A 57,143-nucleotide genomic window follows, 5' to 3' on the forward strand; every position below is an offset into this window, starting at 1 on the left:
GCTGGTGGTGCCGGGCCGCTGATCTCTATCCAAAGGGAGCGAGGCGCTTCAGTTCGCTTCTCGTTGGCGCCGCCCCTCATCTGGCTGCGCGCGCAGTTCTTCCCTTCTCCCCTTGTGGGAGAAGGTGTCGCCGAAGGCGACGAGGGGTGTTCCAGGGAATGCTAACGCCTCATTCCTTCCAACACCCCTCATCCGTCTCGGCGCTGCGCGCCGATCCACCTTCTCCCACGAGGGGAGAAGGGGAGCTCGCCTACAGCTTGCCGTTGCGCTGCTGCACCATCATGAAGGTGTCGTAGTTGTATTCGGCGACCTGGGCCCAGAGATAGTGCTCCTTGCGGAAGCCCTTGATCGATTCCCAGATCTTCTTGAACGGCGCGTTGTTGGCTTCCATTTCGGCATAGACTTCGTTGGCCTTTTCGAAGCAGGCCGCCATGATCTCCTGGCTGAAAGGCGCCAGCTTGGCGCCGCCGGCGACCAGCCGCTTCACCGCGGCCGGATTGAGATTGTCGTATTTCTGCAGCATGTTGGCGTCGGCGGCCTGCGCGGCCGTGTGCACCAGCGATTTGTAGGCCGGCGACAGTTCCTCGTATTTGGCCTTGTTGAACATCAGATGCACGGTCGGGCCGCCTTCCCACCAGCCGGGATAGTAGTAGTAGGGGGCGACCTTGTAGAAGCCGAGCTTCTCATCGTCATAGGGGCCGACCCATTCGGCGGCGTCGATGGTGCCTTTTTCCAGCGCCGGATAGATATCGCCGCCGGCGATCTGCTGCGGCACGACGCCGAGCTTCTGCACCACCTTGCCGGCGAAGCCGCCGATGCGCATCTTGAGGCCCGACAGGTCGGCGACCGTGTTGATCTGCTTGCGGAACCAGCCGCCCATCTGCACGCCGGTGTTGCCGCCCGGCAGGCCGAACAGCCCCTGCGTGGCCAGGAACTCGTTGAACAGGTCGATGCCGCCGCCGTGGTAGTGCCAGGCGTTCATGCCGCGCGCGTTGAGCGAGAAGGGCACCGCGGCGCCCAGCGCCCAGGTCGGGTCCTTGCCCCAGTAGTAGTATGCCACCGTGTGGCAGGCCTCGACGGTGCCGGCCGTGGTGGCGTCGGCGGCCTGAAGGCCGGGCACCAGCTCGCCCGAGGCGAAGACCTGGACCTGGAAATTGCCGTCGGTCGCTTCCGACAGCATCTTGGAGAAGACTTCGGCGCCGCCATAGATCGTGTCGAGCGATTTCGGGAAGGACGATGCCAGCCGCCATGTCACTTTCGGGTTGGACTGGGCGATCGCCGGCGTGGCGAGCGCTGCGGCCGCTGCCGCGGCGCCGACACCGGACGCACCGGCCTTGCGGATGAATGAACGACGATCCATGCAGTTTCCTCCCTTGTGGATCAACAGACCGACGTTCGGACCCTCGGTGTCCGGATCGGTTGGGAAGAAACATACACGGGCAAGATGTCGAGTCCAGTATCGCGCACAAGATGCAACTATAGTCTAACACGCATGGCGCTGGCCTATGCGAGGCGGCGAAACTTGCCATGGCAAAGTGCGTTCGGATCGCCTATTTTGTAGGCAGAATAATCCGTTAGCCAAGATAATCCGTAGCCTCTGGGAAACCGTGTCCAAAATGCAGCAGCCGCTCGTCGCCGTCTCGACCGATGTCCGCCAGTTCGACAACTACACCTGGCATGCCGCGCCGCAGCAATATCTGGAGGCGGCGGTCGCTGGCGCCGGCGTGTTCCCGGTGCTGGTGCCTTCCTTCGGCGACCGGCTCGATCTCGACGAGCTGCTGTCCTCCGTCGACGGCGTCATGGTCACGGGCTCGAAGTCCAACGTGCATCCCTCGCTCTATGGCGGCGATGCCAGCGAGGCCAACGGCCCCTACGATCCGGCACGCGACTCCACCACGCTGCCGCTGATCCGCAAGGCGATCGAGCGCGGCGTGCCGCTGCTCGCCATCTGCCGCGGCATCCAGGAGCTTAACGTTGCCCTGGGCGGCACGCTGGGCACCGAGATCCATGAGCGCGAGGGCTCGCTCGATCACCGCGCGCCGGTGAGCGACAATCAGGACGAGCGCTTCGGCATCCACCAGACGATTTCGATCAAGCCAGGAAGCTGCCTCGCCGGCGTGTTCGGCGCCGGCGAGATGAAGGTCAATTCACTGCACCGCCAGGCGATCGACCGGCTCGGCGCCAAGCTGCAGGTCGAGGCTTTGGCCACCGACGGGACGATCGAGGCGGTGTCGGTCAAGGATGCCCGCGCCTTCGCGGTCGGCGTGCAGTGGCACCCCGAATATTGGGTGAAGTCGGACAGCGCCTCGGCCAAGATTTTTCGCGCTTTCGGCGATGCCGTGCGGCTGCACGCGGCGGCGAAGGCCGGGGCGCGCGCCGCGGCGGAATAAGCCCGCCTCCGGAATCCTGCTCGTTATTTGTCGTTGTTCAGCGCCAGCAGCGGCATGGCCGGCGCGTAGGATTCGTAGCCGTCGCCATCGGCGACGCTGAACGTGACGACCGGATCGATGCCGTTCACGCTGAAGGCGACCGTGCCGTCGGCCAGCTCGCGCCAGAATTTTGCGTGCTCGATGCCAGGTAGCAGCCTCCGGCAATTCGGGGCGACGCTTAACAGCGACAGACCGTCCGACACTTCGGCGCCGCGCCGAACGGCACAGGACGCCTCGTCGCCATTGGCGGTCAATCGGTAGGTGCCTGACGCTGCGGGTTCGGTGGCCGCGCTCTGGTCATCGCCGTCATGCAGGAACTGAACGCTCCCATACAAAGCAACCGACGCAACCAACCCGGCCAACAGCTTCACTCTGTCTCTCCGCACTCAGCGCGCCGCGCAATTTCCTCTGGTCCATGCATGTCATCACTGCAAACTTTGGCCGATATGCATAACGATGTATGAACAATGATTCCAAAGGGTTAAGCAGGCGTTAACAAATATGGCAAGCGTTGCCTGTCAGGCGCGCGGCTTGACGCTGATCGTCTCCGGCACCGGCGTGAGCGGCCGGCGCTCACCGAACCAGGAGACCAGATTGTCGACGCAGAGATCGGCCATGGCGCGGCGGGTGTGGTCCGACGCCGAGCCGACATGCGGCAGAAGCGAGGTGTTGGGGGCCTCGAGCAGCGCCTTGGGCACGTTCGGTTCGTCGGCAAAGACATCGAGCCCGGCGGCGGCGATGGTGCCATTTTCGAGGGCGGCGGCGAGCGCCGCCTCATCCACCGTGCTGCCGCGGCCGATATTGACGAAGACGCCGTTCGCACCAAGCGCCGACAGTATCTCGGCATTGATGGCCTTTTCCGTCGCGGCGCCGCCCGGCGCCACGCAAATAAGGGTGTCGACCGCCTCGGCCAAGCCCTTCAGCGTCGTGTGGTATTCGTAGGAGAAGCCCTCGACCTTGCGGCGGTTGTGATAGGCAATCGGCAGGCCGAAAGCTTCCAGGCGATGGGCGACGGCGAGGCCGATGCGGCCCATGCCGAAGATGCCGACACGGCGGCCGCGCAAGGTGAGCCGGCTCAGGCGGTAATTGCCCTTCTTCACCCAGTCGCCGTCGCGCAGCCATTTCTCGGCGGCGTACATTTCGCGCACGGTGTTGATCAACAGGCCGATCGTGGTGTCGGCGACCTCCTCGGTCAGCACATCCGGAGTATTGGTGACCATCACGCCGCGCCTGGCAGCGTGATTGGCGTCGACCGAATCATAGCCGACGCCAAAATTGGCGATGATTTCGAGGTTGGGCAGCGCATCGATCATGGCCGCGTTGATGCCGCCGAAGGAGGCGACGCCGCGCACGGCCTCACGCATCTCGCCGGTGACGAGGGAGGGATCGGCGCGCTCGATCCGCACGCGCCGGAACGCCCTGTCGATGCGGCCTATCGCATGGTCGTTGAAATGGCCCGGCACCAGAATGGCGACCGGGAACTTCGCTTCCGCCTTTGTCATTGACGCTCCACCGGCTTGCCGGTGGACTGGCGCACGTGCAGCTCCGGCTTGATCAGTTCCTGCGACGGCCGAACTGCTTGCCCGTTCAGCTTGTCGAGCAGCGCGCTGGCAGCGCGGCGGCCGACTTCGCGCTGGCCATTCCAGACCGTTGTCAATGCCGGAGTTGCGATTGCGGCCTCCTCGAGATCGTCATAGCCGGTGACCGAGATGTCGACGCCCGGCACGAGCCCAGCCCGCGCGATACCGTTCATCAGTCCGATGGCGACCAGATCATTCCAGCAGCAGGCGGCGGTCGGCTTGTCTTTCAGCGCCAAAAACTGTCCTGCGGCCTCGAATCCGGCCTGCTTGGTGCGCGGCCCGGGAATGCGCCAGGACGGCTTCACCTCCAGCCCGGCCGCTTCCATCGCATTGAGATAGCCCTGGTAGCGGTCGCGGCCGGTCGAGGTCTGGTCGGTGCCGCCGATCATGGCGATGCGCTTGTGGCCGAGCGAGATCAGGTGGTTGGTGGCAAGCGCCGTGCCATAGGCATCGTCGCCGCGGAAGACCGGCACATCGGCGCCGGCGACGGTGCGCGCGATCAGCACCGCAGGCAGGCCGTTTTCCTCGGCCATGATGATGTCCTCGGCCGGCGTACCGATGGCCGGCGACATGATGACGCCGTCGGCGCCGAGCTGCAGCAGCGTGTCGATGAAGGTGCGCTGCTTTTCGAGCTGGTCGTAATGATTGGACAGGATGAAGGTCTGGCGGCTGCGGTCGAGCTCGCTTTCGATCGAGCGCAGGATCTCGGCGAAGAACGGGTTCATGATGTCGTGCACGACGACGCCGACAATGCCGGAGCGCGAGGTGCGCAGCGACGCGGCGCGGCGATTGTAGATATAGCCGATGGCGCGGGCATGCTCCTTGATGCGCTCGCGCGTGGAGCCTGCGACCAGCGGACTGTCGCGCAGCGCCAGCGATACCGTTGCCGTGGACACGCCAAGCGCATCCGCGATCGTCGAAAGCTTGATCTTCTGTGCCAGTGCCCTCGCTCCCCAGGGTCCTTGGATTCGGGTCTTTAAATTGTTTAAATTCGGCCTTATGCCATCGATCGGGAGCAATTCAAAGTTTTTTTGCCAGGGTCTCGGCTTCGGTGTCCAGCGAGGCGGAATTGCGCAGGCGAAGCCTGTGTTCGCGGTGGATGATATAAAGGCCAGACGCGACGATGATGGCCGCCCCCAGCAGCGTCCAGCGGTCGGGGAGCTGGTGGAAGATCAGCCAGCCGGAAATGATCATCCACACCATCTGCGAATAGGGATAGGGCGCGAGCGCCGTGGTCGTCGCCAGCCGATAGGCCTGGACCAGCAGCCAGTGGCCGCCGGCGCCGAACACGCCCAGCATCAACAGGATCGCCCAGTGCCAGCCGTCCTGCGGCAGGGACGGCGAGAAGGATAGCATGGGCAGGAGCAGCACCGCCGGCGCCAGCGCAGAGAACAGGATCAGGCTCTCGGATGTCTCCGTCGACGACATGCGCCGCGTCATGATGACGTAGAAACTATTCGACAGCATCGAGCCGAGCGCGAAGAGATGGCCGATGCCGAACACGCCGACACCGGGCCGGGTGATGATGAGAACGCCGACGAAGCCGGTGAGAATCGCCAGCCAGCGCCGCCAGCCCGCCCATTCGCCAAGCAGCGGGCCGGCAAGCGCGGTGATCACCATCGGGCCGAAGAAATAGATCGAGGTGGTTTCGGCGAGCTGCAGGGTCCTGAGCGCCATGATGTTGAACATGGTCGAGCCGAAAAGGAGGCATCCGCGCAGGATGTGCGCCGGCAGGTTGCTGGCGCGGAAGCGCAACGGCTCGCGCCAGCCGCGCAGGAAGACGCCGACGAGCAGGACATGGACGGTGAAGCGGGCCCAGGCGACGATCAGTGCCGAGACACCGGCAAGCACCAGATATTTGCTCGAGGTGTCGAGAAAGGTGAAGCAGACATAGACGCACAGCATCAACAGCATCGCCACAGGCGGCGTTGCGCTGTCGTCTTGGATTCGGGAAACAGACAAATTCAGGCCGGGAGGAAGCGAAGGCGGACACGCCACCTTTGCGGCAATCAAAGCTTGCCGGCAAGCCAAAAGCGACTGGCCCAATAAGCGCCTCGGACAGGCTTAGAGCGCATTGCCATGGCGATTGGCGCCTGAACGCTCCTCCCAGTCGTCATCCTGGGGCGAAGCAAGGAGCGAAGCGACGCGGCGCAGACCCCAGGATCCATGCCATGACTGCTAAGCTTCGCGGCGGTGCAGAATTCTGCTCGGCCGTATTCCTCGGCTAAGGTCACACAGGATCCTTGGGTCTTCGCTCCGCTTCGCGTCGCTACGCCCAAGGACGAAGCTTGGAGGCTGCAGCCAATCTCAAACGCTCGCGATGTCTCCTTCGGACAAACGGTCAATCCACCAGCAAGAGCACGGCAGAGAATCACGCATGCATGCGGGCGCCCTTGGTGATCTTGTCGACCAGCTTCTTCTCGGCGCGCAATGCGATGCCGACGGTCTTGGCGTCGTCCGGCGCGAATTCGGCGAAGACCGCCCGGTTGGCCACGTCATGGCCGGTCGCGAACATCTCCTCGACATAGGCGGATGTCGTCACGCCGCGCTCCAAAGCGCGGCGATGGATCGCGCTTAGTGTCGGCCCGTCCGCCGAAAGCACAATGACGGGCTGGATCGAAAGCGGATTGAAGAGATTGCCGGCGCGATCGCGATAGGGCTCGCCGATGATCTCGGGGAACTGCGCGACGATGCCGCTGGTCAGGAAAGCGGTGACGTTGAGCTTCTGCCAGACGGCGAGGTTTTCCCTCAGCACGATTGCAAATTTCGTGTCGAACACCAAAATTGTCTCTCCAAATGATCCAGGAAGGGCATGCGATGGCGCATGGTCTAGTCGGTGAGGCGCTGGAAGGTCTTGAACGTTCGTGCGCGAAGGACGACCGGATCGTTTCGGCGCCCGGCGCCACCGGCCTCGAGCGCATCGAGGCGCGCTTTCACGGCAACGCCTTCGACCTGCACCGCCACGATACCTACGCCATCGGCGTGACGCTCGACGGCGTGCAACGCTTCCACTATCGGGGCGCGATGCAGCACAGCCTCCCCGGCCAGGTGATCGTGCTGCATCCCGACGAATTGCATGACGGCGGCGCCGGCACGGAGGACGGCTTACGCTACAGGATCCTCTATCTGGAGCCTGCGCTGCTGCTCGACTGCCTGGGCGGCGCGCCGCTGCCTTTCGTGCGGGATGCCGTGGTGAGCGATCCTCAACTGCGCGGCACGCTGCTCTCAGCCTTGGCGCCGCTCACCGAGGAGCTGGACGACCTGTTCGTGGCGGACTTCATCGCGCAGCTGGCGCAGCAGTTGCAACATCATGCCGGACAGCCGGCAAAGCCGATGGGAAAAACGGCCTGGCGGGCCGCCGCGCTTGCCCGCGACTATCTGGAAGAAAATGCCGAGCGGGCGGTGCGCTCCGACGAGCTGGAGGCGATCACCGGTCTCGACCGCTACGCGCTGTCGCGGCATTTCCGAGCGACCTATTCGACCAGCCCGCATCGCTTCCTGTTGATGCGCCGGCTGCAGCGGGCACGGCGCATGATCGAAGCGGGAGAGCCGCTCGCCGAAACAGCAGTGGCAGCCGGCTTCAGCGACCAGAGCCACTTCAACCGGCATTTCAAGAAGGCGTTCGGGCTGACCCCCGGGCGCTGGGCGACGCTGGTGCGCGGAGCGGCGGCGGCGTAGGTTTCGGACGAAAGACGCTTGACGCCGATGCGTCGCGCTCGGGACGACGCTGCGCGTCGCGCTTTGGAGGAACCATGCCAACGCGTCGCTCGTTACGCGACGACGCAGCGCGTCGCGCGTTAATCCTCCAGCTCGGCGTCGTCGTCGATCAGGACCAGCTCTTCGTTCGACAGGTTGGCCTCGATGCGGACGAGCAGCTTGAACAGTGCCTTCTGGTCCTTCTTGTCGAGGCCTTTCAGCGCCTGTTTCTCGGTTTTCTTGACCGACTTCTCGATGGCGCGGATGGTTTCGCGGCCGGCATCGGTGAGGAAGATATGGGCCTGGCGGGCATCGGCGTTGGAGGCGCGCTTCTCGAGAAAACCCTGCGCCTGCAACCTGTTGATCGTCTTGGTGATCGTCGGCGGGCGCACACCCAGCTTGCCGGCGAGATTGCCCGGGGTCTGACCGTCCTCGCGGTCGAGCGCCAGCATGATCTGGTCCTGGCCGGCGTAGAAGCCGTGCGCCAGAAGCCGCGCCGCGAGCGCTGTTCGCGCCAGCCGCGCCGCCGAATGCAGCCGGCTCATTGTCGCTGTCTTGTCCGCCTTGGCCATGGTCATTCCCTCTTCGGCCGAACCGGCGCGGGCAGCATAGAGGCTGTCCGGCGGCTGGCAAATGACGATTTAAAGAGGCCGGCTTGCGGAACGCTTTGCCGGCAAGCATTGCGGTGCCCGCGCAGGTGATGCCAGATGTTTATTTCAGTTAGATGACAAACGACTTTTGACCCGGCGCGATTCACAGCGGAACGCCCGCAGGGGTGAGGTGATACCCGTGCGGCTGCCCCGTTTGGCCATCTCGATCGCCGCTATTCCTATCCACTGCGCCTGCTCCGGCCGGGGGCAGGCTGGCCCATCGGTTTGACGCGTGCAAAAGCGCGCCTCGCATCCTATATGAGGCCGACCAATCCTTTAGGGCACAGATTTTCGAGGCAACTCATGAGCGATGCACAGACGCAGATCCCCGTAACCGTTCTCACCGGCTATCTCGGCGCGGGCAAGACGACGCTGCTCAACCGCATCCTGTCGGAGAACCACGGCAGGCGTTACGCCGTCATCGTCAATGAGTTCGGCGAGATCGGCATCGACAACGACCTGATCGTCGAATCCGACGAGGAAATCTATGAGATGAACAATGGCTGCGTGTGCTGCACGGTGCGCGGCGACCTGATCCGCGTCGTCGAAGGCCTGATGCGGCGGCCCGGCCGCTTCGACGCCATCGTGGTCGAGACCACGGGCCTTGCCGATCCGGTGCCGGTGGCGCAGACCTTCTTCATGGACGACGACGTGCGCTCCAAGACCAAGCTCGACGCGGTGGTGGCGCTGGTCGACGCCAAGCACCTGCCGCTGCGGCTGAAGGATTCCAAGGAGGCCGAGGACCAGATCGCCTTTGCCGATGTCGTGGTGCTGAACAAGACCGACCTCGTGACACCGGAAGAACTGGAACGGGTCGAAGCGACGATCCGCGCCATCAACCCGGCGGCGAGGATCCATCGCACGGAGCGCGCCGGCGTGGCGCTCGGCGAAGTGCTCGACCGCGGCGCCTTCGATCTTTCGCGCGCGCTGGAGAACGATCCGCATTTCCTCGAGGCGCATGACCACGATCACGACCATGATCATGACCACCATGATCATGACCATGACGGGCACGAGCATCACCATCACGACCATGCTTCCGATATCCACGACGTGACGGTGAAGTCGGTATCGCTGCGCGGCGGCGAGATGGACCCGAGGAAGTTCTTCCCCTGGATCGAGAAGGTGACCCAGATGGAAGGACCGAACATCCTCAGGCTAAAAGGCATCATCGCCCTCAAGGGCGACGACGAGCGCTATGTCCTCCAGGGCGTGCACATGATCCTCGAGGGCGATCACCAGCGCGCCTGGAAGGACGGCGAGAAGCACGAGAGCCGGCTGGTCTTCATCGGCCGCGACCTCGACGCCGAGCGGCTCAGGAAGAGCTTCGAAGCCTGCCAGGCGGCTTGATTTCCGGACTTTCTTCCTTCTCCCCTTGTGGGAGAAGGTGGATCGGCGCGCAGCGCCGAGACGGTTGAGGGGTGCTGGACGGATCGCCGTCTTTACCAAGCTGGAACACCCCTCATCCGTCGCCTTCGGCGACACCTTCTCCCACAAGGGGAGAAGGGAGAGCCGCAAACGTTGGCGCCCTTCTCTTATAGCCATCCTGCATGGGTTGAGACCCGTAGCTCAACCCCTTATGGGGAAGAGCAGAAATCTCGAATGGACAATCCATATGCCCACAGTCGCCCCGCTTGATCTCGAAGGCCATTGCGTCGCCGCCGTCTTTCTCAACGATGTGCCGCATTTCGCGCTTGCCGACGGCGCGGTCCACCGGCTCGACAATGGGCACAAGACTGTGCAGGCCAATGACGGATTGCTCGCCGCGTTCCATGACGCGGCCAACGACCGGCTGATCACTGGGGGCGAGGACGGCAAGGTGTTTGCTGTCAAGGCCGGCGGCGAGGCGAGCGAACTGGCCAGCGCCGGCAAAAAGTGGATCACCAGCGTCGCTGCAGGGCCGCAGGGAGCAATCGCCTATGCTTCCGGCAAGACCGCCTTCGTGCGCTTTGCCGACGGCAAGACCAAGGAATTCACGCATCCGCGCTCGGTAGAGGGGCTTGCCTTCTCGCCCAAGGGCATGCGCTTCGGCGTCGCCCGTTACAATGGCGCGACGCTGCATTTCCCGGCTGCCGAGGGCAAGCCGGTGGAACTCGAATGGGCGGGCGCCCATACCGGCATCAGCTTTTCGCCGGACGGCGCCTTCGTCATCACCACCATGCAGGAAAACGCGCTGCATGGCTGGAAGCTGGCCGACGGCAAGCACATGCGCATGAGCGGCTATCCCGGCAAGGTGAAAAGCCTGTCCTGGAGCGTCAGGGGCAAATGGCTGGCGAGCTCGGGCGCGCCGGCAGCGATCGTGTGGCCCTTCGCCAGCAAGGACGGGCCGATGGGCAAAGCGCCGCTTGAGCTCGGCACGCGCGGCAACACCATGGTGACCTGCGTTGCCTGCCATCCCAGCCAGGACGTCACGGCCATCGGCTATGAGGACGGCATGGTGATCGCGGCGCGCTTCGCCGACGCTAAGGAGGTACTGCTGCGCCGTCCCGGCAAGGGCGCCATCACCTCGATGATGTGGGACAAGGAAGAGCGCCGCATCGTCTTCGGAAGTGCGGCCGGCGACTGCGGCGTGATCGACATCACGGCGTAGGGCAGTAGGGCAGTAGGGGAATAGGTAGGGAAGTGTATCCCTACTGCCCTACTGCCCTACTGCCCTACTGCCCTACTGCCCTACTGCCCTACTGCCCTACTGCCCTACTGCCCTACTGCCCTACTGCCTGAGCCAACGCCCGCCCCCAGCGCGGCCAATTGCGGTTTTGCCGACCGGTTGGCAAAGTGCCGCGCGAGAAAGAGGGGCCTTCATGCATTCAATCGACCGGACTTCCATCGGCGGCATCGCTGCCGCCCGCATCGCCGAATTGCGCGAGGTGGAGGCGGCGGCCTTCCGCAAGGCACGGCCGAGATCCGAGGCGAAGGTGGGCAACGGCATCGCCGGCTTTCTCGGCGGCGTGCCGATGCATTGGATGACCGACTGGCCGACGCCGTTTCCGATCCTGGTCGACGGCGCCAGGGGCGCCACGATCACCGATATCGACGGCAACAGGCTCGACGATTTCTGCCTCGGCGACACCGGCTCGATGCTCGGGCATTCGCCGCCGGCGGTTGCCCGCGCCATCCGCCGGCAGTCCGGGCGCGGCTTGACCTATATGCTGCCCAGCGAGGATGCGCTCGCCATTGGCCCGCTCTTACAGCAGCGCTTCGGCCTGCCCTACTGGCAGATCGCCACCACCGCCACCGACGCCAACCGTTTCGCGCTGCGCGTCGCCCGCGCGGTCACGGAGCGCGAGAAAATCCTGGTCTTCAACGGCTGTTATCACGGCTCGGTCGACGAGACGATGGTACGGCTGATCGACGGCAGGCCGGTGAACCGGCCGGGGCTGGCCGGCGAATTCCGTGACCTCACGCGGGCAACCAAGATCGTCGAGTTCAACGATGTCGCGGCATTGGAAGCCGCGCTCGCCGACCGCGATGTTGCCTGTGTCATCACCGAACCGGTGCTGACCAATTCCTGCATGGTGCTGCCGGAGCCGGGCTTCCACGACGCGCTGCGACGCCTCGCTCGCGCCGCCGGCACGCTGCTTTTGATTGACGAGACGCACACCATCTCCACCGGCCCCGGCGGCTATACGAAGAAGCACGGGCTGGAGCCGGACCTGTTCGTGCTCGGCAAGCCGGTGGCAGGCGGCGTGCCGGCGAGCATCTGGGGCATGAGCGAGGAGGTCGCCACCCGCTACGGCGCCTATAACCGGACCAAGGAGCCCGGCTATTCCGGCATGGGCACGACGCTGTCGGCCAATCCGCTGCAATTCGCGGCGATGCGCGCGACGCTCGAAGAGGTGATGACCGGGGCGGCCTATGCCCATATGGATCGGCTGGCGCGCCGCCTCGACGCCGGGCTCTCCGCCGTCATCGATCGGTACAAGCTGCCCTGGCATGTCGCACGCGTCGGCGCCCGCGTCGAGTTCATCTGTGCGCCCGGGCCGCTGAAGGATGGCGGCGAGGCCGAGAAGGCGCATGCGCCGGAGCTCGAAGCCACTATCCATGTCGCGCTGGTCAATCGCGGCGTGCTGATCGCGCCGTTCCACAATATGATGCTCATCTCGCCGGCAACGACGGCGGCGCAAGTGAGCCGGCTGATCGCCGCTTTCGCCGCGGTTGCGGCAAGACTTACGGCGTGAGACAAGCAGACATGGACAATCCGAACGCCGTCACGACATCGCCTTCGGGCTCGACGCCCGCCGAGGCGAAAGCCTTTCTCGAGGCCTATCCCGACATCGAGGCCTTCGACATCGTGCTCACCGACGCCAACGGCGTTGGCCGCGGCAAGATCGTGCGCCGGCACGAGCTGATGGGTATCTTCGAGAACGGACGTCATATGCCGATCTCGATCCTCGGCCTCGACATCACCGGCGAGGATGTCCACGAGACCGGGCTGATCTGGGATACCGGCGACGGCGATCTCCGGGCATGGCCGATCCCCGGCACGCTGGTGCCGCTCTACGGCACCAAGCCGCCGCGCGGCCAGGTGCTGATGTCGATGTACCACCTCGACGGCCAGCCGATGAGCTCCGACCCGCGGCTGGCGCTGGCACGGCAGGTGGAGTTACTGGCGGCACGCGGCCTGCATCCGGCCGGCGCCTTCGAACTGGAATTTTTTCTCCTTGCCAACGAGCGCGATGCCGACGGCAAAGTCCAGGCGGCAAGCGCCGTGCTCGACGGCCGCCGCTCGGGCAAGACGGAAGTCTATTCGGTCGACCATCTGCACGGCATGGAGCCGCTGTTTTCCGACATCTACGCCGCCGCCAAGGTGCAGGGCATTCCGGCCGAGACGATCATCTCCGAATATGCGCCCGGCCAGTACGAACTGACGCTCAACTACCGCAAGGATGTGATGCGGGCGGCCGACGACCTGGTCATGCTGAAGCGGCTGGTGAGGGCTCAGGCGCGCCGGCACGGCGTCACCGCCTGTTTCATGGCGAAGCCGATCGAAGCCTATGCCGGCTCAGGCATGCATTTCCACGTCTCGCTGCAGGACGATGCCGGCCGGAACGTCTTCACCGAAGCCGCGGGTGAAAAATGGTCACCAAGCCTGCAAAACGCGCTTGGCGGCCTGATCCACACGATGGCCGAATCGATGCTGGTGTTTGCGCCGCATGCCAATTCATGGCGGCGCTTCGTGTCGCAATCCTATGCGCCGGTGGCGCCGACCTGGGGCGTCAACAACCGGTCGGTGGCGCTGCGCGTGCCGGCGGGCGATGCCAAGAATCGCCGCATCGAGCACCGGCCGTCCGGCGTCGACGCCAACCCCTATCTGGTGGCGGCGACGGTGCTGGCCGGCATCGTCAAGGGCCTCGACGAAGGCCTGGATCCCGGTCCGGAAACGACCGGCAACGGTTACGAGCAGGCAACGGAAAAATCGGCCATGCCGGCCGACTGGCGCGCCGCGATCGAGGCGGCCAGGCACTCCGATTTCCTGAAATCCGCGCTCGGCCCCGACCTGCACCAGACCTTCGTGGCGATCAAGCAGGCGGAATATCTGCGCGTCGCCCGGACCGTAAGCGAGTTGGATTACCACCTCTATCTGCACGAGGTGTGAGTCGCCGGCAGGAACCATCGACAATCTCGCCCATTCAACATCGAAGCGGACGAGGATGGACGATGGCAGGCACGACCCCACGTGAAACGGCAATTTCCGGCAGGCGCGTTCGAGCGGCACGCGCCGAACCGCCGGACGGCACAGAGCCGATCGCGGGGTTGCGCGACGAGGCGAAGGGGTGCCGCCGCTGCCCGCTGTGGCGCAATGCGACGCAGACGGTTTTCGGCGAAGGGCCGGAAGACGCCGAGGTGATCTTCGTCGGCGAACAGCCCGGAGATCAGGAGGACCGGGCCGGCAAACCATTTGTCGGTCCGGCGGGCAGGATGCTCGACGCCACGCTGGAAGATGCCGACGTCGACCGCCAGAAGGTCTATGTCACAAACGCGGTGAAGCATTTCAAATTCGAGCCGCGCGGCAAGCGTCGCATCCACTCCAAGCCGAATGCCGGTGAGGTGCAGGCCTGCCGCTGGTGGCTGGACAAGGAGATCGGCCGGATCAAGCCGAACCTTGCGGTGGCGCTTGGCGCGACCGCGGCGCAGTCACTGCTCGGTAGGGCGGTGCCGGTGTTGAAGATGCGCGGCGAAGTGATCGAGCGCAACGACGGGCTGCGCGTGTTCATCACCATCCACCCCTCGCTTATCCTGCGCATGCGCGAACAGGAAGATAAGGAGGCCGAGCGCGAGCGGTTTCTTCAGGATATGCGGAAGGTGAAGCGGCTCATGGCTGCTTGACCGATCGCGCGACATTGGAGGTTAGCCGAAACGCTCATCGCTTCGTCATCCACGGGCGGAGCAAGGAGCGAAGCGACGCAGCGCAGACCTGAGGATCCTGCCATGACTTCGAAGTGCCGCAACGGTGCAGAATTCTGCTCCGCTGCACTCCACGGGTCAGGTCACGGAATGGATCCCAGGGTCTTCGCGACGGAGCTTCGCTCCTGCTTCGCCCTGGGATGACGACATTGGGGCTTCGACGCTACCGGATCAGGATCGCCCTCAGATCATTGACATTCGTCCCCGTCGGGCCGGGCACAAACAGATCATCCACCGCGTTGAACGCCGTCCAGGCATTGTTGCCGGCGAGCATTGCCTTGGCGTCGACACCTGCGGTGCGCATGCGGGACACCGTCGAGCCGTCGGCGAAGGCGCCGGCATTGTCCTCCGAGCCGTCGATGCCGTCGGTATCGGCGGCCAGAGCGTGGATGCCGTTCACGCCGTCAATGCCGATGGCGAAGGCGAGCAGGAATTCCGAGTTGCGACCGCCCTTTCCTTTAGCGCGCAAGGTCACGGTCGTCTCGCCGCCGGATAGGATCAGCACTGGCTTGGCGAAGGGCCGGTCGCGGGTTGCCACCTCGCGCGCGATCGCGGCATGGACGCCGCCGACCTCGCGCGCCTCGCCCTCGATCGAATCGGAGAGGATGATGGCCTCGATGCCTTGCCGCTTGGCTTCTGCAGCCGCGGCTTCGAGCGATACGCCGGCCGAGGCGACCAGATGCACCTCATTGCCGGCAAAGCGCGGATCGTCGGGACGCGACGCGTCAGCAGCGGAAGACTGGATGTGCGCCATCACCGAGGCCGGCAACTTCATCCCGTAGGCGGCGATCGCCGCCAACGCATCCGCGCGGCTGCCGCTGTCGGGAACGGTCGGCCCCGAGGCGACGAGCGCCGGATTGTCGCCGGGGATGTCAGAGACGACCAGCGAGACAACCCGGGCCGGATGAGCGGCGGCGGCAAGACGGCCGCCCTTTATGGTCGAGACACGCTTGCGGATGGTGTTCATCGCCGCGATCGGCGCGCCGGAGGCAAGCAGCGCCTCGTTGACGGCGATCTCGTCGGCTAAAGTCAGGCCGGGGGCGGGCGACGGCAGCAGCGCCGAGCCGCCGCCGGAAATCAGCGCCACCACCAGATCGTCGGGCGTGAGACCGCTCACCTTCTCCAGCAGCCGGCGCGAGGCCTCGAGGCCGGCGGCGTCCGGCACAGGGTGCGCCGCCTCGATGATCTCGATGCGCTCGCATCTGGCGCCGTAGCCGTAGCGGGTGACGACCAGCCCGTCGATCGGGCCGTCCCAGACCTTCTCGAAGGCCGCCGCCATCTGCGCCGAACCTTTTCCCGCGCCGACGACGATGGTGCGGCCCTTCGGCTTTGCTGGCAAATGGTTGCGGATCGTCTTTTCCGGATCGGCGGCGGCGACGGCGGCGTTGAATATCGCGGTGAGGAAGGTTTTTGGATCAGTCATTTCTCTTCCGGCGGCAACTTGAGCTTGCTCGCATCGACGCCCAGATGTTGGCACAGCGCAGCGACCACGACGCCGTGGTCCTCGCGCTCCGGCAGACCGGAGACGGCGATGACGCCGATCACGCCGGCACCCCTGACGGTGACGGGAAAGCCGCCGCCGGCCAGCACATAGTCGGCAATGTCGAGACCCTCGCCGACCTTGAAGGTGCGGTCGGGCCGCTGCTGCTCCAGCACCATGCGATAGGTGCTTCTGAGAAAACGCTTCACGACATTGATCTTGCGCCGCGCCCAATCGGGATTGGAGCCGTTGGAGCCCGGCATCGCAGCATAGAACAGCGGCCGGTCGAAGGTCCTGATGTCGACGATGATCGGCAGGTTTTCCTTGAGCGCCCTAGCCCGTATCGCCGAGCCGATCTCGAAGGCTGTGGCCTCGTCGAAGGCCGGGAAGACCAGCGTGGCTTCCTGTTTCTTGATCAGAGCGATGTCGTCGGCGGCAGCCATAGCGTTCCCCTGTCAATGTTCGACGCACGCTTTGGCCGATGGCTGACGCCGGGTCAAGCGCGGAGCGCATGGAATGGCGTTATGCCGCGATGGCGCTCTTTGCCGGCCGGCCCGCCACGTAGACCTCGCGCACGGCGCGATCGTCGCCCAGCGTCTGCAGCAGGAAAAGTTCCTCGGCCAGCGTCTCGACCGTCTCCATCCTCAGCCGCATCGCCGGCGTGGCATGGGCGTCGAGCACGACGATGTCGGCATCGGTGCCCTCGTCGAGCGTGCCGACCTTGTCGGCCACCGACAGCGCCTCGGCATTGCCGCGCGTCAACTGCCAGAAGGACTGGAACGGGTTGAGCTTCTCGCCGTTCAGCGCGATCACCTTGTAGCCCTCGTCCAGGGTGCGCAGCATCGAATAGTTGGTGCCGCCGCCGACGTCGGTGGCGGCGGCGATCCGGAGCGGCTTCTCGCGCCGGCGATAGCGCTGGTAGTCGAAGAGGCCGGAGCCGAGGAAGAGGTTGGAGGTCGGGCAGAAGACGGCCACTGAGCCCGACTGCGACAGCGCGTCGGCCTCGCGCTCCGACAGATGGATGCAGTGGCCGAACAGGCTCTTCCTGCCCAGCAGGCCGTAATGCTCATAAATATCGGTGTAGTCGCGCGACCAGGGATAGAGCTCCTGGGTGAAGACGATCTCGGCATGATTTTCCGACAGATGCGTCTGCATGTGGAGATCGGGATGCTCGCGGCAGAGCGCGCCGGCCATCTCCATCTGCTCGGGCGAGGAGGTGATGGCGAAGCGCGGCGTGATGGCATAGAGCTGGCGGCCCTTGCCGTGCCATTCGGCGATCAGCGCCTTGCTGTCGTCATAGCCGGTCTGCGGCGTGTCGAGCACGCCATCCGGTGCATTGCGGTCCATCATCACCTTGCCGGCGATGTTCAGCATATTGCGGTCATGCGATTCGGCGAAGAAGGCTTCGGCGGAAGATTTGTGCACAGAGCAATAGGCGGCGACCGTCGTCGTGCCGTGGCGCAGCATCTCGTCGAGGAACAGCCTGGCGATGCGACGACCGTGCTGCGCGTTCCGGAACTTCGTCTCTTCCGGGAAGGTGTATTTGTTCAGCCAGTCGAGCAGCTCGGCGCCGTAGGACGCGATGACCTGCATCTGCGGAAAATGCACATGGGCGTCGATGAAGCCCGGCAGGATGAGATGCGGACGATGATCGATCGTCTCGACGCCGGCGCCCGCACGCTTCGCGACCTCGGCATAGGGACCAACGGCAACGATCTTGCCGCCGTCGATCAGCAGCCCACCATCTTCCTCGCAGCGCCAGGCGGTATGGTCATCTATCGCTTCGGGCCAGCGCAGGAAGGAGAGCGTGCGGCCGCGCAGGAGTTTTGATGTCATGCTTACTTTCCGGCGCCTTCGAACCAGGCCACCAAAAGGGCGCGTTCCTGGTCGGTTATCTGGGTAACATTGGCGGGCGGCATGGCATGCGCCCGGCCGGCCTGCAGATAGATTTCGCTGGCATGCTCGGCGATACGCTCATCGGTGTCGAGCATCACGCCCTTGGGCGCATGGTAGATGCCTTCATAGACCGGCTCCTCCGCATGGCACATCGAGCAGCGGCCGAGCACGGTATCGCGCACGGCAGGAAAGTGGGCCGAGGCCATATAGACTTGGGCGGCAGCGGATGCGGCGGAAGTCTTCGGCTCGCCGGTCAGCACCTTCGGCACGGTCGACAGCCAGATGATGACGATGAAGAGGACGGCGGCGCCGAGCCAGGTCCAGGTCGGGTTGCCCTTCCGTGCATGGACGGTGTTGAAATAGTGCCTGATCAGCACGCCGATGATGAAGACCAGCGAGGCGATGACCCAGTTGAACTGCGTGCCGAAGGCCAGCGGATAGTGGTTCGACAGCATCAGGAACAGCACCGGCAAGGTCAGGTAGTTGTTGTGCAGCGAGCGCTGCTTCGCGATCTTGCCGTATTTCGGGTCCGGCTTGCGGCCGGCGATCAGGTCGGCGACGACGATCTTCTGGTTGGGGATGATGACCATGAAGACATTGGCCGACATGATCGTGGCGGTGATGGCGCCGAGATGTAGGAAGGCGGCGCGGCCGGTGAAGAGGTGCGTCAGCCCCCAGGCGATGAACACCAGCACGCAGTAGAGCACCAGCATCAGCCCGGTATCGCTTTTTCCCAGCGGCGAGCGGCACAATAGGTCGTAGACGATCCAGCCGACGCCGATGGTCGCCAGCGACAGCAGGATGCCGACCGGCACCGAGACGTTGAGCACGTTGGGGTCGATCAGGAACAGGTCAGCGCCGGCATAATAAACCACGCAGAGCATGGCAAAGCCCGACAGCCAAGTGGCGTAGGACTCCCACTTGAACCAGGTGAGGTGCTCCGGCATCTCTGCCGGCGCCACCAGATATTTCTGGATGTGGTAGAAGCCGCCGCCATGCACCTGCCATTCCTCGCCGAAGGCGCCGACAGGCAGGCCGGGACGCTGGCGCAGCCCGAGATCGAGGGCGACGAAATAGAAGGAAGAGCCGATCCAGGCGATGCCTGTGATGACATGCAGCCAGCGGACGGCAAAACTCAGCCAGTCCCAGAAAATCGCAAAATCCGTCATTGTGTCGCCCTTGGGGAACCTGTCCCTGCCGATTGCACGACTTTACGGGCTGGCGCCGAAACGAAAAGAGGCGAGGCGCGCGATGACTTTCAAAAAAAAATGGAAAATACTAGGTTCACTGCACGCAGCCGTTTGAGAGCCACGACAGCCGCATGGCCTATCTCGACAACATCGCCGTCTTCGTCCGCGTCGTCGAGCTCGGCAACCTGTCGGCAGCCGGCCGCGATATGCGCATCTCGCCGGCGGTGGCCTCAAACCGCATCAAGGAGCTGGAGAAGCATCTCGGTGTGCGGCTCTTCAACCGCACCACAAGGCAATTGATGCCGACCGAGCACGGCACGGTGTTCTATACCGGCGCCAAGCATGTGCTGGAGGCGATCACCGAAGCGGAGGCCGCTGTCGCCGCACTCTCCGGCCAGCCACGCGGCACGATCAAGGTGACGGCGCCGCTCGGGCTCGGCCGGCGGCTGATCGCCTCAGGCATTCCGGACTTCCACGACAAATACCCCGATATCGAGGTGCGGCTCAGGCTCTCCGACCACAATGTCGATATCATGAAGGAAGGCATCGACGTCGCCTTCCGCCTCGGCATCATCGAGGATTCGAGTCTGAGGATGCGCGGCATCATGGAATGCGAGCGCGTGCTGGTGGCGGCGCCGAAATATCTGGAAGCACGCGGCGAGCCGGCCGAGCCGCAGGAGTTGATCGGCAAGAGGCACGATTGCCTGATGCTCCGCTATGCCGGCACGCGCGAATATGTCTGGACGCTGCAGACGCCGAGCGGACCGCAGAAATTCGAGGTGCACGGGCCCTACGACACGGATGATGGCGACGTGCTGACCGGCTGGGCGCTATCGGGGCGCGGCATCATCAACAAGCCGCGCTTCGAGGTCGAGCCCTTCATCCGCGACCAGCGGCTGAAGGTGATCCTGGCCAAGACGCCGCCGACTCCGGTGCAGCTTGCCGCCGTCTATCCGCACAAGAAGCTGCAGGACCCGAAGGTGCGCCTGCTGCTCGACTTCATGGCCGATCGCTGCCAGCGGCTGATCAAGGACATTCTCGCCGGCAAGTAAGGGCTGGCCGGCAGGAGACGGCGTACTGGCCCAGCCGATCGGGTTGCCTTGCGCGAGGGGGAGCCTAGGTTGGTAGCGACGTCGCTGGCAGCGAATGGGCAGCACAATGCATCTCGCCGTTTCGCTCGACATTGCTTCCGCCCCCGGGCAGGCCGGCGTGACGTTTGCCGAGATCGCCAGCCTCGTGCAGAAGGCGGAGGCGGCCGGGATCGATATGGTCGTCGTCTCTGATGCAACGGAGGAGCGATCGAGCAGTCCCTTCGAGGCGACCACGCTTCTGGCGGCACTCGCTACCGTGACCGAAAGGATCGGGCTGGTCGCCAGTGCCTCGACGCTCGCGCACCAGCCTTACAATCTGGCGCGCCGTTTCGCCTCGCTCGACATCATCAGCCATGGCCGCATCGGCTGGAGCGCAACGCTGCGGCAGAACCCGCGCGAGGCGGCCAATTTCAGCCGGCCGGAAGGCATTGCCGACGAAGATTTCCATCGCCGCGCGGAAGAGTTCATCGGCATCGTGCAAGGTCTTTGGCGAGGCTGGGATGCGGACGCTTTGCTGTTCGACAAGGCCAGCGGCCGGTTCCACGATCCCGATAAGATGCATTTCCTGAACCACAAGGGCGAGTTCTTCTCCGTGCGGGGGCCGCTCAACGTCGCCCGCTCGCCGCAGGACACGCCGGTGCTGGTCATGTCGGGCCTGGGTGAGGCCGATCTCGATTTCGGCGCCAAAGTCGCCGACGTCGTGCTGATCGAGGCGGAGGGCGCCAAGACAGCCTATGATGATCTCAAGCGCTGCGCGGTTGCCGCCGGACGCAAGCCGGAAACCATGAAGGTGCTGGTGACGGTTAGCGTGAACGAGCTTGCGGCTGGCGAGCTTGAGGACTGGTTCGACACCAAAAGCTGCGATGGTTTCAATTTCGCTTTGCCGGCTGATCTTTCGGCGCTCGATGACTTCACCGACCGCATCCTGCCGGAGCTTCGCCGTCGCGGCCTGGGCCGCTCGGCTTATGCTAGGGCGACGCTGCGCAACCATCTCGGGCTTGGCACAGGAGGCGCAAAATGAGCGCCCGCCAGATGAAGCTCGGGCTGTTCCTGTGGGCGACCGGCCATCATATTGCCGGCTGGCGGCATCCGGACGCGCATGTGACGGCCGGCATCGACATCGACCATTACATCCATCTCGCCCGCACGGCGGAAGCGGCGAAGTTCGACATGGTCTTCTGCGAGGACGCCGCCGGCCTGCGCGAAGCCAATATCAACATCGCCAGCCAGACCTCGCGCTCGATCGGCTTCGAGCCGATCAGCCTGCTTTCAGCTCTTGCCGTGCAGACCGAGCGCATCGGCCTCGTGTCGACGGCCTCGACCAGCTACAACGAGCCTTACGGGCTGGCGAGGGCCTTCGCCTCGCTCGACAATTTGAGCGGCGGCCGCGCCGGGTGGAACCTGGTCACTTCGGCAAATCCTATCGAAGCCGCGAATTTCGGCGCGACAGGTCTCAGGCCGCATGCCGACCGCTACGAACGCGCCCGCGAATTCGCCACCGTCGTCACCGGCCTGTGGCACCGCAAGGCGGCCGGCCATGACGGCCAGAGCTTTTCGGCGCGCGACCCGCTCGACATACCGCCCTCGCCGCAAGGCGCGACGGTGATGGTGCAGGCCGGCGCTTCCGACGATGGCAAGGATCTTGCCGCGCGGACCGCCGATGTCGTGTTCTCCGCCGCGCAGACATTCGAGGAGGCGAAGACCTTCTATGACGATCTCAAGGGGCGGCTGGCCGCCTATGGCCGCCAGCCGGACGACGTGAAGATCATGCCCGGCGTGGCGCCGATCGTCGCGGCAACGAAAGCCGAGGCTCAGGCCAAATACGATGCGCTGCAGGAACTGATCCCCGACGATGTCGGCGTCGCGCTGCTTTCCAGCTATCTCAGCATCTCCGACCTCTGGCGCTATCCGATCGACGGGCCGTTGCCAGAACTGCCGGAGAGCCAAGGCATGAAAAGCCGGCAGGCGCTGGTCATCGAGCAGGCACGGCGCGACGGTCTGTCGATCCGTGAGCTCGCGCGCTATTTCGCTGGCGCGCGCGGCCACTGGCGCGTCGTCGGCACGGCGGCGCAGATCGCCGATGCGCTGCAGGAGCGATTCGAAGGCGGGACGGCCGACGGCTTCAACGTCATGCCGTCCTGGTTCCCGGGCGAATTGGACGCTTTCGCGACAATGGTCGTGCCGGAACTGCAGCGGCGTGGCCTGTTCCGCAAGGAGTATGATGGCCGCACGCTGCGTGAGCACCTTGGCCTCAAGCGACCGGTTTGAGCGCCTCAGCCTTCATCCATTAACCGGGCTGTTCCGGAAACCCTGATCGAGCTGCCGGGCGCCGGCGGAATGTCGGCATGGAGGCGCGAGCGCATGCCCATGTCCTCGCCCTGCAAGATGTCTATCGCGCCGCCATGCGGCCAGCCGAGGTCGCGCAGATAGCCGGCAAAGGCGGCGGTCGCAGCGCCCGTCGCCGGATCCTCATAGACGCCGCCCGAGGCGAAGGGATTGCGCGTGTGAGAGAGACGCGGCGTCTCGGCATAGGCGAGCAGGATCGTGACCAGCCCTTCGCGCCGCATGAAGGCCTGGCCCTGCTTCAGCTCATAGGCCATGGCGGCCAATGCCTCGCGTGATTTCAGCGCCAGCACCAAGTGGTCGGCGCCGCCATGGATGAGTGCCGGCGGAATGGCCGGGTCGAGATCGCCTGGCTGATAGCCGAACAAGGCTAACGCTTCGCCGGCCAGCTCCGATGAGGCGGGCCGGCTGCGCGTCGGCGGCGACTGCAAGGCGGCGGCAAAATTGGCACCGTCGCGAAAGCCTTCGACCGTTATGTTGGCCTGGTTGAGAGCCAGCTTGAAAACGCCGTCGCCGAACTTTCTGACGAGTGCCGCACCCAATGCAATCGTGGCGTGGCCGCAGAACGGCACTTCTGATTCAGGCGAAAAATAACGAACGCGCCAGCCATCGCCTTCAGGCGCGGCGAAGGCGGTTTCCGAAAAGCCGACTTCGGCAGCGACCCGCTGCATGTCGGCGGCATCGGGCAAAACGTCGCCAATCACGACGCCGGCCGGGTTGCCGCCGGAGTTGCCATCCGAAAATGCCGCTATGCGCAAAACGTCCATGTCGCTCGCCTCGTGTTCGTCAGGCGCGCAGAAAACACGTTCCGGACTGGTTTGGGAAACGACGAAAGCGACGAGCAGCTGTGAGCGGTGGTCATACCTTGGCGGATTTGCCGCTGGCATCCCAGGGAAATTGCGGTGGCTGGATCAGTCTGCCACAGCTTTCTCGGAGACATTCGAACCGGCCATCTTGGCGGCACGAGACACCAGCGCCGTCATGATCTCGGCGGCGGCGAGCGCGGCGATCACCGACGGGCGCTTGTCCTTCACCGCGTTGCCGCCGATCGGCGAGACGAGGCGGTTGAACTCCGCTTCGCTGCCCTCGGCGGACTTCAGGAACCAGTTCTTGAACGTCGCCTTCTTCGTCTTCGAGCCGATCATGCCGACATAGGCGGCGTCATCGCGCATCAACGCCTCGGCGACGATCAGGAAATCGAGCGCATGGTCATGGGTGAGGATGGCGAAGGCCGATCCAGCCGGCGCCTCGCGAACGGCGCTTTCGGGCATCGGCGTCAGCCGGGTCTCGACCGTTTCCGGCATACCTTCGAGCGCATCGGCGCGTGTCTCGACGACAACGACATGGAGGGGCAGAAGCGAAAGCGTCGCGGCTAAGGCCTGGCCGACATGGCCGCCGCCGAACACATAGACATGCGGCAGATGCGCTTCCTCGGCCTCGGCCTTGGCGACCAGTTCCTGTTTGAGCGCAGGGTCGACCAAGCGAATCAGCACCTCGACGCGCCCACCGCAGCACTGGCCGATCTCGGGCCCGAGCGGAACATCCAGGGTCGCGCAGACTTCGTCCACCTCGATGCGGGCTTCGCCGGCTTCGGATCGCGATGGCGCCCGCTTGCTCAGCATCTGCCGCGCCTTGTCGATCGCCATGAATTCGAGCTGGCCGCCGCCGATGGTGCCGAAAATCGCCGATGCCGAGACGAGCATGAAGGCGCCGGTCTCGCGCGGCGTCGAGCCTTTCGTGGCCGCAACCTCGACAAGCGCGACCCGGGCGGCCTGGCCGAGAAACGCCTTCAAGCTCTGCGCCTTCGAGTTCATCGTCTGCATTTCCACCCAGGAATATAGCGTTTTGCGCCCCGAATTGCACGTTTTGGCCGGATTCAGGCCTGTTTTGCGGCTTCCCGCTTCAGCCGCTCGATCGCCATCAGCACCCGTTCCGGCGTCGCCGGCGCGTCAAGGCGCGGACAGATCTTGTGGTCGGCGACGCTCGCCACCGCGTCGGACAACGCATGCAGCACAGACATGCCGTGCGGCAGCGGCGGCTCGCCAACTGCCTTGGAGCGGTGGATGGTCGGCTCGTAAGCCGACGACCAGTCAGTCAGCTTGACGTTGAAGATCTTCGGCCGGTCGGAAGCGAGCGGGATCTTGTAGGTCGATGGCGCATGCGTGCGCAGCCGCCCGCTATTGTCCCACCAGAGCTCCTCCGTCGTCAGCCAGCCCATGCCCTGGATGAAGCCGCCCTCGACCTGGCCGAGGTCGATCGCCCGGTTCAGCGAGCGGCCGGCATCGTGCAGGATGTCGGTGCGCTCGACGACATATTCGCCCGTCAGCGTGTCGACAGAGACTTCCGAGCAGGCCGCGCCATAGGCGTAATAGTAGAATGCGTGGCCGCGGCCCTTGCTGCGGTCCCAGTGGATCTTCGGCGTCTTGTAGAAGCCCGCCGCCGAGAGCTGGATACGGTTGATGTAGGCCTGCTTGACCAAGTCGTTGAACGCGACTTCCTGGTTGCCGACGCGCACCCGGTTGGGCAGGAACACGACCTGGTCGAGCGGCACCTGGTATTTTTCCGCCGCGAAATCGGTCAGCCGCTTGCGGATCTGGCGGGCGGCGTTTTGCGCCGCCATGCCGTTGAGGTCGGCGCCGGAGGAGGCGGCCGTCGGCGAGGTGTTCGGCACCTTGGCGGTGGTGGTGGCGGTGATCTTGACCCGGTCGAGGTCGATCTGGAATTCCTCGGCGACGACCTGCGCCACCTTGAGGTGCAGTCCCTGCCCCATCTCGGTGCCGCCATGGTTCATATGCACCGAGCCGTCGGCATAGACATGCACCAGCGCGCCGGCCTGGTTGGCTTCCGTCTTGGTGAAGGAGATGCCGAACTTGACCGGCGTCATCGCCAGCCCGCGCTTGATGAAGCGGCTGTTGTTGTTGAAGGCGCTGATCTCGCGCCGGCGCCGCGCATAATTCGCGCTCTCCTCCAGCTCCGCGACGATGCGGTGGATGATGTTATCCTCGACCCTCTGGTGGTAAGGCGTGAAGCATCGCTCGCCGATCGCATCCATCGGGTCGTAGAAATTCAGCTTGCGGATTTCCAGCGAATCCTTGCCGACCGCGAAGGCCACCTCGTCGATGACCCGCTCGGCACCGACCATGCCCTGCGGACCGCCGAAGCCGCGGAAGGCCGTGTTGGAGACGGTATTGGTGTAGAGCGGAACCGACTTCGCATGCACCGCCGGATAGAAATAGGCGTTGTCGCAGTGGAAGAGCGCTCGGTCTCCCACAGGACCCGAAAGGTCGGCGGAAAAGCCGCAGCGCAAAGCATAGGTGAAGTCGACGCCGAGGATGTTGCCCTCGTCGTCGAAGCCGACCTCGTAGTCGATGGCGAAATCGTGCCGCTTGCCGGTGGCGATCATGTCCTCGTCGCGGTCGAGCCTGATCTTTACCGCCCGATTGAGTTTCTTCGCCGCGATGGCGGCGATCGCCGCGCTCTGGTTTGCCTGCGTTTCCTTGCCGCCGAAGCCGCCGCCCATGCGGCGCACTTCTACCGTCACGGCATGGCTCGGCACGCCGAGCGCGTGGGCAACCAGGTGCTGCGTCTCGCTCGGGCCCTGCGTCGAGCAATAGACGATCACCTCGTCATCCTCGCCCGGTATGGCGAGCGAAACCTGGCCTTCGAGATAAAAATGGTCCTGGCCGCCGAGCCACATGCGGTTCTTGATGCGGCGGGGTGCTGCCGCAATCGCCGCAGCCGCATCACCGCGGTTCAGAACCAGCGGCGTGGTGACCTGCTTGTCCTTGACCGGGTCGAGGTCCCAGATGCCGATCACAGCCGGAAGCTCGTCATATTCGATCCTGGCGAGGCGCGCCGCGCGGCGCGCCTCCTCGCGGGTGTTGGCAACCACGGCGAAGATCGGCTGGCCGTAAAACTGAATCTTGCCTTCGGCGAGCACCGGATCGTCATGCATGTTGCTCGGCGAGACGTCGTTCTCGCCCGGCACATCGGCATAGGTCAGCACATCGACGACGCCGGGCGCCACGCGAACCGCCGACAGGTCGACGCTCTTCAAGGTGCCATGGGCAACCTTGGCGAGGCCGAGGCCGATATGCAGCGTGCCGGCGGGCTCCGGCATGTCGTCGATATAGACGGCGGTGCCGCTGACATGCTTGTGCGCGGAATCATGCCGCTGTTCGGTGGCGACGCCGCCGAGGATCTTCTCGGCCTTGAGGTTGGTGGTGGCGTGCTTGTTCATCAGGCCGCCTCGTTGCGTGACACCTGGAACGGCGCCCTGGTGCCGGTGGTTTCGACGTAGAAGCGCAGCAAAAGGTTCTTCGCTGCCAGCGCCCGATATTCGGCGGTTGCGCGCATGTCGGTGATCGGCGTGAAGTCGCTGGCGTATTCGGCCATCGCGGCCTCGACAGTCGCTTCGCTCCAGGGCTTGCCGATAAGCGCCCTTTCAACCGCAGCCGCACGCTTCGGTGTCGGCGCCATGCCGCCATAGGCGATGCGGATGTCGGCCACGGTGCCGTCCTTGGCCAAGGTCAGATAGAAGGCGCCGAGGGTAGCGGTGATGTCCTCGTCGCGGCGCTTGGTGACCTTGTAGACGGCAAAGTTCGTGTCCTTTGCCGGCACGGGCACATGCACCGCCTCGACGAATTCGCCGGGCTGGCGGTCCTGCTTGCCATAGGCGATGAAGAAGGTTTCGAGCGGGATGGTGCGGCGCGCATCACCCTTGCGGAGCGTCAGTTGAGCGCCGAGCGCGATCAGCGGCGGCGGCGTGTCGCCGATCGGCGAGCCGTTGGCGATATTACCGCCGATGGTGCCCATGTTGCGCACCTGCTCGCCGCCGATGCGATCGACCAGCGGCCCCAATGCCGGGATGCGCTTCGACAGCGTCTCGAAGGCTTCGGTGTAGGTCACGCCGGCGCCGATGGTGATGACCCCGTCGGCCTCCGAGATCGTGCGCAGGCCGTCGAGACCGCCGATGAAGATCGCCGGCGAGATATCGCGCATATGCTTGGTGACCCACAGGCCGACATCGGTCGAGCCGGCAACGATGGTTGCGCCCGGCTCCTTTTCGAGCACGGCGGCGAAATCGTCGACGTCAGCCGGCACGATCAGCCGCTGTTTGCCTGACCCGACCTCGACCCGGGCGCCGTCGCGCAGCGCTTCCAGGCGAGCGGTAATATCCTCGCGCTCCACCGCCAGCGGGTCCTTGGCCGCCCTGCCGTAGCTCGAAATGGCACGCGCGGCGCGCATGATCGCCTCATAACCGGTGCATCGGCAGAGATTGCCCTGCAGCGCCTTTTCGATCGCTGCATCCGAGGGGTTGGGCGTCCTCATCCAGAGCGCATAGAGTGACATGATGAAGCCCGGCGTGCAGAAGCCGCATTGCGAGCCGTGGAAATCGACCATCGCCTGCTGCACGGGGTGAAGCTGTTCGCCATTGCCGCGCAGGTGCTCGATGGTGACGACATGGGTGCCGTCGAGCGAGCCCATGAAGCGGATGCAGGCATTAACGCCTTCGTAGACCAGGCCTTCGGCGGCAAGCTTGCCGACCAGCACCGTGCAGGCGCCGCAATCGCCCTCGGCGCAGCCTTCCTTGGTGCCGCGCAGCGACCGGTTGAGCCGCAGCCAGTCGAGCAGCGTCGCGTCGGGCGCGAGGTCGGTGAGCGCGACGTCGGCACCGTTGAGGATGAAGCGTATTTCGTTGCGGGTTTTGATCTCTGCCATGACTCAACTCCCGCGATAGGTCGAGTAGCCGTAAGGCGAAATCAAGAGAGGGACATGATAATGCCGCTCCTCCGCCATGCCGAAGCGGATCGGCACGGTATCGAGGAAAGCGGGCTCTGGCAGGCTGATGCCTTGGCCGCGCAGATAGTCGCCGGCGGCGAAGACCAGCTCATATTCGCCGGTGCGGAAATCGGCCCCGGCAAGCAGCGGCGCATCGCAGCGGCCGTCATCATTGGTGGTGACGGTCTTGAGATGTGTGCGGGCCAGGCCCTCGATGCGGAATAGCTCGATCGAGAGGCTCTTTGCCGGCCTGCCGGTCGCGGTGTCGAGCACATGGGTCGTCAGACGCCCGCCATCGGCTTTCGACGTTTCTGCCACTGCCGCCTCCCATTTTCAGTCGACCGATTGGCCGGTAGTCGAACGTTTCCAAGTCAATTGTGCGCCAATTAAAGGCGATGCATAAGTCCCGGTCGAGCGGAGTGCGGCAAAAAGCACTTTCAAAAATTTTCGGGGGAATGCTGGAGCACTCCTTTCGATATCTTGATCGCAACAATCGGGCAGGAGCAACCCAATGCGTTACGAACGGGACATGCGCGGTTACGGGGCCAATCCGCCGGATCCGAAATGGCCCGGCGGCGCCTGTGTCGCCGTGCAGTTCGTCGTCAATTACGAAGAAGGCGGCGAGAACTGCGTGCTGCACGGCGACAAGGCCTCGGAAGCCTTCCTCTCGGAGATCGTCGGCGCCGCTCCCTGGGTCGGCCAGCGCCACTGGAACATGGAATCGATCTACGAGTATGGCGCCCGGGCCGGCTTCTGGCGGCTCTACCGGCTGTTCACCGAAGCCAAGGTGCCGGTGACCTGCTACGGCGTCGCCACCGCGCTTGCGCGCTCGCCCGATCAGGTCGTGGCCATGCAGGAGGCCGGCTGGGAGATCGCCTCGCACGGGCTGAAATGGATCGACTATCGCGACCACAGCGCGGAGGACGAGCGGCGCGATCTAGAAGAGACGATCCGGCTGCACTACGAAGTGACCGGCGCGCGCCCGACCGGCTGGTATACCGGCCGCACCTCGGTCAACACGGTGCGGCTCGTCGCCGAGGAAGGCGGCTTCGATTACGTTTCCGACACCTATGACGACGAACTGCCCTACTGGTTCGACCGCGACGGGTTGGAGAAGCCGCAGCTCATCATCCCTTACACGCTCGACGCCAACGACATGCGCTTCGCCACACCGCAGGGCTTCAACTCGGGCGACCAGTTCTTCGCCTATCTGAAGGACAGTTTCGACACGCTCTATGCCGAGGGCAAGGCAGGGCGGCCGCGCATGATGAATATCGGCCTGCACTGCCGTCTGGTCGGCCGTCCCGGCCGCGTCGCGGCGCTCAAGCGCTTCGTCGACTATGTGAAGTCGCATGACAAGGTGTGGCTGACCCGGCGCATCGACATAGCCAAACACTGGCGAGAGACGCATCCCTACCAGGCGCCAGCGTTGCGCCCATCGCGGATGGAGTTCGAGGAATTCGTGCATGCCTTCGGCGGCGTCTTTGAGCATTCGCCGTGGATCGCCGAGCGCGCCTACGAGCTGGAGCTTGGACCCGCGCATGACAGCTCCGGCGGCCTGCACAACGCGCTCTGCCGCGTCTTCCGCGCGGCGACGGAGGCCGAGCGACTTTCCGTGCTCAACGCCCATCCCGACCTTGCCGGCAAGCTGGCGGCGGCCAGGCGCCTGACGCCGGAATCGGCCAAGGAACAGGCCTCCGCCGGGCTCGACGCGCTCACCGACAAGGAGCGCGAGCTGTTCTCGAAACTCAACGCCGCCTACGTCACCACCTTTGGCTTCCCCTTCATCATCGCCGTCAAGGGCAAGACCAAGGATGAGATCCTGGCGGAGTTCGAGGCGCGCATCGGCAACAGCCGCAGCGTTGAGTTCGAGACCGCCTGCAGACAGGTCGAGCGCATCGCGCTGCTTCGGCTGAGAGACATGCTTCCACAATAGGCTTCAACACATGGATATGATGAAAATGGCCGAGCGAACCTACTATGCGCCGCATGGCGGCCATCCCGGCCAGACCGAGCTCCTGACCGGCCGCGCCGTCTTCACCGAGGCCTATGCCGTCATCCCCAAGGGCGTGATGCAGGACATCGTCACCAGCCCCCTGCCCTTCTGGGACGAGACCAGGGCCTGGATCATCGCAAGGCCGCTGTCGGGCTTCGCCGAGACGTTTTCGCAGTACATCGTCGAGGTCCTGCCCGGCGGCGGCAGCGACCGGCCGGAACTCGACGCCGAAGCCGAGGGCGTGCTGTTCGTGGTCGAGGGCGAGCTCACCGTCTCGCTCGACGGCAAGAAGCATGTGCTTGCCCCCGGCGGCTTCGCCTTCCTGCCGCCGGCAAGCGGCTGGACAGTGCGCAACGAGAGCGGCGACGCTGTGCGCTTCCATTGGATCCGCAAGGCCTATGAGGCCGTCGACGGCCTCGACATTCCGGAAGCCTTTTTCACCAACGAGCAGCAGATCGAGCCGAGCCCGATGCCCGGCACCGAGGGCCGCTGGGCGACGACGCGCTTCGTCGACCCGGCCGACCTGCGCCACGACATGCACGTCACCATCGTCACGCTCAAGCCCGGCGCGGTTATTCCCTTCGCCGAGACGCATGTCATGGAGCACGGGCTCTACGTGCTCGAAGGCAAGGCCGTCTACCGGCTCAACCAGGATTGGGTCGAGGTCGAGGCCGGCGACTTCATGTGGCTGCGCGCCTTCTGCCCGCAGGCCTGCTATGCCGGCGGTCCCGGAGACTTCCGCTACCTGCTCTACAAGGACGTCAACCGGCATGCCAAGCTCGGCGGCGCCGGTATCGCGGGTCGCGCGCGGTGATCCGCATCGTCGCCAAGCCGCTAACCCGCGAAAATTTCGCGCCGTTCGGCGACGTCATCGACATGGGCGGCGACAACCGCTACCCGATCAACGGCGGCAAGGCGATGCGCTATCACGACCTCGCCACGGCGGAAGCCGCAGGGCCGAATGCGCGTGTGTTGATCTCGATGGTGCGCGGGACGCCTTACGAGATGCCGCTTAAGCTCACCATGGTCGAGCGCCATCCGCTCGGCAGCCAGGCTTTCATTCCGCTGTCGCCGCGCCCGTTCCTGGTCGTCGTCTGCCATGACACCAATGACGGTCCGGGCGAGCCGCATGCCTTCATCACCGCGCCCGGGCAGGGCATCAACTACCGGCGCAACCTCTGGCACGGCGTGCTGACGCCGATCGGCGAGGAACAGGATTTCCTGATCGTCGACCGCGGCGGCGACGGCTCCAACCTCGAGGAGTGCTATTTCTCGCACCCTTACGAGATCCACCTTCCCTGAGCGCTTCCGATATGACCGACATTTCGCTGATCGACCGCCTGCTCGACGTGATCGAGCATGACATCGTGCCGAAGACCGCCGAGGGCGTTGCCCATGGCAACAAGCTCTTCGGCGCCGCGATCTTGCGGAAAGACGACCGCTCGCTGGTTCTCGCCGAGACCAACAACGAGATCGAGAATCCGCTCTGGCATGGCGAGGTGCACTGCCTGAAGCGCTTCTACGAGATGCCCAAGGCCGAGCGCGTCGACACCAAGGACGCGCTGTTCCTCGCCACACACGAGCCCTGCTCGCTCTGCCTGTCGGCGATCACCTGGACCGGCTTCGACAATTTCTACTACCTCTTCAGCCATGAGGATTCGCGCGACAGCTTCGCCATCCCGCATGACCTCAAGATCCTGAAGGAGGTCTTCACCCTCGACCCCGGCGGCTACAACGCCGAGAACGCTTACTGGAAGAGCTTTTCGATCCGCCGGCTGGTGCGCGCTTTGCCCGAGGCCGAGCGCAAGCGACTGGAGGCAAGAATCGGGAAAATCTCCGCGCGCTACGATGAGCTTTCGAACGCTTACCAGGCCAGCAAGGCTGAGAATGACATTCCGTTGAACTGACGCGGATTGACCAGCCGATTTCGCCGGTTGGCCCACGACGCATTGCACGCGACTCCATCATGTGGCGGCGGACACCGGAGCCCCGCATGAAAACCGTCACCGAATTTCCCCGTAAGGTCGTCGAATTTCCCGATATGGGCATCGTCATGCCGGATGGCTGCCGGCTGTCGGCGCGCATATGGATGCCTGAGGATGCCGCCGACAATCCGGTGCCGGCGATCCTCGAGCATCTGCCCTACCGCAAGCGCGACGGCACCATCTTCCGCGATCAACTCACGCATCCCTATTTCGCTGGGCACGGCTACGCGTCGATCCGCGTCGACATGCGCGGCAATGGCGATTCCGAAGGGCTGATGGACGACGAATATTCCGAGCAGGAATTGCAGGACGCCTGCTCCGTTATCGCCTGGGCAGCCGCGCAGCCCTGGTGCAACGGCAGTGTCGGCATGATGGGCATCTCCTGGGGCGGCTTCAACTGCCTGCAGGTCGCGGCCAAGCAGCCGCCGGCGCTGAAGGCGGTGATCAGCCTGTGCTCGACCGTCGACCGCTATGCCGACGACATCCACTACAAGGGCGGCTGCCTGCTGTTGGAGAATTTCGGCTGGGCCTCGACGATGCTTTCCTATTCGTCGCGGCCGCCGGATCCGGCGATTGCCGGCGGCAACCGCTGGCGCGACCTGTGGCTCAGCCGGCTGGAAAACCAGCCGTTCCTCGCGCCGCTGTGGCTCAGCCATCAGCATCGCGACGCCTACTGGAAGCGCGGCTCGATCTGCGAGGATTTTTCGGCTGTTCATGCGGCGGTGCTGTCGATCGGCGGCTGGCATGACGGCTACCGCAACACGATCTCCAACCTCGTCGCCAACATCCAGTCGCCGGTGAAGGGCATCGTTGGCCCCTGGATCCACAAATACCCGCATTACGCTGGCCCCAATCCGGCCATCGGCTTCCTGCAGGAGGCGCTGTGCTGGTGGGACCGCTGGCTGAAGGGCGCGGCGACCGGTGTCGAGACCGACCCGGACTACCGCGCCTATGTGATGGACAGTGTGCGGCCTGCACGCTGGCACCCGGAGCGGCCGGGCCGCTGGGTGGCGGAACCGGAATGGCCGTCCCCCAACATCAAGGTCGAGGCGATCGCACTCATTCCCGAAGGCGCCAAGCCGGCAATCGTCGCTACTCCGCAAAATTGCGGGCTGGCCGGCGGCGAATATTTTCCCTTCACCTTCGGGCCGGAACTGCCGGGCGACCAGCGCCCCGACGACGCGCTTTCGGTATGCTTCGACCAGGCCGAGCTCGACAAAGCGATCGACATTGTCGGCGCGCCGGAGTTGGAGGTTCGAGTGGCCTCGGACCGCCGCCAGGCCAACATCGCGGTGCGGCTCTGCGACGTGCATCCCGACGGCGCCTCGGAACTGATCTCCTATGGCGTGCTCAACCTCACCCACCGCAGCTCGCATGAATTCCCGGAAGCGCTGGTGCCAGGGGAGACGGTTTCGGCACGCGTCGTGCTCGACCAGTGCGCCTATCGGGTGCCGGCCGGTCACCGGCTGCGGATCGCCGTTTCCAATGCTTATTGGCCGATGATCTGGCCGTCGCCGGAGCCGGTCAGGCTCGACTTGTCGAAAGCGACATTGAAGCTGCCGCTGCGCCCGCTGGCGAAGGGCGACGAGGTTTCCTTCCCCGAACCGGAAGGCGCCACTCCTTGGGCGACCGAGACGCTCAGGCCGACCAACTCCGAACGGCATGTCGACCGCAACGAGAAGACCGGCGTCGTCACGCTCGCCATAAAGGATGATTTCGGCGAGGTGCGCGATTTGCAGCACGGGCTCGTCAACGGCAGCATCGTGCGCGAGACATGGACGATCCATCCCGATGATCCGAAATCGGCCACAGGCAGCACCCACTGGACGCAGACATTGTCGCGAAATGAATGGTCGGTGCGGACCGAGACCTTTGCCGATATGCGCTGCGACGCACAAAACTTCATCCTCAGCGCCAGAATCGAGGCCTATGAGGGCGATAGGCTGGTTTTCGAGCGCGACTTCGAACAGACGATTCCCCGCGCCCTCGTGTGAGGCGCTGGCAAGATTGGTCCAATTGCGACGCGCCATTTACGCCACGGCATGTCGCATTCGGTCTTGTTACAGCTTTCCGTTGCGGTCATTATCTCCTCCAATAAGCAGAAACGACCATAAGGTCGGACCATCAGAGTGAGGAACCCATAATGACAAACGAACTCGACTATCTCAGCCGTCGCGTCGCCGCCGGCAAGCTCAGCCGTCGCGACTTCCTTGGCCGCGCCGCCGCGCTCGGCGTCTCGGCCACCATGGCCAACTCGCTGCTTTCGAGCGCTGTCCGCGCCGCCGGCCCAGTCAAGGGCGGCACGCTCAAGGCAGGACTGCAGGGCGGTGAATCCACCAACAGTCTCGACCCGGCGACCTTCCTCAGCCAGGTGCCGTTTGCTTTCGGCAAATGCTGGGGCGAGACCTTGGTCGAGCTCGCGCCGGGCGGCGGCGTCGAATATCTGATCGCCGAGGAGATCGGCGCGTCGGACGATGCCAAGACCTGGACAATGAAGATCCGCAAGGGCGTCCAGTTCCACAACGGCAAGGAAGTGACGCCGGACGACGTGGTGGCGACGCTGAAGCGCCACAGCGACGAGAAGTCGAAGTCTGGCGCGCTCGGCGTGCTGAAGAGCATCGACACCATCAAGGCCGACGGCGGCAATGTCGTGGTCACGCTGAAGGACCCGAACGCCGACCTTCCCTACCTGATGGCGGACTATCACCTGATCATCCAGCCGAACGGCGGCGTGGACAAGCCCGACGCCGGCATCGGCACCGGGCCGTACAAGGTCACCGCCAACCAGCCGGGCGTGAAGCACGGCGGCGAGCGTTTCGCCAATTACTGGCAGCCCGACAAATACGGCCATGCCGACCAGGTCGAGATCGTCGTCGTCAACGACCCGACAGCCCGCATGGCGGCGCTCCAGGGCGGACAGGTCAACATGATCAACCGCGTCGAGCCAAAGATCGTCGACCTGGTCAAGCGTCTGCCCGGGGTCACCATCCGCGCCGCCTCGGGCCGCGGCTTCTACCCCTTCAACATGTTCTGCGACACCGCGCCCTTCGACAACAACGACCTCAGGATGGCGCTGAAGCTCGCCATGGACCGCGAGGAGATGCTGACCAAAATCCTGCGTGGCTACGGTTCGGTCGGCAACGACATGCCGGTCAACAAGGCCTATCCGCTGTTCTCGGACGATTTCGAGCAGCGCAAGTTCGATCCGGAAAAGGCGGCAGCGCTCTACAAGAAATCGGGCCACAGCGGCTCGATCCTGCTGCGCACCTCCGACGTCGCCTTCCCCGGCGCGGTGGACGCGGCCCAACTCTATCAGCAGAGCTGCGCCAAGGCCGGCATCAAGATCGAGATCAAGCGCGAGCCGGGCGACGGCTACTGGACCGAAGTCTGGAACAAGCAGCCCTTCTCGCTCTCCTACTGGGGCGGCCGGCCGACGCAGGACCAGATGTACTCGACGGCCTATCTCTCGACCGCCGACTGGAACGACACGCGCTTCAAGCGCCCGGATTTCGACAAGATGGTGCTTGCGGCGCGCGGCGAGCTCGACGAAGCCAAGCGCAAGAAGATCTACCGCGACATGGGCGAGATGATGCGCGACGAGGGCGGGCTGATCGTGCCGTTCTTCAACCAGTTCGTCGATGCGACCGGCAAGGGCGTCGAAGGCTGGGTCGACAACCCGGCGCAGGAACTCAGCAACGGCCACGCCCTGATCCAGTGCTGGCTGCAGGCGTGACGAAGGAAAACGAAGGGCCGGTCGAAACCGGCCCTTCCTTGCTTTCACAGCTTGCCCGAAAGGCAGGCGTCCCTTCCTCAACGTTGCGGGTTGCCGATGTCGTCTCCGATCCTGAGACTGGTCGCTCAGCGCATCTTGCTGGGCATAGTTCTTTTGCTGGCCGTTTCGGTCCTGATCTTCGCCGGCACCCAGATTCTGCCCGGTGACGTCGCCCAGGCGATCCTCGGCCAGGCCGCGACGCCCGAGGCCCTGGCCAACCTGCGCGAACAGCTCGGCCTGAATGATCCAGCATGGCTGCGCTACCTGCATTGGCTCGGCGGGATCCTGCACGGCGATTTCGGCACGGCCCAGTCGAGCGGGCTGGACATCGCAAGTTCGATCAGCACCCGGCTGAAGAACACGCTGTTTCTTGCCGCATGCGCGGCGATCGTCGCGGTGCCGCTTGCGGTCATTCTCGGACTGATCGCCGTGCGCTACCGCAACGGCTTCGTCGACAAACTGATCTCCGGCCTGGCGCTCGCCTCGACTTCATTCCCCGAATTCTTCATCGGCTATGTGCTGATCTTCGTTTTCGCTGTGCATTGGCAGATCTTCCCGAGCATCTCGACTGTGGATGAATCGACACCTTTCCTCGAGCGGCTGCAGGCCGTCGTTCTGCCGGCTACCGCGCTCACGCTTGTGGTGCTGGCGCACATGATGCGCATGACGCGCGCCGCGATCCTCAACGTCATGCAGTCGGCCTACATCGAGACCGCGGAGTTGAAGGGGCTGAAGCCCTTTGACATCATCCGCAAGCACGCCTTCCCCAACGCGATCGCGCCGGTCGTCAACGTCGTCATGCTCAACCTCGCCTATCTCATCGTCGGCGTGGTGGTGGTGGAGGTGATCTTCGTCTATCCCGGCATGGGGCAGTATCTCGTCGACCATGTCGCCAAGCGCGACGTGCCGGTGGTGCAGGCGGTCGGGCTGATCTTCGCCGCGGTCTACATCACGCTCAACATCGTGGCGGACATCGCCGCCATCGTGGCCAATCCGAGACTGAGGCATCCAAAGTGACTGGCCCGATACGGAACGATCAGAGGGAGAACTGAGGCGAATGGCGCTGAGACAAATCCCGTTCACCGCGTGGGTCGGGCTTATCCTGACGGCCGCCTTTGCGTTTTGCGCCATATTCGCGCCGTGGGTGGCGCCGCACGGCAATGGCGAGATCGTCGGCGATGTCTGGGAGCCGATGTCGGCGGCCCATTGGCTGGGCACCGATAATCTCGGCCGCGATCTCATCTCGCGCATGATCTACGGCGCGCGCATCACCATGGAGATCGCGGTGGCGGCGACGGCGCTCTCCTTCTCGCTCGGCTCGATCCTCGGCTTCTCGGCGGCAGTGTTCGGCGGCTGGTTCGACACGCTGATGTCGCGCTTCGTCGACCTTCTGATGTCGATCCCGACGCTGATCTTCGGCCTGGTCGTGCTCTCGGTGCTGCCGACAAACACGCTGACGCTGATCCTGGTCATGGGCATCCTCGACTCGACCCGCGTCTACCGCCTGTCCCGCGCGGTCGCCGTCGACATCAACGTCATGGACTATGTCGAGGCGGCGAAGCTGCGCGGCGAGGGCAGCGGCTGGATCATCTTCCGCGAGATCCTGCCCAACGCGCTCTCGCCGCTGGTCGCCGAACTCGGCGTGCGCTTCATCTTCGCGGTGCTTTTCCTGTCGGCGCTGTCCTTCCTCGGCCTCGGCGTGCAGCCGCCGGATTCCGACTGGGGCGGCATGGTCAAGGAAAACAAGGACGGCATCGTCTTCGGTATTCCGGCGGCGCTCATTCCGGCGGCCGCGATCGCGGTGCTGGCCATTTCGGTCAACCTCGTCGCCGACTGGGTGCTCAACCGCACGACAAGCCTGAAGGGAGGACGCGGCTGATGACCGACGGCAAGGCAAAGTCCACCCGGCTCCTCGACATCCGCAACCTGCGCATCGAGGCGACCGTCTATCCGCCCGGCGAGGCACCGAGGACCATTACCCTCGTCCACGATGTCTCGCTGACCCTGGAAAAGGGCAAGGTGCTCGGCCTGATCGGCGAATCCGGCGCCGGCAAGTCCACCATCGGCCTTTCCTCCATGGCCTACGGTCGCGGCGGCGTGCGCATCACCGGCGGCGAAGTGATCCTCAATGGCCGCGACATCCTGAAGGCCGGTGCCAATGGCGTGCGGGCACTGCGCGGGCGCGAGGTCTGCTACGTCGCGCAGTCGGCGGCGGCCGCCTTCAACCCGGCGCACAAGCTGATTGACCAAGTGGTCGAAGCAGCCCTTCTGCACGGCACCGCGACCCGGGCTGAGGCCGAGAAGCGCGCCGTGGCGCTGTTCAAGAAGCTTAGCCTGCCTAATCCGGAGACGATCGGCGAGCGCTACCCGCACCAGGTTTCCGGCGGCCAGCTTCAGCGCGTGATGACGGCGATGGCGCTGTGCTCGGAACCGGACCTGATCGTCTTCGACGAGCCGACCACGGCGCTCGACGTAACGACGCAGATCGACGTGCTGGCGGCGATCAAGGATGCCATCCGCGACACGCATGTGGCGGCTTTATACATAACCCACGACCTTGCCGTCGTCGCCCAGGTGTCGGACGAGATCATGGTGCTGCGTCACGGCCGGCTGGTCGAATGGGGCGGCACGCGCCAGATCATCAAGGAGCCGCGCCAGGAATATACGAATGCGCTAGTGTCGGTGCATGAGATTGAGCACCAGGAGCAGCAGCCAGGCACGACGCCGGTGCTGTCAGTGAAGAACGTGACGGCAGCCTATGGCGGCGGCCACGTCAAGGTGCTGAAGAACGTTTCGGTCGACATCTATCCGGGCCAGACGCTGGCGGTAGTCGGCGAGAGCGGTTCCGGCAAATCGACATTGGCGCGCGCCATCACCGGCCTCTTGCCGCCCGAGCAGGGCAGCATCGTCTTCGACGGCCGCACGCTTGCCAGCAGGCTGGCCGACCGGCCGAAGGAGGACCTGCGCCAGCTGCAGATGATCTACCAGATGGCGGACGTTGCGATGAACCCGCGCCAGACGGTGGGCACCATCATCGGCAGGCCGCTGGAATTCTATTTCGGCATGAAGGGCCGCGAGCGCGACAAGCGCGTTGCCGAGCTGCTCGATGAGATCGAGATGGGCAAGGGCTTCATCGACCGCTATCCGGCCGAGCTTTCGGGCGGCCAGAAACAGCGCGTCTGCATCGCCCGTTCGCTCGCCGCCAAGCCGAAGCTGATCATCTGCGACGAGGTGACGTCGGCGCTTGATCCGTTGGTCGCGCACGGCATCCTCAAGCTTCTGCTCAACCTGCAGCAGGTCGAGAAGGTGGCCTATCTTTTCATCACCCACGACCTCGCGACCGTAAAGTCGATCGCCGATTCGATCGCGGTCATGTATCGTGGCGAGGTGGTCCGCTACGGCTCCAAGAGCAAGGTGCTGACGCCGCCCTTCGATGCCTATACCGACCTTCTGTTGTCCTCGGTTCCCGAAATGGAGATCGGATGGCTGGAGAAGGCCATCGCCGGCCGCCGCATGGAAAGCGCCGGCAACTAGGAGCGCCTGTTTTAGTCTCTCCGTGCGTTTGGGCCTAATTTTCGGCCCAGACGCGCCCCCCGGCAAGACAGCATGGAGCCCGCCGTGGCGCTCACATCCAAACTGCTGCTCATCGTCCTCGACGGCGTGCCCTACCGGAACTGGCGCCGGCTGATGGGCAATCTCGAGGGCTGGGCGCAATCGGGCGAGGCGCAAGTGTGGAAGATGCGCTCGGTGCTGCCGTCGACCTCAGCCTGCTGCTACGCCTCGATCCATACCGGTGTTTCGCCGCAGGTGCACTGCATCCTGTCGAACGAGAACCGGTTCCGGGTCAGACAGCCGGACATCTTCTCCGAGGTCAGCAAGGCCGGGGGTAAGACCGGCGCGGTCACCCATTCCTACTGGTCGGAATTCTTCCGCTCCCATCCGTTCGACCTGGTCGAGGACATGGAGTTCGACGAGCCCGGCGGCCCGATCACGCATGGCCGATTCCACACCATGACCGGCTACAACGCCAGGAACCAGATGACGCCGAGCGACGTCGACCTGTTCGCGACGCTGACGATGCTCACCAGGCGTCACGGCATTGATTACGGCATCCTGCATACCTGCACGCTGGACTCGATGGGCCATCGCTTCGGCCATGACTGCCACGAGATGGATCATGCCTGTTACGCGATGGATGGGATGCTGGCTGCCTTCCTGCCCGGCTGGCGCCAGGCCGGCTATGAGGTGATCGTGACCGCCGATCACGGCCAGACCGACCGCGGCCACCACGGCGGTCACGACGAGGATATGCAGGATTTCGCGCTCTATTATTTCGGCCCGGCAAGAGGTCCCGAGCCCGACACGCTGCTCGACCAGCTGCAGCTCGCGCCGACGGTGCTGAGCCGCCTCGGCGTGGCAATCCCGGCGACGATGAAGGCGAAGGTGTTTTTGGAGTGAGCGCCGTCCTCCTCTTCTCCCCTTGTGGGAGAAGGTGGATCGGCGCGCTAGCGCCGAGACGGATGAGGGGTGCTGGAAGGAACTCGACGCGAAAAATCAAGCGATTGCAGGCGCTTACATTCCAGGCGCCTCACTCCGTCCAGCACCCCTCATCCGACCGAGCTTCGCTCGGCCACCTTCTCCCACAAGGGGAGAAGGGGAAGACCCTGCCTCTGGCAACAACCCCTTTCTTCGGTTAGCCTCCAACAATCCTTGGCGGAGGGTGAACCTTTTTGGACCGTTCAGCGACAGAGCCACGAGGAGCCAGGCGGCTCGACCGGCCATGAACGCGGCGACGGAAACCGATCGTGCGCTTGTCGACCGGGTCGCGAAGGGCGACCGGGCTGCCGTGCGGCTCCTGTTCATGCGTCACCACGCGCGGATCTACCGCTTCGTGGCGCGCCAGACGGGATCGGAAATGATGGCCGACGATATCACCAACGAGGTCTTTCTCGAATTATGGCGCCAGGCGCCAGGTTTCGAAGGCCGCTCCGAAGTCTCGACCTGGCTGCTCGGCATCGCCCGCTTCAAGGCGCTGTCCTTGCTGCGCAAGAAGAAGGAAGACTGGATCGACGACGACGACGCGGCGCAGCTTCCCGACAGCGCCGACACGCCGGAAGTCGTCACCATGAAGGAGGACAAGGCCGCCGCCTTGCGCCGCTTCGTCGATGCCTTGCCGGAAGAACACCGCACGGTGATAGACCTTGCCTATTATCACGGACAGTCGGTGACCGAGATCGGCGAGGTGCTCAACATCCCGGTCGCGACCGTGAAAACCAGGATGTTCTACGCCCGCAAGAAACTCGGCGAAGCCCTCAAGGCCGCCGGCTACGACAGGGGGTGGCCATGAGCGCCGCTGAAAAGATGTCGCGCCGCGACGAGATGGAGACGCTGCTGCCGTTCTACCTGAACGGCTCGCTGGAAGGCGCCGAGCTCGAAGCCGTCGAGGAATGGCTGGCCTCCGATCCGGCGGCGCTTGCAGCCCTTGGCGAGGCGGAGGCCGAATTCTCGGGCACCGCCGCCGCCAACGAGGCGATCCGGCCGCCCGCCGACGCGCTCAGCCGCTTTGCCAGGGCGCTGGACGCCGAGGCCGGCCCCGTGCGCGCGCCCGCCCGCCGGTCATGGCTGGCGCGGACGTTCGGCCGGGTTACGGCGATGCCGGCGGGCGTCGCCTGGGCGGCAGCCGCGGCGCTGCTTGCGCTCGTCGTGGTGCAATCTTTCGAGCAGCCGGGCGGCAAGGGCAATGATTTCGAGGTGGCCGGTGCCCAGGACGACCTGGCGAAACTGCCCTTCGCCCTGGTAAGATTCAAGCCGGACGCCAGGATGTCGGACATCGCCGCCTTCCTCGGCCAGAACGGGCTGAAGATCGCGGGCGGACCGACCGCCGACGGGGTCTTCCACGTGACCATCCCAGCCAACACGACGGCCGACTACGACAAGCTCGTCGGCCTTATTGCCGCCCAGCCTTTCGCGGAAGCTGTGATACAGGGAAGGAAACCGGTCGATGGCGGCTAAGGCGGTCGTTCTTCATGCGGCACTCCTTGCAGCGGCGGCGTTTGTCGCGGCGCCTGCCTTTGCGCAGACCAACGACCCGGCCCTTTCGCAGAAGCAGATCGATTGCCTCAACCGCACGACGGCGGCAGGCGCCGACTGCGGCAAGAATGGTGGCGACAAGAATGGTGGTGACAAGAATACTGGCGGCAAGCCCGGCACGGGCAGCACAGCCGGCGGCGCCGTGTTCCTGCCGGCGCTGATCGTCGACCTGTTCCCGAACCCGCCGGCAAGCGCTGCGCCGCCGAACCCGCCGAACGCGGCGCAGCCAAGCGGCCCGACGAACACGCCGCCACCTGCTCCGCCGCCGAGCGGGCCTGTCACGCCGCCCACCGGGCTCAATCTGGCCGAGCCGCCGCGCGCTGTCAGCGGCGAGTTCGTGCCCGACGAAGTGCTGGTGACAGTCGCCGGCGATGCCGGTGCTGTGCAACAGATCGCCACATCCTTCGGCCTGCAGGTGCGCTCGCAGCGCCAGTCGCTGCTGCTTGGCAGCACGCTGGTGCGCTACGGCATTCCCGACGGGCGCCCGGTCGGCGTCGTGCTGGCGCAGCTTGCCGCCGACGGCCGCACGCAGCGGCGCGAGCCCAACCATATCTATTCGCTGCAGCAGGCGGCAGGCATCGTGAACTATGCCTTCGAGCGCATCGCGCTCGATGCCAAGAATGCGAGCGGCGAGAATGTGCGCGTCGCCGTCATCGACACCGGCATCGACGACACCAATCCGGCGCTCGCCGGGGTCATTGCCCAACAGTTCGACGCCATGCCGAACGTGCCGATCGAGAAGCGCGACCACGGCACCTCGGTCGACGGGCTGATCGCCGGCGTCGGCGCGCTGGAAGGCATGGCGCCGGGCGCCAGGATCTACCACGCGCGCGCCTTCGAAGGCGGCAAGTCGACCATGGACGTTATCCTGTCGGCGCTCGACTGGGCGGCCAGCCAGGATGTGCGCATCATCAATATGAGCTTCGTCGGCCCGAAGAACGACCTGCTCGGCACCGCCTGCCGCAATGCGCGCGCGCTCGGCATGGTGCTGGTCGCCGCGGCCGGCAACAACGGGCCGAAGGCGCCCTATGGCTATCCGGCCGCCTTCGACGGCGTGATTGCGGTGACGGCCACCGACGCCAAGGACGGGCTGATGCCGCAGGCCAATCGCGGCGCCTATGTCTTCATCTCGGCGCCGGGCGTTGAAATGGTCGCGCCGAGCGGCGCCGGCTCCGACGTGGTGACCGGCACTTCTTTCGCCGCCGCGATCGTGTCCGGCGCCATCGCCAATCTGATCCATGCCGCGCCCGATCGCACGGCCGACGACATCGAGAAGGCACTGGCTGCAACGGCGAAAGATCTCGGCCCGAAGGGGCGGGACAATGATTTCGGCTATGGATTGCTAGATATCAAAGCTGCCGGGGTGGCGAAGGAGTAACCCGCTCATATCTGTTGCGCTGGCGGGACAGCACCCCCCTCTGGCCTGCCGGCCATCTCCCCCCCGCAAGGGGAGATCAGCAGTTTCAGCGCCGGCCCCACTCTTCGAAGTCGATGATTGGCGAATGCGGCGGTGACGTCCAATCTCCCCCCTTGCGGGGAGATGTCCGGCAGGACAGAGGGGGTGTGAAGGAACTCAACGCGTCTCGTCTGTCGGAACACCATCCCTACCCCGGCGCCCCGGCGACCGATCCCCTCACCACCAAATCCACCGGCCAAACCTCGCCGCGAGCCCCTTGCTCCAGCCCCGATATCCGCGCGGCCAGCCGTTCGGCGACGCGGGCGCCGGCGAGCCGGATCGAGGAACGCGTCGTCGACAGCGGCACCGGGAAATTCTCCGGCCGCAGCCAAGGGAAGACGTCGTCATGGGCGACCAGCGACAGGTCGCCCGGGATGGTCAGGCCGAGGTCGCGCACGGCGCGCACGACGCCGAGCGCCATGATAAGGCTCGAGCAGACGATTGCGGTAGGCGCCTCGCTTTGCTCGAGCAGGCGACGGGCGGCACGGTAGCCGTTTTCCTCGGTCATGGTCACGGAACAGATGTGACGCTCGCCGAGCGCCAGGCCGCTGGCTGCAAGCGCCCGGCGCACGCCACGCTCGCGGTGGATGGCGAAGGTCTCGCGGTCGTCACCGTTGATCAGCGCCAGCCGCTTGTGGCCGAGCTGGACGAGCAGTCTTGCCGCCTCGTGGAAGGCGCCCTCATTGTCGATGTCGAGATAGGGATAGTCGAAATCGAAACCCTCGCTGCGGCCATGGACGATGAAAGGAATGCCAAGCGTGTTGACCAGCGCCAGCCGCCGGTCGGTCGGGCGCGGCGAGGAAATGTAGACGGCATCGACCTGCCGGTTGGCGACGATGCGGCGGTAGGTGGTTTCCTGATCGTCGGCATCGGCCGGCGAGAGCACAAGGTCGAGCTCGTGCGAGCGGGCATAGTCGCCGAGACCCGAAAGGAACTCGACGAAATGCGGATCGATATCGACGGCATTGCCGGTTGGCAGCACATAGCCGATCATTCCCGACTTGCCGGTCGCCAACCGCCGCGCGCTGGGGTTCGGCCGATAGCCATGGCGCTTGGCGGCGTCGATCACGCGGCGCCGCGTCTCCTCGCTGACCTCCGGGTAGCCGTTCAGCGCCCGGCTTACCGTGGTCTGCGAAAGCGACAGCATATGCGAGAGTTGCTTGAGGTTCACCGAGGCCTCCAGCCTCAAAGCGCTTTAAATGTGAATCGATCCGATAACGGCTGACGATTTCGCCAGACCGGACGAGATTAGTGACGGCTTAAGGCAGTTTGAAGCAAAAATTGCTGCTGCAATGCCAAAAAAGCATGCTGCAGCGCACTTTACTACCGCGCAGTAGCGATTTTAAATCGATTAATATCGCAACCCTCTTGACTTCCGGCCAATTCAATGGCGAGATCGCAAAAGCCAAAGCGCTTTGGAAGACTCTTCGAAAGGTTGCGGTTGCCTTCTCGCTGAGTCACAGTTTCCGCGGGCGTCGGCGGATGGGATGGAGGTCTCGTCCGGGCTGTTTTGACCACTGGGAGGAATTGCGATGAAGAAAATGCTTCTCTTGGGCGCCGCTTTCGCCGCGCTCGCCTTTAGCCTGCCGGCGCAAGCCGAACTGAAGTTCAAGCCGGGCGAGGACCCGCGCTTCCACTGGGCGAATTACGACGAGCTCAAGAAGGTCGACCTCAAGGGCGAGACGCTGACCATCTTCGGGCCGTGGCGCGGCGAAGACGAGGGTCTGGTGCGCACCGTCCTCGAATACTTCCAGGAAGCCACCGGCGCCGAGATCAAATATTCCTCGTCCGAAAACTACGAACAGCAGATCGTCATCGACACCCAGGCCGGCAGCCCGCCCAACATCGCCGTGCTGCCGCAGCCCGGCCTCATCCAGGATCTCGCTTCCAAGGGCCTACTCACCCCGCTCGGCGACGACACCGCCAAATGGGTGAAGGACAATTACGGCGCCGGCCAGTCCTGGGTCGACCTCGGCACCTTCAAGGACAAGGACGGCAAGCCCGGCTTCTTCGCCTTCCCCTACAAGGCCGACGTGAAGTCGCTGGTCTGGTACTCGCCGGACAATTTCCAGGAAGCCGGCTACAAGGTACCGAAGACGCAGGAAGAGCTCGCCGACCTCGAGAAGAAGATCGTCGCCGACGGCGGCAAGCCCTGGTGCATCGGACTCGGCTCCGGCGGCGCCACCGGCTGGCCGGCGACCGACTGGGTCGAGGATATCATGCTGCGCACGCAGACGCCCGACGTCTACGACAAGTGGGTGAAGAACGAGATTCCGTTCAACGACCCGGCCGTGGTCAACGCCCTCGACATTTTCGGCAAGATCGCAACCGACGACAAGATGGTCGACGGCGGCGCCAAGGCGGTTGCGGCGACCGACTTCCGCGACAGCCCGAAGGGTCTCTTCTCGGTGCCGCCAAAGTGCTACATGCACAAGCAGGCTTCCTTCATCCCGACCTTCTTCCCGCAGGGCACCAAACTCGGCCAGGACGCCGACTTCTTCTACTTCCCGCCCTATGCCTCCAAGCCCGACCTCGGCACGCCCGTTCTCGGCGCCGGCACGCTGGTCATGATCACCAAGGATTCCAAGGCCGCGCGCGCCTTCGTCGAATTCCTGAAGATGCCGCTGGCGCATGAGATCTGGATGGCCCAGGGCGGCTTCGTGACGCCGTTCAAGTCGGTGAACAAGGAAGCCTATGCCAGCGACGCGCTGAAGAAGCAGGGCGAGATCCTGGCCAACGCCTCGACCTTCCGCTTCGACGGCTCGGATCTGATGCCCGGCAAGATCGGCGCGGGCTCGTTCTGGACCGGCATGATCGATCTGGTCGGCGGCAAGTCCGCCCAGGACGTCGCCACCGACATCCAGAAGAGCTGGGATGCCATCAAGTAAGCTGCAGGTCGCGGCTCAAGTCGGACTTTCCTGATCCTCCTACTGGATCCGGGCCACGGCCCGGATCCGCCCGGCGGTGCACGCCGGAAGCCTTCGCGTTCGATTGTTCCGAACAACGAAAACGGTGCATCCAATCGCCAGGCCCGCCTGGCCGGTCATGCGCAGGGAGAGGGACCCATGGCGGCTCAGATTTTCTCGGCCATATTCGTCATCATCATCGGCGTCGGCGGCTGTGTCGCCTATTTCTGGGGCGCCAACAAACTGCTCGACGCCGTCTTCCCCTCGCGCGGGGTCTCCGGCACGACCGCCGTCGACAATCTGCGCCGGCAGGGGCTGGTCAGGCCCTGGCTGTTCGTCGGCCCGGCAATGATCATCCTTACCGTCTACCTGATCTATCCGGTCATCGAGACGCTGCGGCTCTCCTTCCTCGACCGCGGCGGCGCGAATTTCGTCGGCCTTGCCAATTACGAGTGGGCCTTTGGCGATCACGATTTCCGCAACTCGATCCTGAACAATGTGCTGTGGCTGGCGGTGGTGCCGGCGGCCTGCACCTTCCTCGGGCTGATCATCGCCGTGCTCACCGACAAGATCTGGTGGGGCACGATCGCCAAGAGCCTGATCTTCCTGCCGCTGGCGATCTCCTTCGTCGGCGCCAGCGTGATCTGGAAATTCATCTACGAATATCGCGGCGAAGGCCAGGTGCAGATCGGCCTGCTCAACGCCATCATCCAGTATTTCGGCGGCCAGCCGCAGGTGTGGATATCGCTGCCCCTCTGGAACAACTTCTTCCTGATGGTGATCCTGATCTGGATCCAGACCGGCTTTGCCATGGTGATCCTGTCGTCTGCGCTGCGCGGCATTCCGGAAGAGACGCTGGAAGCGGCCGTCATCGACGGCGCCAACCCGTTCCAGATCTTCTGGAAGATCATGGTGCCGCAGATCTGGGGCACCATCGCCGTGGTATGGACCACCATCACCATCCTGGTGCTGAAGGTGTTCGACATCGTGCTGACGATGACCAACGGCCAATGGAACAGCCAGGTGCTCGCCAATTTGATGTTCGACTGGATGTTCCGCGGCGGCGGCGATTTCGGCCGCGGCGCGACCATCGCCATCATCATCATGATCGCCGTCATTCCGATCATGGTCTGGAATATCCGCCAGGCCAACAAAGAGACGGGAGGGCACTGAGATGACCACCAAGACCGGAAAGTCCTTTGCCGGCCGCTTCGGCGTTCACATCGCGGTGCTCGTCTTCGTGGCGATCTGGACCATCCCCACGCTCGGCATCCTTGTCTCGTCGCTTCGCGACAAGGACCAGATCATCGCCTCGGGCTGGTGGAATTCCTTCGCCACCTCCAGCCAGACCGAGGCCGGACGGCTGCCGGCCGCCTCGGCGCAGGCGCAAAAGGACGGCAAATACGTCATCGAGGGCAACATCTTCGGCGACGGCGCCAAGCGCGAGATCAGCGCCTTCGGCGTCAAGTCGTCGGCGCCGACGCAATTTCCCGCCGGCTCTGCAGCCGACCTCGGCGACGGCGTCACCCTGCAGGTGAATGCCGACGGCAGCTTTGCCTTGTCCTCGCCCAAGGCCTTCGAAGGCGAGCGCGGCCAGCGCGTCTATTTCGCCTCGTCGGCGCCGCCGAAATTCACCACCGAGAACTACAAAACCGTGCTGTTCTCGGAAGGCATCGGCCGCTCCTTCATGAACTCGCTGACGGTGACCATTCCATCGACCGTCATCCCGATCCTGATCGCGGCTTTCGCGGCCTATGCGCTGGCGTGGATGCGCTTTCCCGGCCGGGCGCTGCTGATCGCCGTCATCATCGGCCTGCTGGTCGTGCCGCTCCAGATGTCGCTCATTCCGCTGCTCAAGCTCTATAACGGCGTCGGCTCGTTCTTCGGCGTGCCGTCCAAGACCTATCTCGGCATCTGGCTGGCGCATACCGGCTTCGGCCTGCCCTTCGCCATCTATCTGCTCAGGAGCTACATTGCCGGCCTGCCGCGCGAGATCATGGAATCGGCGCGCATCGACGGGGCCAGCGACTTCGAGATCTTCGTAAAGATCGTGCTGCCGCTGTCCTTTCCGGTGCTTGCCTCCTTCGCCATCTTCCAATTCCTGTGGGTATGGAACGATCTGCTGGTGGCGATGGTTTTCCTCGGCACCGAGGCCGATCAGATCGTGCTGACGGCCAAGCTCAATGCGCTGCTCGGCTCGCGCGGCGGCGACTGGGAGATCCTGACGACATCGGCCTTCGTGACCATCATCGTGCCGCTGATCGTCTTCTTCTCGCTGCAGCGCTATTTCGTCCGCGGGCTGCTTGCCGGCTCGGTGAAAGGAGGTTGATAAAATGCGATCGGCTTTGAAGACGAGTTCGAGACCAGACCCTGCCCTTGACCGCGACTGGTGGCGGGGCGCCGTGATCTACCAGATCTATCCGCGTTCCTATCAGGATTCGAACGGCGACGGCATCGGTGACCTGAAAGGCATTGTGCGGCGTCTGCCCTATATTGCCTCGCTGGGCGTCGATGCGATCTGGATCTCGCCCTTCTTCAAATCGCCGATGAAGGATTTCGGCTACGACGTGTCGGATTACTGCGATGTCGATCCGATGTTCGGCACGCTCGCCGATTTCGACGCATTGGTGGCGGAAGCGCACCGGCTGGGCCTCAAAGTGATGATCGACGAGGTGCTGTCGCACACCGCCGACATCCACCCCTGGTTCAAGGAAAGCCGCTCCAGCCGGACCAACCCTAAGGCCGACTGGTACGTGTGGGCGGACGCTAAGCCTGACGGCACCCCGCCCAACAACTGGCTGTCGATCTTCGGCGGCTCGGCCTGGCAGTGGGACACGAGCCGCCAGCAATATTACATGCACAATTTCCTGGCCGAGCAGCCGGACCTCAACTTCCACAACGCTGAAGTCCAAGACGCGCTGCTCGACGTCACCCGCTTCTGGCTGGAGCGCGGCGTCGACGGTTTTCGGCTCGACACCATCAACTTCTACTTCCACAGCCAGGGACTGGAGGACAATCCGCCGCTGCCGCCGGAAGAGCGCAACGACCAGACGGCGCCGGCGGTCAACCCCTACAACTACCAGGACCATATCTATGACAAGAGCCGGCCGGAGAATCTCGGCTTCCTTGAGCGTTTCCGTGCGCTGCTCGACGAATATCCGGCGCAGGCCGCCGTCGGCGAGGTCGGCGATTCGCAGCGCGGGCTGGAAGTGGTGGCGGCCTACACCGCCGGCACAAAACGCGTGCACATGTGCTATTCCTTCGATTTCCTGGCGCCGGAAAAGATCAGCGCCGCCAAGGTGCGCGCGGTGCTGGAGGCCTTCGGCCGGGTCGCCAGCGACGGCTGGTCCTGCTGGGCCTTCTCCAACCACGACGTGATGCGACCTGCCTCGCGCTGGGCCGCCGACGAGGCCGACCCGACCGCCTATCTCAAGGTGATCTCGGCGCTCTTGATGTCGCTGCGCGGCTCGGTCTGCATCTATCAGGGCGAGGAGCTCGGTCTCGCCGAGGCTGAACTCGGGTTCGAGGACCTGCAGGATCCCTACGGCATCCGTTTCTGGCCGGAATTCAAGGGCCGCGACGGCTGCCGCACGCCGATGGTGTGGGAAGCGTCGGCCGAAAATGGCGGCTTCTCCACCGCCAAGCCCTGGCTGCCGGTGCCGGGCAAGCATCTGTCGCACGCGGTGAACGTGCAGCAGGGCGATGCGGGCTCGCTGCTCGAGCACTACCGGCGCTTCCTCGCCTTTCGGCGTAAGCATCCGGCGCTGGCCAAAGGCGATATCGACTTCATCGAAAGCGCCGGCGACACCGTCGCCTTCACGCGGCGCGAGGGCAATGAGCGCATCGCCTGCGTCTTCAACCTCGGCAGCAAGCCTGCCGAGGTGGATCTCGGAAAGGGCTCGCTGCAGCCCTTGCCGGGACACGGCTTTTCGGGACAAGCTGGCACCGGGCCCATCCGCCTCGGCGGCTATGGCGCCTGGTTCGGGCGGATCGACTGAGCTTGCGACAGACAATCACTGGGAGGAAGAAAACATGGCCGATGTCACGCTGGACCAGGTGAAGAAATCATACGGCAACCTCAACATTCTCCACGGCATCGACCTCGACATCAAATCGGGCGAGTTCATCGTCTTTGTCGGGCCGTCGGGTTGCGGCAAGTCGACCTTGCTGCGGTCGATCGCCGGCCTTGAGGAGATTACGTCCGGCGTGCTCAAGATCGATGGCGAGGTGGTGAACGACGTGCCGCCGTCGAAGCGCGGCATCGCCATGGTGTTCCAGTCCTATGCGCTCTATCCGCATATGACGGTCTACGACAACATGGCCTTCTCGATGAAGATCGGCAAGGAAAGCAAGGCCGAGATCGACAAGCGCGTGCGCCAGGCGGCCGAAATTCTGCAGCTCACCAAATATCTCGACCGCCTGCCCAAGGCGATGTCGGGCGGCCAACGCCAGCGCGTCGCCATCGGCCGCGCCATCGTGCGCAATCCGAAGGTGTTCCTGTTCGACGAGCCGCTGTCTAATCTCGACGCGGCACTGCGCGTCGCCACCCGCATCGAGATCGCCAAGCTGAAGGAGCAGATGCCGAACACGACGATGATCTACGTCACCCACGACCAGGTCGAGGCGATGACGCTGGCGGACCGCATCGTGGTGCTGAAGGAGGGCGTTGTCGAGCAAGTCGGCACGCCGATGGAGCTCTACAAGCGGCCGGGCAACCTGTTCGTCGCCCAGTTCATCGGCTCGCCCGCCATGAACATATTGCCGGCGAAGATCGAAAAGGCCGGCAATCCGACCGTGGTCAGCCATGTCGGCGGCCGCAAGGCGACGGTGCCGATCGCAACGCCGGCCTCGGCGAACGGGACCGCAGTGAGCTTCGGCGTGCGGCCGGAGGATCTCGCGATCGCCACGGGTGCGGATTATCTGTTCGAAGGCAAGGTGGATTATATCGAGCAACTCGGCGAGGTTCAGCTCGTCTATGTCGATATCGGCCGCGCCGACCTGCCGCTGGTGGCCAAGCTGCCGGGCAATGTCGAGGTCAAGCGCGGCGAGACATTGCGGCTGAATGCCAGCGCCGGCGACCTGCACATCTTCGACGCCGACGGCCACTCCTTCACGCTGCATCGCGAAGAGGCAAAGGCGGCCTGAGGCCGGCTAAAGGCAGTAGTCGTACCGGCTAAAAGAAAGAGCGGCGGGCTTGGCCCGCCGCTCTTTCTTCAACTGCCTGCGGCTGTTAGCGGCCGAACCGGTTACGGTCGCTGCCCTGCGGGGCCGACTTCTGTGCGTCATGCGACGAGTTCAGCAGCTTGTAAACCGGCGAGTCGGCGCCGATCGACGACGTGCGCGAGGTATCGACAGCAGCCGCCGGAGCGGCAGCCGGCTGATTGGCGCCATTGGAGCCGTAGTTGTCGCTGGCTGCGAACGCAGCACTCGAGAGGGCCAGAACGGCCGCGGTGGCGAGAAGAATCTTCTTCATTTTCAATACTCCTGAATTCTTGATCTGATGCATGTCGTTTCCCAAAACCGCTGCACACTTTTGGGCGACATGCATCGAGAGGCGGCGGGCGGACCCGCCGTCCATCGCCGTTCGACCATGCCCCTCATAACGAGATCATGGTCGCAATCGGCTGTTAGTTGTTGCCGAAGAGGTTGCGATCAGCGCCCTGTGTGACGGGCTTCTGATCGGCCGGCTGCGACTTATGGACCGAGGCCGTGTAAGAAGTGTCGACCGCGGCGGCCGGCTGATTGGCGCCGTTGGAACCATAGTTGTCGCTCGCGGCGAAGGCGCTGCCGGAAACAGCCAGAAGGGCGGCGGCAGTGAGAACAATCTTTTTCATTTTTGGTACTCCAGTATCTCTTTTCCGTCCGTCTAGCGGCGTGTCTTGGGAATGAAATCGCGTCGTTCGGACAGCCCCGATGTGGGTGAGCCGGCTGCCGGATTCCAATCACGAAGTTGTTCCGGCTGGCCTATGAATCCACACCTTGAAATTGCAGAAATCGTTCCTACACCGCGATTTTTCGTAAGTAGAATCATATGCTTATGCCATCTTGCCGTTCGGCTCACCAACTGTATCCGACGGCCAATGTTCACCCCATCCTGCACGCACCGTCAACAGAAACGAACCGTTCGGTTCGATTTTAGAATCTCCTAATAGTCACTTTTCGATACCTTTAACCATTTCGATGCTGATCCGGAGCCGATTCGGAAGCGTCGCTGGCATCGGCAAGGAGAGAGAAATCGGGGCTCCCAGATGGCCGGGCTGAATCAGGCAGAGCCTGATGCAATCTGGCGCTGGCAAACCCCGCCGGTCAGCTGAGATGGCGAGCGTTCACACCCCGTAGCGCTCGGTGCGGATGATGCCCGCCGGAACGCCGGCATCGATCAGCGCCTGGGCGGCCGCGGACACGAACGCATTCGAGCCGCAGACGAAGGCAAGCGTGGGCGGCTTGGGCAGCCGTCCGATGGCCTGCATGACCATGGCGGCATCGATGCGGCGCGAATGGTCCGCCGGCCGTCGCGCCGGTTCGCGTGTCAGCGTCAGTACCAGATCGAAGCCGTCGCGGCGGTCGTCGAGGCTAATCAACTCGTTGCGGAAGATCACCTCGTCCCAGATCCGCGCCGAGAACATCAGCGCGACCGGCACTGCCGATTTTCGCAGCGTCCGGTGGCGCACCATGGCCATCAGCGGCACCACGCCGGAGCCGCCGCCGACCAGCAGGAGCGGCCCGCCGTCGCTCGCCTCCCAGATGAAGTGGCCGCCGAGCGGACCGCGCAATTCGATCTCGTCGCCGACCTCCGCCACATCGTGGAAGAAAGGCGAAACCTCGCCATCGTCGAGCCGCTCGATCGCCAGCTCGATGCCGGCGCCTGCCTCCGGCGCCGAGGCAATGGAATAGGAACGGCGCGCCTGATAGCCGTCCGGCGCCGTCAGCCTGATGTCGACATGCTGCCCCGCCAGATGGGTAAACGGTCGCGACGGCTGGAACCAGAAGCTGGTGACGCGCGGCGTGCGCTTTTCAATGCGGGTGATCGAGGCCGTTTGCCATGGCGACTTCGGCTGCGGATCCGCGCTCATGGATCGCCCGAATAGCGCTGCTCACGCCAGGGGTCGCCATAGATGTGGTAACCGCGCAGCTCCCAAAAACCCGGCTCGTCGCGCTCGGTGAATTGCAGCCCATGTACCCATTTGGCCGACTTCCAGAAATAGAGATGCGGCACCAAAAGCCGCGCCGGTCCGCCATGGTCGGGAGCGATCGGCTTGCCCTCGTAAAGCAACGCCACCATCGCCTTGCCAGTGGCAAGGTCCTTGGTCGGCACGTTGGTGGAATAGCCGTCGAAGGAATGCGCCAACGTGAAGGCGGTCGGCGGCTCGATGCCGGCATCGGCGAGGACGTCGTCGATCATCACGCCTTGCCAGGCCGTGTTGAACTTGGTCCAGGCCGTCACGCAATGGATGTCTCGGGTCATCTTGCTTTGCGGCAGGGCGTTGAATTCCGCCCAGTTCCAGCTCTTGATCGGCCGCGGTCCGTGCTTGAGCGTGAAGGACCAGTCCTCCGTGCGCACGCGCGGCGTCGGTCCTGCAGAGAGAACCGGAAAGCCCTGCTCCAGATATTGTCCCGGCGGGATGCGCTGACCCGTGTCCGAGGGAGGACGCCTTCCGGAAAAGAAGCCGCGTGTGACCATCGAGACGCCTCCTTGCACGGTCGAGCAGTGTTCTCGAAGACATCCCGACGGGCAACAGGAATCTTGCGGGCAGTTCGGAAGCATTCGTGCGGCACATACCCCCTTACCCGTCCCCACAGGGAACGGGACGATGAGGGACGGCCAAGCTCCTCAGCTATTGCTGCTGGCTGGCACGTACACGGGATTCCCCTCCCCTTGCGGGGAGGGGTTAGGGATGAGAGTACTTGCGTATGCGCTCGCCCGCCAGCAACACGCCTCAGCCAGCGGCGAAGGGTACGGCGACGAAGATCTGCTGGTCGCCGCGATCGACCAGAAGCAGCACCGACTTCTTGCCGGACTTGCTGGCCTCGGCGATCACCTGGTTTGCCTGCCTGGCGCTCTTCACCGGCGTTTGGTCGACGGCGACGATGACGTCGCCCGGCTGGAGGCCGGCGGCCGAGGCTGCCTTGTCCGGGCTGACGCGCTCGACCACGGCGCCGCGCTGGTTGTCGGCAAGGTTGAGCTCCTGGCGGATGTCAGGGGTGATGTCCGTCAGGCCAAGGCCGAGCGACGGCACGCCCAGGCCCTGTCCGGCGGACGGCTTGCCCTGTTCGCCGGTGGAAGCGGTCTGCGTATCCTCGCTGTTGCGGCCGACATCGGCCGAGATCTGGATCGCCTTGCCCTTGCGCCAGATATTGACCGTCTCCTTGGCGCCAGGCGCGACATCGGCGACGGCGCGCGACAGATCCTTCGGGTCCTTGATCTCCTGGCCGCCGAAGCCGGTGATGACGTCGCCGATCTCGATGCCGGCCTTGGCCGCCGGCGACCCTTGCGTGACCGCCGCGACCAGCGCGCCGCCCGGATGATCGAGGCCCATGGCGCTGGCGACATCCTGCGTGACCGGTTGGATCTGCACGCCGAGATAGCCGTATTCGATATTGCCGCCCTTCATCAGCTTGGCGACGACCTTCTGAGCCTGGTTCGACGGGATGGCGAAACCGACGCCGACGCTACCGCCATTGGGCGAAAAGATGGCGGTATCGATGCCGACGACATTGCCGTCGACGTCGACCAGCGGACCACCGGAGTTGCCGCGGTTGATCGGCGCATCTATCTGGATGAAATCGTCGAATGGCCCGCTATGCAGGTCGCGCCCGCGCGCCGAGACGATGCCGGCCGTGACGGTGGTACCGATGCCGAACGGATTGCCGATCGCCAGCACCTGGTCGCCGGTCATCAGCTTGTTGGAATCGCCCCATTTGATGGTCGGCAGCGGCTTGCTCGCCTTGATCTTGAGCACCGCAAGATCGTTCTTGGTATCGTGGCCGACAAGCTTGGCGGGCAGTTCGGTGCCGTCGTCGAGAGTCACCTTGATCGATGTCGCGCCGTCGACGACGTGGTTGTTGGTGACGATGGTGCCATCCGAGCCGACAATGAAGCCGGAGCCCAGGGCCTCGGCGTGCTGCGACTGCTGTGGCGGCGCCTTGGGCACAGGGATCCCCTGATCGCCGAAGAACTGGCGGAAATAATCGTCGAAGGGCGAATTGCCGTTACTGCCATCAGGGGGCGAGGCCTCTCCCATGGCATTGGGCTGTGCATTCATGACTGTCGTGACCGTCACGACAGCCGGCTTGGTGGTGGCGACAATCGGCGCGAACGAGCCGTTGGGCGCCTTTATGCCGGCGACCGGGGTCTGGGTTGTCGCGGCCACGGTGCTCAAGCCTGCGTTGCCCCCATTTTGCGCAAAGGAGACGACGACGGGGGTGATGATCAGCGCAGCGCCCAGCAGGGCCGCGACGCGATGTCTGCGAAGTATGCTTGATGGTGACATGGTCGTTTCTGTCCGGGCGAGAGTTGATCCGGCGCCGCGGGCACTATCGAGGGAAGCGCCCGTCGACGTGTCGGCGACCGGGACTGCCTGCCTCGCCATGCATGGCAGCCGGCCGGATCGACAATCGGGATTTAGGGCGCGGAATGGCCTGAATCAGGGCCTTTGGGTAACCTTACGAAGATTTAATTCAGAGAGCGCTCACGAACCGCTCTCTCCGGCGCAGATAGGCAGACGCTATCTCGCGCATGCCCACGCCATCGAAACTGGGGCCATGGCCGCCATGGCCGATCCGTATCGGCAGGTCGAGCAGCCGCTGCATGGTGCGGCAATAGGCAGCCCGGTCGGAATCCGGCAGATCGTCGATCAGCATGCCGTCATAGATAGCGTCGCCGGCGAAAAACCGTCCGTCGGCCTCGTCGAACAGCCCGATCGAGTCCGGCGAATGTCCGGGCAGATGCAGCACGCGGAATTTCCGGTCGCCGAGATCGATGACATCGCCCTCGTCGAGCGCTCGCGAAAGCGGCGCCGACGGGATCCGATAATCGGCCGCCTTCCAGCCGGGCGCCGGCAGCTTTGATACCGCGCCGTCGAGATTGTGGAACATGTAGGCATAGGTGACGGCATCATCCATGCCTTCGAACTGCGCCGCGCTCGCCTTCGGCCCCATCCTGAGCGGAAATTCGTGCAGCGAGCCGACATGATCGAGATGGATGTGAGTGGCGACGACGATGAGCGGCTTGCCCGCCGGCGTGTCGATCTCCGGCGCCAGCGGGCAGATACCCATGCCGGTATCGACCAGAAGATCGGCGTCGCGGCCCTTGAAATGCCAGATATTGGCGCGCACGAAATCATGCACGAACGGCTCGGTGAGCATCGTCGTCCCGGCATCGACGATGGCCTTGCCGA

52 protein-coding genes (2 of these 52 running past the window's edge) are annotated in these 57,143 nt (G+C 64.4%); 29 read left to right on the forward strand and 23 right to left on the reverse strand.

Features of this window, described 5'->3' with window-relative positions; all coding sequences use genetic code 11:
- Nucleotides 1-22 carry the 3' end of a zinc-dependent alcohol dehydrogenase family protein gene (locus RFN28_RS08120; protein WP_320286855.1) on the forward strand. Its footprint begins 1,004 nt before the window's first position, so the window shows 22 of its 1,026 coding nt (coding positions 1,005-1,026); its start codon lies off the left edge, out of view; it ends in the stop codon at nt 20-22.
- Between the two features lie 228 nt (nt 23-250).
- Here RFN28_RS08120 and RFN28_RS08125 read toward each other — a convergent pair whose 3' ends face one another.
- Complete coding sequence (locus RFN28_RS08125) at nt 251-1,360, reverse strand: TRAP transporter substrate-binding protein (protein WP_320286856.1); 1,110 nt, start codon at nt 1,358-1,360, stop codon at nt 251-253.
- Between the two features lie 256 nt (nt 1,361-1,616).
- Between RFN28_RS08125 and RFN28_RS08130 the strand changes: the two genes are divergently transcribed.
- Nucleotides 1,617-2,390 carry a gamma-glutamyl-gamma-aminobutyrate hydrolase family protein gene (locus RFN28_RS08130; RefSeq protein WP_320286857.1) on the forward strand — a complete coding sequence of 258 codons (774 nt, stop codon included), beginning with the start codon at nt 1,617-1,619 and terminating at the stop codon, nt 2,388-2,390.
- A gap of 23 nt (nt 2,391-2,413) precedes the next feature.
- Here the strand turns inward: RFN28_RS08130 and RFN28_RS08135 are convergent, their stop codons facing one another.
- From RFN28_RS08135 to RFN28_RS08155, 5 genes are all read right to left on the reverse strand, one after another.
- Nucleotides 2,414-2,800, reverse strand: a complete 387-nt coding sequence (locus RFN28_RS08135) for a hypothetical protein (RefSeq protein WP_320286858.1) — start codon at nt 2,798-2,800, stop codon at nt 2,414-2,416.
- Between the two features lie 147 nt (nt 2,801-2,947).
- Nucleotides 2,948-3,931 (reverse strand): 2-hydroxyacid dehydrogenase, encoded by a 984-nt coding sequence (locus RFN28_RS08140; RefSeq protein WP_320286859.1) that lies wholly within the window; start codon nt 3,929-3,931, stop codon nt 2,948-2,950.
- Nucleotides 3,928-4,950 carry a LacI family DNA-binding transcriptional regulator gene (locus tag RFN28_RS08145; protein WP_052459475.1) on the reverse strand — a complete coding sequence of 341 codons (1,023 nt, stop codon included), beginning with the start codon at nt 4,948-4,950 and terminating at the stop codon, nt 3,928-3,930. The genes RFN28_RS08140 and RFN28_RS08145 overlap by 4 nt, the downstream gene beginning before the upstream one ends.
- 79 nt (nt 4,951-5,029) lie before the next feature.
- Nucleotides 5,030-5,923, reverse strand: coding sequence for a DMT family transporter (locus RFN28_RS08150; RefSeq protein WP_320286978.1), 894 nt, complete (start codon nt 5,921-5,923; stop codon nt 5,030-5,032).
- A gap of 457 nt (nt 5,924-6,380) precedes the next feature.
- Nucleotides 6,381-6,788, reverse strand: coding sequence for a DUF2000 family protein (locus RFN28_RS08155; RefSeq protein ID WP_320286860.1), 408 nt, complete (start codon nt 6,786-6,788; stop codon nt 6,381-6,383).
- Between the two features lie 38 nt (nt 6,789-6,826).
- Between RFN28_RS08155 and RFN28_RS08160 the strand changes: the two genes are divergently transcribed.
- Nucleotides 6,827-7,687, forward strand: a complete 861-nt coding sequence (locus tag RFN28_RS08160) for an AraC family transcriptional regulator (RefSeq protein WP_320286861.1) — start codon at nt 6,827-6,829, stop codon at nt 7,685-7,687.
- Nucleotides 7,688-7,806: 119 nt separating this feature from the next.
- Here the strand turns inward: RFN28_RS08160 and RFN28_RS08165 are convergent, their stop codons facing one another.
- Nucleotides 7,807-8,277, reverse strand: a complete 471-nt coding sequence (locus RFN28_RS08165) for a MarR family winged helix-turn-helix transcriptional regulator (protein ID WP_320286862.1) — start codon at nt 8,275-8,277, stop codon at nt 7,807-7,809.
- A gap of 381 nt (nt 8,278-8,658) precedes the next feature.
- Here RFN28_RS08165 and RFN28_RS08170 point away from each other — a divergent pair, with 381 nt between their 5' ends.
- The 5 genes from RFN28_RS08170 to RFN28_RS08190 all read left to right on the forward strand — a co-directional run bounded on the left by RFN28_RS08170 (nt 8,659) and on the right by RFN28_RS08190 (nt 14,682).
- Nucleotides 8,659-9,705: a CobW family GTP-binding protein gene (locus tag RFN28_RS08170; RefSeq protein WP_320286863.1), complete on the forward strand. Its 1,047-nt coding sequence runs from the start codon at nt 8,659-8,661 to the stop codon at nt 9,703-9,705.
- A gap of 265 nt (nt 9,706-9,970) precedes the next feature.
- Nucleotides 9,971-10,945 (forward strand): WD40 repeat domain-containing protein, encoded by a 975-nt coding sequence (locus RFN28_RS08175; RefSeq protein WP_320286864.1) that lies wholly within the window; start codon nt 9,971-9,973, stop codon nt 10,943-10,945.
- A gap of 211 nt (nt 10,946-11,156) precedes the next feature.
- Entirely contained in the window at nt 11,157-12,533 is a 1,377-nt protein-coding gene (locus RFN28_RS08180) for an aspartate aminotransferase family protein (RefSeq protein WP_320286865.1), read from the forward strand.
- A gap of 11 nt (nt 12,534-12,544) precedes the next feature.
- Nucleotides 12,545-13,951: a glutamine synthetase family protein gene (locus RFN28_RS08185; RefSeq protein WP_320286979.1), complete on the forward strand. Its 1,407-nt coding sequence runs from the start codon at nt 12,545-12,547 to the stop codon at nt 13,949-13,951.
- Complete coding sequence (locus tag RFN28_RS08190; RefSeq protein ID WP_320286866.1) at nt 13,948-14,682, forward strand: UdgX family uracil-DNA binding protein; 735 nt, start codon at nt 13,948-13,950, stop codon at nt 14,680-14,682. Before RFN28_RS08185 ends, RFN28_RS08190 begins: the two co-directional genes overlap by 4 nt.
- A gap of 241 nt (nt 14,683-14,923) precedes the next feature.
- On the opposite strand, the gene RFN28_RS08195 is transcribed toward RFN28_RS08190, so the two are convergent.
- The 4 genes from RFN28_RS08195 to RFN28_RS08210 form a co-directional block, all read right to left on the reverse strand.
- Nucleotides 14,924-16,183: a glycerate kinase type-2 family protein gene (locus tag RFN28_RS08195; protein WP_320286867.1), complete on the reverse strand. Its 1,260-nt coding sequence runs from the start codon at nt 16,181-16,183 to the stop codon at nt 14,924-14,926.
- Complete coding sequence (locus RFN28_RS08200; protein ID WP_320286868.1) at nt 16,180-16,683, reverse strand: heme-degrading domain-containing protein; 504 nt, start codon at nt 16,681-16,683, stop codon at nt 16,180-16,182. Before RFN28_RS08200 ends, RFN28_RS08195 begins: the two co-directional genes overlap by 4 nt.
- 79 nt (nt 16,684-16,762) lie before the next feature.
- Nucleotides 16,763-18,076, reverse strand: a complete 1,314-nt coding sequence (gene guaD, locus RFN28_RS08205) for a guanine deaminase (RefSeq protein WP_320286869.1) — start codon at nt 18,074-18,076, stop codon at nt 16,763-16,765.
- 2 nt (nt 18,077-18,078) lie between these two features.
- On the reverse strand, nt 18,079-19,305 hold the full coding sequence (locus tag RFN28_RS08210; RefSeq protein WP_320286870.1) for a urate hydroxylase PuuD: 1,227 nt from the start codon (nt 19,303-19,305) through the stop codon (nt 18,079-18,081).
- A gap of 152 nt (nt 19,306-19,457) precedes the next feature.
- Between RFN28_RS08210 and RFN28_RS08215 the strand changes: the two genes are divergently transcribed.
- The 3 genes from RFN28_RS08215 (at nt 19,458) to RFN28_RS08225 (ending at nt 22,685) form a co-directional block, all read left to right on the forward strand.
- Nucleotides 19,458-20,378, forward strand: a complete 921-nt coding sequence (locus RFN28_RS08215) for a LysR family transcriptional regulator (RefSeq protein ID WP_320286871.1) — start codon at nt 19,458-19,460, stop codon at nt 20,376-20,378.
- Between the two features lie 106 nt (nt 20,379-20,484).
- The gene (locus tag RFN28_RS08220) at nt 20,485-21,438 is read left to right on the forward strand and encodes an LLM class flavin-dependent oxidoreductase (protein WP_320286872.1); all 954 of its coding nucleotides are present in this window, start codon (nt 20,485-20,487) and stop codon (nt 21,436-21,438) included.
- The gene (locus RFN28_RS08225; protein ID WP_320286873.1) at nt 21,435-22,685 is read left to right on the forward strand and encodes an LLM class flavin-dependent oxidoreductase; all 1,251 of its coding nucleotides are present in this window, start codon (nt 21,435-21,437) and stop codon (nt 22,683-22,685) included. Before RFN28_RS08220 ends, RFN28_RS08225 begins: the two co-directional genes overlap by 4 nt.
- Before the next feature lie 5 nt (nt 22,686-22,690).
- Here the strand turns inward: RFN28_RS08225 and RFN28_RS08230 are convergent, their stop codons facing one another.
- The 5 genes from RFN28_RS08230 to uraH all read right to left on the reverse strand — a co-directional run bounded on the left by RFN28_RS08230 (nt 22,691) and on the right by uraH (nt 28,859).
- Nucleotides 22,691-23,527 carry a PhzF family phenazine biosynthesis protein gene (locus RFN28_RS08230; RefSeq protein WP_320286874.1) on the reverse strand — a complete coding sequence of 279 codons (837 nt, stop codon included), beginning with the start codon at nt 23,525-23,527 and terminating at the stop codon, nt 22,691-22,693.
- A gap of 144 nt (nt 23,528-23,671) precedes the next feature.
- A complete protein-coding gene (gene xdhC / locus RFN28_RS08235; protein WP_320286875.1) occupies nt 23,672-24,574 on the reverse strand; it encodes a xanthine dehydrogenase accessory protein XdhC in 903 nt (300 codons plus the stop codon).
- 62 nt (nt 24,575-24,636) lie between these two features.
- Nucleotides 24,637-27,000, reverse strand: a complete 2,364-nt coding sequence (xdhB, locus tag RFN28_RS08240) for a xanthine dehydrogenase molybdopterin binding subunit (protein ID WP_320286876.1) — start codon at nt 26,998-27,000, stop codon at nt 24,637-24,639.
- Nucleotides 27,000-28,481 (reverse strand): xanthine dehydrogenase small subunit, encoded by a 1,482-nt coding sequence (gene xdhA / locus RFN28_RS08245; protein ID WP_320286877.1) that lies wholly within the window; start codon nt 28,479-28,481, stop codon nt 27,000-27,002. Before xdhA ends, xdhB begins: the two co-directional genes overlap by 1 nt.
- Nucleotides 28,482-28,484: 3 nt before the next feature.
- Nucleotides 28,485-28,859, reverse strand: coding sequence for a hydroxyisourate hydrolase (gene uraH / locus RFN28_RS08250; RefSeq protein ID WP_320286878.1), 375 nt, complete (start codon nt 28,857-28,859; stop codon nt 28,485-28,487).
- Nucleotides 28,860-29,052: 193 nt separating this feature from the next.
- On the opposite strand from uraH, the gene puuE reads away from it, so the two are divergent.
- The 13 genes from puuE to RFN28_RS08315 all read left to right on the forward strand — a co-directional run bounded on the left by puuE (nt 29,053) and on the right by RFN28_RS08315 (nt 43,762).
- Nucleotides 29,053-30,477 (forward strand): allantoinase PuuE, encoded by a 1,425-nt coding sequence (gene puuE, locus RFN28_RS08255; protein ID WP_320286879.1) that lies wholly within the window; start codon nt 29,053-29,055, stop codon nt 30,475-30,477.
- Nucleotides 30,478-30,502: 25 nt separating this feature from the next.
- Nucleotides 30,503-31,351 carry a bifunctional allantoicase/(S)-ureidoglycine aminohydrolase gene (locus tag RFN28_RS08260; protein WP_430677515.1) on the forward strand — a complete coding sequence of 283 codons (849 nt, stop codon included), beginning with the start codon at nt 30,503-30,505 and terminating at the stop codon, nt 31,349-31,351.
- Nucleotides 31,348-31,839, forward strand: a complete 492-nt coding sequence (locus RFN28_RS08265; RefSeq protein ID WP_320286881.1) for an ureidoglycolate lyase — start codon at nt 31,348-31,350, stop codon at nt 31,837-31,839. The genes RFN28_RS08260 and RFN28_RS08265 overlap by 4 nt, the downstream gene beginning before the upstream one ends.
- Before the next feature lie 11 nt (nt 31,840-31,850).
- Entirely contained in the window at nt 31,851-32,444 is a 594-nt protein-coding gene (locus RFN28_RS08270) for a nucleoside deaminase (RefSeq protein WP_320286882.1), read from the forward strand.
- 86 nt (nt 32,445-32,530) lie between these two features.
- A complete protein-coding gene (locus RFN28_RS08275) occupies nt 32,531-34,516 on the forward strand; it encodes a CocE/NonD family hydrolase (RefSeq protein ID WP_320286883.1) in 1,986 nt (661 codons plus the stop codon).
- Nucleotides 34,517-34,665: 149 nt separating this feature from the next.
- Nucleotides 34,666-36,255 carry an ABC transporter substrate-binding protein gene (locus RFN28_RS08280; RefSeq protein WP_320286884.1) on the forward strand — a complete coding sequence of 530 codons (1,590 nt, stop codon included), beginning with the start codon at nt 34,666-34,668 and terminating at the stop codon, nt 36,253-36,255.
- Between the two features lie 96 nt (nt 36,256-36,351).
- Nucleotides 36,352-37,311, forward strand: coding sequence for an ABC transporter permease (locus RFN28_RS08285; protein ID WP_320286886.1), 960 nt, complete (start codon nt 36,352-36,354; stop codon nt 37,309-37,311).
- 40 nt (nt 37,312-37,351) lie between these two features.
- Complete coding sequence (locus RFN28_RS08290) at nt 37,352-38,173, forward strand: ABC transporter permease (protein ID WP_292124480.1); 822 nt, start codon at nt 37,352-37,354, stop codon at nt 38,171-38,173.
- Nucleotides 38,173-39,828: an ABC transporter ATP-binding protein gene (locus tag RFN28_RS08295; RefSeq protein WP_320286887.1), complete on the forward strand. Its 1,656-nt coding sequence runs from the start codon at nt 38,173-38,175 to the stop codon at nt 39,826-39,828. The genes RFN28_RS08290 and RFN28_RS08295 overlap by 1 nt, the downstream gene beginning before the upstream one ends.
- An 84-nt stretch (nt 39,829-39,912) precedes the next feature.
- On the forward strand, nt 39,913-40,752 hold the full coding sequence (locus RFN28_RS08300; protein ID WP_320286888.1) for an alkaline phosphatase family protein: 840 nt from the start codon (nt 39,913-39,915) through the stop codon (nt 40,750-40,752).
- 322 nt (nt 40,753-41,074) lie between these two features.
- Entirely contained in the window at nt 41,075-41,641 is a 567-nt protein-coding gene (locus RFN28_RS08305) for a sigma-70 family RNA polymerase sigma factor (RefSeq protein WP_320286889.1), read from the forward strand.
- A complete protein-coding gene (locus RFN28_RS08310) occupies nt 41,638-42,306 on the forward strand; it encodes an anti-sigma factor (protein ID WP_320286890.1) in 669 nt (222 codons plus the stop codon). Before RFN28_RS08305 ends, RFN28_RS08310 begins: the two co-directional genes overlap by 4 nt.
- Nucleotides 42,296-43,762, forward strand: a complete 1,467-nt coding sequence (locus tag RFN28_RS08315; RefSeq protein WP_320286891.1) for a S8 family serine peptidase — start codon at nt 42,296-42,298, stop codon at nt 43,760-43,762. The genes RFN28_RS08310 and RFN28_RS08315 overlap by 11 nt, the downstream gene beginning before the upstream one ends.
- 226 nt (nt 43,763-43,988) lie before the next feature.
- Here RFN28_RS08315 and RFN28_RS08320 read toward each other — a convergent pair whose 3' ends face one another.
- Nucleotides 43,989-45,011: a substrate-binding domain-containing protein gene (locus tag RFN28_RS08320; protein ID WP_320286892.1), complete on the reverse strand. Its 1,023-nt coding sequence runs from the start codon at nt 45,009-45,011 to the stop codon at nt 43,989-43,991.
- Between the two features lie 361 nt (nt 45,012-45,372).
- Here RFN28_RS08320 and RFN28_RS08325 point away from each other — a divergent pair, with 361 nt between their 5' ends.
- The 5 genes from RFN28_RS08325 (at nt 45,373) to RFN28_RS08345 (ending at nt 51,891) form a co-directional block, all read left to right on the forward strand.
- Nucleotides 45,373-46,728 (forward strand): ABC transporter substrate-binding protein, encoded by a 1,356-nt coding sequence (locus RFN28_RS08325; RefSeq protein ID WP_320286893.1) that lies wholly within the window; start codon nt 45,373-45,375, stop codon nt 46,726-46,728.
- Between the two features lie 177 nt (nt 46,729-46,905).
- Nucleotides 46,906-47,919 carry a carbohydrate ABC transporter permease gene (locus tag RFN28_RS08330; RefSeq protein ID WP_320286894.1) on the forward strand — a complete coding sequence of 338 codons (1,014 nt, stop codon included), beginning with the start codon at nt 46,906-46,908 and terminating at the stop codon, nt 47,917-47,919.
- Between the two features lies 1 nt (nt 47,920).
- Nucleotides 47,921-49,075 (forward strand): carbohydrate ABC transporter permease, encoded by a 1,155-nt coding sequence (locus RFN28_RS08335; protein WP_320286895.1) that lies wholly within the window; start codon nt 47,921-47,923, stop codon nt 49,073-49,075.
- Nucleotides 49,076-49,079: 4 nt separating this feature from the next.
- On the forward strand, nt 49,080-50,744 hold the full coding sequence (gene bglA / locus RFN28_RS08340; RefSeq protein WP_320286896.1) for a beta-galactosidase BglA: 1,665 nt from the start codon (nt 49,080-49,082) through the stop codon (nt 50,742-50,744).
- Nucleotides 50,745-50,778: 34 nt separating this feature from the next.
- Nucleotides 50,779-51,891 carry an ABC transporter ATP-binding protein gene (locus RFN28_RS08345; RefSeq protein ID WP_320286897.1) on the forward strand — a complete coding sequence of 371 codons (1,113 nt, stop codon included), beginning with the start codon at nt 50,779-50,781 and terminating at the stop codon, nt 51,889-51,891.
- An 85-nt stretch (nt 51,892-51,976) separates the two neighbouring features.
- Here the strand turns inward: RFN28_RS08345 and RFN28_RS08350 are convergent, their stop codons facing one another.
- The 6 genes from RFN28_RS08350 to RFN28_RS08375 all read right to left on the reverse strand — a co-directional run.
- Nucleotides 51,977-52,219, reverse strand: a complete 243-nt coding sequence (locus tag RFN28_RS08350; protein ID WP_320286980.1) for a DUF680 domain-containing protein — start codon at nt 52,217-52,219, stop codon at nt 51,977-51,979.
- Between the two features lie 154 nt (nt 52,220-52,373).
- The gene (locus RFN28_RS08355; RefSeq protein ID WP_320286898.1) at nt 52,374-52,580 is read right to left on the reverse strand and encodes a DUF680 domain-containing protein; all 207 of its coding nucleotides are present in this window, start codon (nt 52,578-52,580) and stop codon (nt 52,374-52,376) included.
- Nucleotides 52,581-53,072: 492 nt separating this feature from the next.
- On the reverse strand, nt 53,073-53,819 hold the full coding sequence (locus RFN28_RS08360; protein ID WP_320286899.1) for an FAD-binding oxidoreductase: 747 nt from the start codon (nt 53,817-53,819) through the stop codon (nt 53,073-53,075).
- A complete protein-coding gene (locus tag RFN28_RS08365; protein WP_320286900.1) occupies nt 53,816-54,427 on the reverse strand; it encodes a molybdopterin-dependent oxidoreductase in 612 nt (203 codons plus the stop codon). The genes RFN28_RS08360 and RFN28_RS08365 overlap by 4 nt, the downstream gene beginning before the upstream one ends.
- Nucleotides 54,428-54,683: 256 nt before the next feature.
- Entirely contained in the window at nt 54,684-56,237 is a 1,554-nt protein-coding gene (locus tag RFN28_RS08370; protein WP_320286901.1) for a DegQ family serine endoprotease, read from the reverse strand.
- Between the two features lie 187 nt (nt 56,238-56,424).
- A protein-coding gene (locus RFN28_RS08375) for an MBL fold metallo-hydrolase (protein WP_320286902.1) crosses the window boundary here: on the reverse strand, nt 56,425-57,143 show its 3' portion. Its footprint extends 28 nt past the window's final position; the window shows 719 of its 747 coding nt (coding positions 29-747); its start codon lies beyond the right edge, outside the window — the gene reads right to left on this strand; its stop codon occupies nt 56,425-56,427.

Origin of the sequence: Mesorhizobium album (genome assembly GCF_033977205.1) — a bacterium.
Lineage (GTDB): Bacteria > Pseudomonadota > Alphaproteobacteria > Rhizobiales > Rhizobiaceae > Mesorhizobium > Mesorhizobium album.

Bases quoted from the DNA above. Each gene is read 5' to 3' on its own strand.
- RFN28_RS08125 (WP_320286856.1), bottom strand. From the start codon at position 1,360: ATGGATCGTCGTTCATTCATCCGCAAGGCCGGTGCGTCCGGTGTCGGC.
- RFN28_RS08130 (WP_320286857.1), top strand. From the start codon at position 1,617: ATGCAGCAGCCGCTCGTCGCCGTCTCGACCGATGTCCGCCAGTTCGAC.
- RFN28_RS08140 (WP_320286859.1), bottom strand. From the start codon at position 3,931: ATGACAAAGGCGGAAGCGAAGTTCCCGGTCGCCATTCTGGTGCCGGGC.
- RFN28_RS08150 (WP_320286978.1), bottom strand. From the start codon at position 5,923: ATGCTGTTGATGCTGTGCGTCTATGTCTGCTTCACCTTTCTCGACACC.
- RFN28_RS08160 (WP_320286861.1), top strand. From the start codon at position 6,827: ATGGCGCATGGTCTAGTCGGTGAGGCGCTGGAAGGTCTTGAACGTTCG.
- RFN28_RS08165 (WP_320286862.1), bottom strand. From the start codon at position 8,277: ATGGCCAAGGCGGACAAGACAGCGACAATGAGCCGGCTGCATTCGGCG.
- RFN28_RS08170 (WP_320286863.1), top strand. From the start codon at position 8,659: ATGAGCGATGCACAGACGCAGATCCCCGTAACCGTTCTCACCGGCTAT.
- RFN28_RS08175 (WP_320286864.1), top strand. From the start codon at position 9,971: ATGCCCACAGTCGCCCCGCTTGATCTCGAAGGCCATTGCGTCGCCGCC.
- RFN28_RS08180 (WP_320286865.1), top strand. From the start codon at position 11,157: ATGCATTCAATCGACCGGACTTCCATCGGCGGCATCGCTGCCGCCCGC.
- RFN28_RS08185 (WP_320286979.1), top strand. From the start codon at position 12,545: ATGGACAATCCGAACGCCGTCACGACATCGCCTTCGGGCTCGACGCCC.
- RFN28_RS08195 (WP_320286867.1), bottom strand. From the start codon at position 16,183: ATGACTGATCCAAAAACCTTCCTCACCGCGATATTCAACGCCGCCGTC.
- RFN28_RS08200 (WP_320286868.1), bottom strand. From the start codon at position 16,683: ATGGCTGCCGCCGACGACATCGCTCTGATCAAGAAACAGGAAGCCACG.
- guaD (WP_320286869.1), bottom strand. From the start codon at position 18,076: ATGACATCAAAACTCCTGCGCGGCCGCACGCTCTCCTTCCTGCGCTGG.
- RFN28_RS08210 (WP_320286870.1), bottom strand. From the start codon at position 19,305: ATGACGGATTTTGCGATTTTCTGGGACTGGCTGAGTTTTGCCGTCCGC.
- RFN28_RS08215 (WP_320286871.1), top strand. From the start codon at position 19,458: ATGGCCTATCTCGACAACATCGCCGTCTTCGTCCGCGTCGTCGAGCTC.
- RFN28_RS08220 (WP_320286872.1), top strand. From the start codon at position 20,485: ATGCATCTCGCCGTTTCGCTCGACATTGCTTCCGCCCCCGGGCAGGCC.
- RFN28_RS08225 (WP_320286873.1), top strand. From the start codon at position 21,435: ATGAGCGCCCGCCAGATGAAGCTCGGGCTGTTCCTGTGGGCGACCGGC.
- RFN28_RS08230 (WP_320286874.1), bottom strand. From the start codon at position 23,527: ATGGACGTTTTGCGCATAGCGGCATTTTCGGATGGCAACTCCGGCGGC.
- xdhC (WP_320286875.1), bottom strand. From the start codon at position 24,574: ATGAACTCGAAGGCGCAGAGCTTGAAGGCGTTTCTCGGCCAGGCCGCC.
- xdhB (WP_320286876.1), bottom strand. From the start codon at position 27,000: ATGAACAAGCACGCCACCACCAACCTCAAGGCCGAGAAGATCCTCGGC.
- xdhA (WP_320286877.1), bottom strand. From the start codon at position 28,481: ATGGCAGAGATCAAAACCCGCAACGAAATACGCTTCATCCTCAACGGT.
- puuE (WP_320286879.1), top strand. From the start codon at position 29,053: ATGCGTTACGAACGGGACATGCGCGGTTACGGGGCCAATCCGCCGGAT.
- RFN28_RS08260 (WP_430677515.1), top strand. From the start codon at position 30,503: ATGGCCGAGCGAACCTACTATGCGCCGCATGGCGGCCATCCCGGCCAG.
- RFN28_RS08270 (WP_320286882.1), top strand. From the start codon at position 31,851: ATGACCGACATTTCGCTGATCGACCGCCTGCTCGACGTGATCGAGCAT.
- RFN28_RS08275 (WP_320286883.1), top strand. From the start codon at position 32,531: ATGAAAACCGTCACCGAATTTCCCCGTAAGGTCGTCGAATTTCCCGAT.
- RFN28_RS08280 (WP_320286884.1), top strand. From the start codon at position 34,666: ATGACAAACGAACTCGACTATCTCAGCCGTCGCGTCGCCGCCGGCAAG.
- RFN28_RS08285 (WP_320286886.1), top strand. From the start codon at position 36,352: ATGTCGTCTCCGATCCTGAGACTGGTCGCTCAGCGCATCTTGCTGGGC.
- RFN28_RS08290 (WP_292124480.1), top strand. From the start codon at position 37,352: ATGGCGCTGAGACAAATCCCGTTCACCGCGTGGGTCGGGCTTATCCTG.
- RFN28_RS08295 (WP_320286887.1), top strand. From the start codon at position 38,173: ATGACCGACGGCAAGGCAAAGTCCACCCGGCTCCTCGACATCCGCAAC.
- RFN28_RS08305 (WP_320286889.1), top strand. From the start codon at position 41,075: ATGAACGCGGCGACGGAAACCGATCGTGCGCTTGTCGACCGGGTCGCG.
- RFN28_RS08310 (WP_320286890.1), top strand. From the start codon at position 41,638: ATGAGCGCCGCTGAAAAGATGTCGCGCCGCGACGAGATGGAGACGCTG.
- RFN28_RS08315 (WP_320286891.1), top strand. From the start codon at position 42,296: ATGGCGGCTAAGGCGGTCGTTCTTCATGCGGCACTCCTTGCAGCGGCG.
- RFN28_RS08325 (WP_320286893.1), top strand. From the start codon at position 45,373: ATGAAGAAAATGCTTCTCTTGGGCGCCGCTTTCGCCGCGCTCGCCTTT.
- RFN28_RS08330 (WP_320286894.1), top strand. From the start codon at position 46,906: ATGGCGGCTCAGATTTTCTCGGCCATATTCGTCATCATCATCGGCGTC.
- RFN28_RS08335 (WP_320286895.1), top strand. From the start codon at position 47,921: ATGACCACCAAGACCGGAAAGTCCTTTGCCGGCCGCTTCGGCGTTCAC.
- bglA (WP_320286896.1), top strand. From the start codon at position 49,080: ATGCGATCGGCTTTGAAGACGAGTTCGAGACCAGACCCTGCCCTTGAC.
- RFN28_RS08345 (WP_320286897.1), top strand. From the start codon at position 50,779: ATGGCCGATGTCACGCTGGACCAGGTGAAGAAATCATACGGCAACCTC.
- RFN28_RS08350 (WP_320286980.1), bottom strand. From the start codon at position 52,219: ATGAAGAAGATTCTTCTCGCCACCGCGGCCGTTCTGGCCCTCTCGAGT.
- RFN28_RS08355 (WP_320286898.1), bottom strand. From the start codon at position 52,580: ATGAAAAAGATTGTTCTCACTGCCGCCGCCCTTCTGGCTGTTTCCGGC.
- RFN28_RS08360 (WP_320286899.1), bottom strand. From the start codon at position 53,819: ATGAGCGCGGATCCGCAGCCGAAGTCGCCATGGCAAACGGCCTCGATC.
- RFN28_RS08365 (WP_320286900.1), bottom strand. From the start codon at position 54,427: ATGGTCACACGCGGCTTCTTTTCCGGAAGGCGTCCTCCCTCGGACACG.
- RFN28_RS08370 (WP_320286901.1), bottom strand. From the start codon at position 56,237: ATGTCACCATCAAGCATACTTCGCAGACATCGCGTCGCGGCCCTGCTG.